We start from the raw sequence: 56,298 nt of genomic DNA, 5'->3' as shown, positions 1-56,298 counted from the left end.
TCTTTCCACGCGTTGAGCGCCACCTGCTCGACCAGTTTCGGCAGCGCCATCTGGCTCACCTCCGCCGCCCAGGGGTCACGCGCTAATGATTCCGCCGCCAGCTTCGCCGACAGTTCCGGCGTTTTTTCGTGCTCCAGCGCTTTCTTCAACGCTTTCGGCGTGGCGACTTCTTCTTTTTTGACTTCTACAACCGGCGTGGTCGCTTTCCAGCGATAGGCCTCTTTTTTCGCCGCCGGTGGGGTCAACGCGGACGGTGCCGGGCGCGCCTGAACGCGTTCGGACACCGAAGCCAGTCTTTCCAGCGCAGCGTTATTCACCGGCCGCGCGCGGGAAGCGGCTGCCGGTTCACTCTTTTTTGGGGTGGTTGCTCCCTGACTGCTTTGCTGCAGCTGACGTCGCGCGGCCAGCACCTGATTGGTGGAGTCTGGCAGCGGCGCGGCTGCAGGCGGCGGCGTCATCGGTGCCGATGAAGGCATTGGCGCTGGCTGTTGCGTCACCGGCGCATAGGCCGGCGCAAACGTCTGCTGCGGCCTTTCCGGCTCCGGCAGCGGCGCATTCGGATGAAATGCCAATGCGCGCAGCAGGGTCATTTCAATGCCCATGCGGCGATCCGGCGCGTACGGCAGCTCTTTGCGGCCGATCAGCAGCGTTTGATAGTACAGCTGCACGTCAGTCGGCGGCACGGTACGCGCCAGATTACGCATCCGCTGTTCAATCGCCGCCATATCGCTGCCCAGCGCCGCAGGCGACAGCTGAACCATGGCAATACGGTGCAGCAGGCTCTGCATTTCAATCAGCAGCGCTTCCCAGTCGACGCCGCGCAGCGCGGCATCGTTAACCAGCTCCATCGTCCGCTCGCCGTTGGCGGCCACCAGCGCTTCAATCAGCGACAGCGCCTGATCGTCGTCGAGCGTGCCGAGCATCTCGCTGACGGAGACGGTAGTTAGCTGGCCTTCGCCGCTGGCAATCGCCTGATCGGTGAGGCTTAACGCATCGCGCAGGCTACCGTCCGCCGCGCGCGCCAGCAGCTGCAGGGCGCGAGGCTCGTGAACGATATGCTCTTCGTCGAGGATATGCTCAAGCTGATGGCGAATCTGCTCAACGTCCAGCGCCTTCAGGTGGAACTGGAGGCAGCGCGACAGAATGGTCACCGGCAATTTTTGCGGATCGGTGGTGGCCAGCAGGAATTTGACGTGCGCAGGCGGCTCCTCCAGCGTCTTCAACAGGGCGTTGAAACTGTGGCGGGAGAGCATGTGCACTTCGTCGATCAGATAGACCTTAAAGCGACCGCGCGCAGGCGCGTACTGGACGTTATCCAGCAGGTCGCGGGTATCTTCGACTTTGGTTCGCGAGGCGGCGTCGATCTCAATTAAATCGACGAAACGCCCCTGCTCAATTTCGCGGCAGTTATCACACACGCCGCAAGGCGTGGCGGTAATGCCGGTTTCGCAGTTCAGCCCCTTCGCCAACAAGCGGGCGATAGAGGTTTTCCCGACGCCACGGGTGCCGGAAAAGAGATATGCGTGATGAATGCGCCCTAACGATAAGCCGTTCGCCAGTGCGGTCAGCACATGTTCCTGGCCGACGACGTCAGCAAAGGTTTGTGGGCGCCATTTTCGGGATAAGACCTGATAACTCTTTGGCAGGCTCTGAAACGCTGGAAGGTGGATTCACGAAGGGATAATGCTACCACAGCCCCGCCGGATCGGCGAGGCTATGTATCGGGAAATGCTTAGTGCCCCGGGAAATTCACCAGGCTGTAGCTGGTGATGCCCTGTTTTTCCAGGCGCTGTTCGCCGCCCAGATCGAACAGGTTGATGATGAAGGCCGCATCGTGCACTTCGCCACCCAGACGACGGATCAGTTTCACCGTCGCTTCAATGGTCCCGCCGGTTGCCAGCAGATCGTCGACTACCAGCACTTTGTCGCCCGGTTTGATCGCGTCAACGTGGATTTCCAGCTGATCGGTGCCGTACTCCAGCTCGTAGCTTTCGGCGATCGTTTCACGCGGCAGTTTGCGCGGCTTACGCACCGGGACAAAACCTACGCCCATCGCCAGCGCGACCGGCGCGCCAAACAGGAAACCACGTGCTTCGGTGCCCACCACTTTGGTGATACCGGCGTCTTTGTACTTCTCAACCAGCAGTTCAATGCTGAGCGCGTAGGCTTTCGGGTCTTCCAGTAAACTGGTGACATCGCGGAAAAGAATGCCAGGTTTCGGATAATCCTGGATGCTCTGGATGCTGTTCTTCAGAAATTCAAGCTGCTGTGCAGTAGCGGTCATAGGTTTGTGCCTGATTGAAACTGTGTTACTCAAGGCGAGCAAAATGGGTTAAAAGTTACAACTGTTTAACTTTTAACCAGGCGCGCCTGTGCTCGAAAACGCCAGAATTTACTGGCAAGTTCGCAGAATTGCAACACCATTAATGCGGTTCACTACTTTTGTTGCGCTGCATCAACCACCGGAATTCGCCACAGAAAAATCAACAATCCACAAAGGATGACCAACAGCAGCAAACGCACCCACAGGCTATTCACCAGCCACAGCGACACGCCAAAGGTCAGCAAAATCACCGCGATGGCGCGCGGCTTTGCTCCCGGCGGCATCGCCTTATAACGCTGCCAGTGGCGCAGATAGCCACCAAACCAGGAGCGATACAGCAGCCAGTGGTGAAAACGCGGTGACGAGCGGGCAAAGCACCAGGCGGCCAGCAGAATAAACGGCGTGGTGGGTAACAGCGGTAGTACCACGCCAATGGTGCCGAGGGCTACCGCCAGCCAGCCAATAATGATTAAAATAGTACGCTGCATAATGCGAATCGTTATCAAATGAGTCTGCTACTGTAGCATAGCCGATAACAAGAAAAGGAAGAATCCGGTGAAAACGGCCCTGCTTTTACAAACGCTGGAACAACAGCTTGCGCGTCTACAGGCGCGTATCGCGCCGCTTTCCGCGCACGCCACGCTGAGCGCCCGCTTCGATCGCCAGCTGTTCCAGACGCGCAGCACGCAAATGCAGGCCTACCTTGATGAGGCGAACGCCCATTTTCAGGAGCTAAAGCATGCCGTCGAGCGGCAACAGCTGCCGCAGGTCGCCTGGCTTGCCGAGCGTCTGGCGGCACAAATTGAAGCAATCAATCGGGAAAGCGAAGCCTGGTCGCTGCGCGTGTGGGACAGCGCTTCGCCCGGCCTGCGTCGCTGGCAGCGTAAGCGGCTGGAAACCCAGGAGTTTGAGCGCCGCCTGCTGGAGATGAAGCAGCAGCGCCAGCAGCAGTATCAGCAGGCGACGACGCTTGACGATCAGCAGCGTCTGGCGCGCGAAATTACCGCCTTCGATGGCCGCCTTGCCCGCTGTCGTCAGGCGCTGGAAGAAATAGAACGCGTACTGGCGCGCATCACGCGCTAAAGGAGAAACTATGTCGCTGGAAAACGCCCCCGATGACGTCAAGCTGGCGGTCGATCTGATTGCGCTGCTGGAGAGCAACCAAATCGCCCCGGAAATTGTGCTAAGCGCGCTGGAGATGGTGCGCAATGATTACATCAACAAGTTAAAAAACGCGGAAGACGCCTCGTAAAACGGCGATCGGGTAGCTGCGGCTCCGTCATCGTCTGTGGCAGATTTCTCGCCATCGATGGGCAATACGATGACGGAACATCATGGATATCTTTTCAACAACGCCGCACGACGCCATTTTTAAACAGCTCTTACGTCACAAAGCGATAGCGCTCGATTTTTTACAGGTGCATCTTCCTCAGGCGCTTTTATCGCGCTGTAATCTGGCGACGCTACGGCTGACTTCCAGCAGCTTCGTGGAAGAGAGCCTGCGTGCCAGCCATTCCGATATTCTCTACTCGCTACAGACCTGCGACGGCCCCGGCTATATCTATGTGCTGATCGAACACCAGAGTACAACGGATAAACTGATGCCCTTTCGCCTGATGCGCTATGCCATCGCCGCCATGCAGCAGCATCTCGACGCGGGTCACGATACCTTACCGCTGGTCATCCCTATGCTCTTTTATCACGGCAGCACCAGCCCCTGGCCGTTTCATCTGAACTGGCTGGCGCTGTTTGCCGACCCCGAGATAGCGACCCGCTTGTACACGCAGGATTTCCCGCTGATTGATATTACCGTGGTACCGGATAGCGAAATTATGACCCACCGCAGAATGGCGATGCTGGAATTGCTGTTAAAACATATTCGCCAGCGCGATCTGGCGACCTTACAGGAGCAACTGGGGGCGCTACTGGTTGAAAATTGGTTAACCGCACCACAGTTAAAGGCGCTGATTAGTTATATGCTGCAGTCAGGCCACTCACAGCACAAGGAAAAGCTCATGTCGACACTGGGAGAATATTCGCCACAGCACGAGGAACAGCTGATGACGATTGCGGAATGGCTTGCCGGAAAAGGACGTAAGCAAGGGATCGTGCAAGGAATTGAACAAGGGATTGAACAAGGCGAAGCCATGGGTCGTCGGGAGGAGGCGTATAAAATTGCCCACAATATGTTGAACGCCGGGTTATCAATCACGCTGATTACCCAGCTAACCGGTTTAAGCGCCGACGATCTGGCTACCGCCGCAGAATAAAACAGGGCGACCCGTGTCGCCCTTTCTGCTCTTAATCGGCAATCATATCTTTGCCATCATTTTTACCGTCGCGCTTCACTTCCGTCACCTCATCGCCCTTCTCATTATGCAGATGCACTTCCAGCTGGTTGAAGGCGATATTGATGTCGTTCTCGCGACACAGACGATCGATAGTGCGGTTCAGTTCATCGACGGTGTAGCTGCGATCGCGCAGTTCACGCACGTACAGACGCAGTTCGTGATCCAGCGTACTGGCGCCAAAGGCGGTAAAGAACACCGACGGTTCCGGATCGTGCATCACCTTCGGATGCTCCATCGCCGCTTTCAGCAGCACCTCTTTCACTTTGGCCAGATCCGATCCGTAGGCAACGCCGAGGCGGATCACCACGCGGGTGATGGTATCGCTGAGCGACCAGTTGATCAGACGCTCGGTGACAAACGCCTTGTTCGGGATGATCACCTCTTTACGATCGAAGTCGGTGATGGTGGTCGCGCGGATGCGGATCTTGCTGACCGTGCCGGAGTAGGTGCCAATCGTCACCGTATCGCCGATACGTACCGGGCGTTCGAACAGAATAATCAGGCCGGAAACAAAGTTACCGAAAATCTCCTGCAAACCAAAACCAAGGCCGACCGACAGCGCGGCGGCCAGCCACTGCAGTTTGTCCCACGAGACGCCCAGCGAGCCGAACACGGTCATCGCGCCGACGGCGATAATCACATAGTTCAGAATGGTGGTGATGGCGTAGGAGGCCCCCTGGCGCATGTTCAGCCGCGAGAGCACCAGCACTTCCAGCAGCCCCGGCAAGTTGCGGATCAGCGCCCAGGCCACCATCGAAGCGATGACGGCGAACAGCATGCTGCCCAGGGTGACGTTTTTCACCACGCTGGCCCCGGCTTCGGTACCGTTGTAGTGCCACAGGGTGATGCTGTCGAGATAGCTAAAGACGGTAATTAAGTCCGACCAGATGGCCCAGAACATCACGCCAAACAGCGCCACCATCACCAGCATGGTGATACGCAGCGTCTGCTGGTTAATCTGTTCCAGCGCAATGGCCGGTTCTTCCTGCGGCTCGGCGCCTTCAGCCCCCTCTTTCACCATATTCTGCCGACGGGCGACCGCACGGCGGTAGGCGATACGGCGGGCCGCGACGCTCAGCCCGCGCAGAACGGTCTGATAAAGCAGGTTCCAGAAGATAACCAGATAGACGGTTTCAATCCAGCGGCCGGACAGGCGCAGCGTGGTATAGAAATAACCGGTGGCGGTCAGCACCATCAGGCCGACCGGCACCAGCGCCAGCACGGTCATGGTGATCAGCCGCAGGCGGTGTGATTCCTTATCGCGCCAGCTTTCGCGGCACATCGGCCACATCAGCGTCGCAATCACCAGCAGGTTGAGCATAATCACAAACTGCCCCAGCACGTCATCCATCAGATTCAGCGGTGAAAGCTCGGATACCACCGACCAGAAGTGCAGCGGCAGCAGCGCCAGGCTGATGCGCACAATCTGCCGACGCCAGTGGCTGGTCAGTTGCTCCGGCATATTGAAGTGGCGGACGGCGACACCGTTTTTCTCCAGCACTTTCCAGCACAGACCAAACACCAGCCAGAAAATCGCCAGCTTTTTACTGAACGCCCACAGCAGCGGGCTGATGTTGAGCTGCATGGTGAGCAAAATCAGCCCCACCGCCAGAATCAGCAGTACCACCGGCAGCGCCCGGATGAGATCGATCAGGATAGCCTTCGGCGTGTGCAGCTGGCTGTCGTTACGCAGATTGCCCACCTGATCGCCCAGTTTATCCTGGTAGTTACGCAGCCACTGCAGCCGCCAGCGAATCAGCCCGGCAATCAGCAGCAGCGGTAGGCCAGCAAGGAAAGCGACAAACACCGCCGGCCACGCTTTCTCCCAGTTCACGGTGATTTTCATCGACTTAAACTGATCTTTCAGCGCCCCCGGGAACGATTTTATCCAGTCCCAGTCCATCGGTCGGTTGCTGTTTACCCAGAAGATTTGCTGAGTAAGAATCGATTTCAGGCTTTTTGATACGCTCATCAGCTGCTGCTGGTTGATTTGCAGGTTGATGGCCATCATCAGCTGGGTGCCCAGCTGTTTATTAATCAGATCGAGCATTTCACGGCGCGCGTCGACAATTTGCAGCAGCGCATCGTGGACTTCACTGTCCACCTCACTGCTGTGCCCTTCTTCCAGTTTGGCGACAAATTCATCGCTCTGGAACAGGGCATCGCGCTGCTGGTTAATCTCGAACTGCTCGAGGCGCAGGTCGGCAATGCGGGTGGTCATATCCTCCAGCTCGTCCGCCGACGGCAGCGTCTGCTGCTGTTGATAAAGGATGCGCGACAGCAGCAGGCTGCCCTTCAGGACGGCGATCTGCTCTTTAACGTTGCGCTCGGATTGCAGCGCGCGGTCGAGCCAGGTTTTGACCCTGATATTCTGCTGCACCAATTGATTGCCGCTTTCGGTGGCGGTAATCAGCTTCTGGCTTAGCTGATGGTTAATCTCCAGCTCCTGCTTCACCAGCGGATTGCCCTGGATGCGGGCGGTCTCTTCCGGCGAGGCGTTTTCGGCGGCGGTTTTTTCCGTCAGCGTCAGGCGCTTGCTGTTCACCGCTTCCTGCAGCAGCTGAAGCTGGTGCTCGAGGCGGGTGCTGTAGGCGGTCACGTAGTCGCGCTGTTTTTGCAGGGTATCCTGCAAAGAGGTATTGCTGGCGAGGCTTTTACGCTGCAGCTCAATCTCCGCGTCGAGCAGCGTTTTTTGGACCTGTAGCATCGTCTGCTGGGTGGGGCGTAGCCCATCGCCAACGGTGTTCGCGTTGAGGCTATTGCGCACCTGCAGAAGCTGCTGTGATGCCGAGTTCATGGCATTCTGCACGCGCTCCGGCTGGGTTTGCAGCGACACGAGCTGGCTGTTGTAAGTGGCCAGATCGTTTTGCGCATTTTGCAGATCGTCAACGGCCTGCGAGACACGAGCTTCCAGCTGGCGCAGCGACAGCGTGCTCAGCGTTTTACGCGTTTCATCGTCATTATCGACATCGCTCAGGGCGTTGAGATTATCGGTGGCCTGACGCAGCTTCAGCGGCGCCTGATCGACCTGCTTTTGCAGTGCGGCGGTTTCCGCCTTCACGTTGTCGATTTTATCCAGCAGCTGCAGGGTTTCCGTTAAATCCTGCTGCACCAGCTTTTCCTGCGGCGTCAGGTCTTTTTTATTATTGAGTGAACTAAGCTGATCCTGAATATCGGCGCGGTCCGGAATATCATTGCCGTTGAGCGCGCGCGCCTGCGCCGTCGCTATCGTGAAAAGAAAGCAGACAGCAATAATGAAGAATGCGGAAATCGTGCCCCGAGGGCGGATATTATGCAGCATAATTTTAACATGAGTGGTTGCTAAAGCCGGTGAAAAACCGGGGATAAACGCCCGCGCAGAATAGCACTTCTGGTTACAGGCGAAAAGCCAGAGAATCCAGGATTATTCCTGGTAATTTAAGCAGGCTTATTCCGGGGTTTCACCGCGCAGCGTCGGGCAAAATTGATACATCTCGAGCAGAATAGCAACGTAAGCCCGCGCCTCAGCGCGGAGGTCGAAGGACGCCGGGGCAAACAGCCAGTTTTCCATCAGCCCGGAAATATAGCTGCGGGTGAGAATGGCCGCCCGACGGCTTAACAGATTGGCCGGTAATACGTTGGCGGTGACACAGTCATTTAACGTCTGTTCAATCCGGTCGTAACTTTCTAAACATAAATTACGCTGTGCCTGTTGCACTACGGCCATTTCGCCGACAAACTCACATTTGTGAAAAATGATTTCCATCATCAGGCGTCGGCGTTCTTCAATGACGGTGGCTTCCAGAATGTAAACCAGGATTTCCCTTAAAACTGAGAGTGGATCGCCCGGGAATTTTGCCCGATACTCAATCTCAAGATCGCTGATGCTGGACTCTGATAACGCCCAGATTTCGTTAAAGAGATCCGACTTATCCTTAAAATGCCAGTAGATTGCCCCGCGCGTCACCCCGGCCGCTTTTGCAATCTCGGCGAGTGAAGTAGATGATACCCCCTGCTGTGAGAACAACCGTAGGGCAACATCCAGTATGTGCTGACGCGTAGCTTGCGCTTGTTCTTTGGTTTTTCGTGCCATAGGTCAGTGAAATTGCAGGGGTTAGATTTACATACATTTATGAATGTATGTACCATAGCATGACGATAATACAAACGCAGCAATGGGTTTGTGGACGCTTGTTCCATTGATCAATTTGAAATCGGACACTCGAGGTTTACATATGAACAAAAACAGAGGGTTAACGCCTCTGGCGGTCGTTCTGATGCTCTCAGGCAGCTTAGCGCTAACAGGATGTGACGACAAACCAGCTCAGCAAGGAGCACAACAAATGCCGGAAGTGGGCGTTGTGACGCTCAAATCTGAACCTCTTGTAATCACGACAGAACTCCCTGGCCGTACCAGCGCCTTTCGCATCGCAGAAGTTCGCCCGCAGGTTAGCGGCATTATCCTGAAGCGTAACTTTACCGAAGGTGGCGAAATCAAAGCGGGTGAGTCGCTGTATCAGATTGATCCAGCAACCTATCAGGCGTCTTATGAAAGCGCGAAAGGCGATCTCGCCAAAGCGGAAGCCGCAGCGAGCATTGCTAAGCTGACCGTCAACCGTTACTCCAAACTGTTGGGTACCCAGTACATCAGCCGTCAGGATTATGATTCTGCCGTCGCGGATGCCCAGCAGGCGAACGCAGCCGTCGTTGCGGCGAAGGCCGCGGTAGAAACTGCGCGTATCAACCTGGCTTACACCAAAGTGACCTCCCCTATCAGCGGCCGCATTGGTAAATCGTCGGTCACCGAAGGCGCACTGGTGCAGAACGGTCAGACCACCGCGCTGGCAACCGTACAGCAGCTTGACCCTATCTACGTTGACGTGACCCAGTCCAGCAACGATTTCCTGCGCCTGAAGCAGGAGCTGGCCGACGGCAAACTGAAGCAGGAAAACGGTAAAGCAAAAGTGGATCTGGTGACCAACGACGGCATCAAATATCCGCAGAGCGGTACCTTAGAGTTCTCTGACGTCACCGTCGATCAGACCACCGGTTCTATCACGCTGCGTGCGGTCTTCCCGAACCCTGACCATACGCTGCTGCCGGGTATGTTCGTGCGTGCGCGTCTGGAAGAAGGTACCAATCCAACGGCGCTGCTGGTCCCTCAGCAGGGCGTGACCCGTACGCCGCGCGGCGATGCGAGCGCGCTGGTGATCGGCGAAGGCGACAAAGTGGAAACCCGCCAGATTGTTGCTTCACAGGCGATTGGCGATAAATGGTTAGTTACCGACGGCCTGAAAGATGGCGATCGCGTCATCATCACCGGTCTGCAAAAAGTGAAACCTGGTGTGCAGGTAAAAGCCCAGGAAGTCACTTCTGACGATAAACAGCAAGCCGCAGCAGGCGCTGCTCAGTCAGAACAATCCAAGTCTTAACTTAAACAGGAGCCGTTAAGACATGCCTAATTTCTTTATCGATCGCCCGATATTTGCATGGGTGATCGCCATCATAATCATGCTGGCTGGGGGGCTATCGATCCTCAAATTGCCGGTAGCGCAATATCCGACGATTGCGCCGCCTGCGATTTCGATCACGGCCATGTACCCCGGGGCTGACGCCGAAACGGTGCAGAACACTGTTACTCAGGTTATCGAACAGAACATGAACGGTATCGATCACCTGATGTACATGTCCTCCAACGGCGACTCCACCGGTACCGCAACCATTACGCTGACCTTCGAATCCGGTACCGATCCGGACATCGCTCAGGTTCAGGTACAGAACAAGCTCGCGCTGGCAACGCCGCTTCTGCCGCAGGAAGTTCAGCAGCAGGGTATCAGCGTTGAGAAAGCGTCCAGCAGCTTCCTGATGGTCGTCGGTGTTATCAACACCAACGGCACCATGAACCAGGACGATATTTCCGACTACGTGGCGGCCAACATGAAGGACGCCATCAGCCGTACCAGCGGCGTGGGCGACGTTCAGCTGTTCGGTTCCCAGTACGCGATGCGTATCTGGATGGATCCGAACAAACTGAATAACTTCCAGCTGACGCCGGTTGACGTTATCAGCGCGCTGAAAGCGCAGAACGCCCAGGTCGCGGCCGGCCAGTTAGGCGGTACGCCGCCGGTGAAAGGTCAGCAGCTGAACGCCTCAATCATCGCGCAGACCCGTCTGACCAACACCGAACAGTTCGGCAATATCCTGCTGAAGGTGAATCAGGACGGTTCGCAGGTTCGCCTGCGTGACGTGGCGAAGATTGAACTCGGCGGCGAAAACTATGACGTGGTAGCGAAGTTTAACGGCCAGCCGGCTTCCGGTCTGGGGATTAAACTGGCGACCGGCGCCAACGCTCTGGACACCGCGAACGCCATTCGCGCTGAACTGGAAAAAATGGAGCCGTTCTTCCCGTCAGGTCTGAAAATTGTTTACCCGTACGACACCACGCCGTTCGTTAAGATCTCGATTCACGAAGTAGTGAAAACGCTGGTCGAAGCGATCATCCTGGTGTTCCTGGTCATGTACCTGTTCCTGCAAAACTTCCGCGCGACGTTGATCCCAACCATCGCGGTACCGGTTGTTCTGCTCGGGACCTTTGCGGTACTTGCCGCGTTCGGCTTCTCGATAAACACCCTGACAATGTTCGGGATGGTGCTCGCCATCGGCCTGTTGGTGGATGACGCCATCGTGGTGGTCGAGAACGTTGAGCGTGTGATGGCCGAAGAGGGTCTGCCGCCAAAAGAAGCGACGCGTAAGTCCATGGGCCAGATTCAGGGCGCCCTGGTCGGTATCGCGATGGTGCTGTCAGCGGTATTTATCCCGATGGCCTTCTTCGGGGGTTCCACCGGGGCCATCTATCGCCAGTTCTCCATCACCATCGTTTCCGCGATGGCGCTGTCGGTACTGGTGGCATTGATTCTGACGCCAGCGCTGTGCGCCACCATGCTCAAACCTATCCAGAAGGGTAGCCACGGCGCGACCACCGGTTTCTTCGGTTGGTTTAACCGCATGTTTGAGAAGAGCACGCACCACTACACCGATAGCGTAGGCAACATTCTGCGCAGCACCGGTCGTTACCTGCTGCTGTATCTGATCATCGTGGTCGGCATGGCCTTCCTGTTCGTGCGTCTGCCAAGCTCGTTCCTGCCGGACGAAGACCAGGGCGTATTCCTGAGCATGGCGCAGCTGCCTGCCGGGGCGACCCAGGAACGTACGCAGAAAGTGCTGGATGAGATGACCGATTACTATCTCACCAAAGAGAAAGACAACGTTGAATCCGTCTTCGCCGTAAACGGCTTCGGCTTCGCGGGGCGTGGCCAGAACACCGGTATCGCGTTCGTGTCGCTGAAAGACTGGAGCCAACGTCCGGGCGCGGAAAACAAGGTTGAAGCGATTACCGGCCGTGCGATGGGCTACTTCTCGCAGATTAAAGATGCGATGGTGTTCGCGTTTAACCTGCCGGCCATCGTCGAACTGGGTACCGCTACCGGCTTCGACTTCCAGCTGATCGACCAGGCAGGTCTGGGCCACGAAAAACTGACCCAGGCGCGTAACCAGCTGTTCGGGATGATCGCCCAGCACCCTGACGTGCTGACCGGCGTGCGTCCTAACGGTCTGGAAGATACGCCGCAGTTCAAGATCGATATCGATCAGGAAAAAGCGCAGGCGCTGGGTGTCTCTATCAGCGACATCAATACCACTCTCGGCACAGCCTGGGGCGGTAGCTACGTCAACGACTTCATCGACCGTGGTCGTGTGAAGAAGGTGTACCTGATGTCCGAAGCGAAATACCGCATGCTGCCGGAAGATATCGGTAACTGGTACGTTCGCGGCAGCGATGGTCAGATGGTGCCGTTCTCGGCCTTCTCTACCTCGCGCTGGGAGTACGGTTCACCGCGTCTGGAACGTTACAACGGTCTGCCATCCATGGAAATCCTGGGTCAGGCGGCTGAAGGTAAGAGTACCGGTGAAGCCATGAACCTGATGGAAGAGCTGGCGGGTAAACTGCCTGCGGGTATCGGCTACGACTGGACGGGGATGTCCTACCAGGAGCGTCTGTCCGGTAACCAGGCCCCTGCCCTGTACGCGATTTCACTGATCGTCGTCTTCCTCTGTCTGGCAGCGCTGTACGAGAGCTGGTCGATTCCGTTCTCGGTTATGCTGGTGGTTCCGCTGGGGGTTGTTGGTGCGCTGCTGGCGGCAACGCTGCGCGGTTTGACCAACGACGTTTACTTCCAGGTGGGCCTGTTAACCACCATTGGTCTATCGGCGAAGAACGCCATCCTGATTGTTGAGTTCGCCAAAGACCTGATGGACAAAGAAGGTAAAGGTCTTATCGAGGCCACGCTGGAAGCGGTGCGTATGCGTCTGCGTCCAATCCTGATGACCTCGCTGGCCTTTATCCTCGGCGTAATGCCGCTGGTTATCAGCTCTGGCGCGGGCTCCGGCGCTCAGAACGCCGTAGGTACCGGCGTAATGGGCGGGATGGTCACCGCGACCGTACTGGCTATCTTCTTCGTACCGGTGTTCTTCGTGGTCGTGCGTCGTCGCTTCAGTCGTAAGAGCGATGACATTGAGCACAGCCACAAGGTTGAGCATCACTAAAACAGTGTTATCACAGGGGCCGCGCAAGCGGCCCTTTTTTTATTGCGTTACAAATCCTCGGGTGCAGACTGTTTTTTAATCAGTGATTAATAAGTCTGAACATTTAAGCGCCCCAAATAATAAAATAACGCTATCCAACCAATTTAAGAATTTGAGATTTATCTTTAATTTATTCCGAATAATCCGTAAAACGCGTATTTACTTAAATAGTTTAAGATTATTCCTAATCACGATGAGGGCAAGCCCCCTGCCGCACGCCGGTATCAGGAGATGAGTTCACATTACCCATACTATCTTCTTATGCAGAAACAAGGCCTTAGGTTTTTTAGGCTCAGGCCAATGGGTGAGATGATAGAAAATTTAACCCCCTGAGATTTAATTGTAATTTTTCGTAATAGCGCGGTGAAATCTTTTGCGGAGTAGATTATAGTTACAGCAGATCAGGAACACGGGCACGTTTCAGGTTTGCCAGCAGTACCATCCCGCACCGGTATTTGTTATTCGTTGTTTGTACTACGATTCAGGGGGATGCGTTATGGACGAATACTCACCAAAAAGACATGATATCGCACAGCTTAAGTTTCTTTGTGAAACCCTGTATCATGATTGTCTTGCCACGCTCGAAGAGAGTAACCATGGCTGGGTGAATGACCCTACCTCGGCGGTCAACCTGCAGCTTAATGAGCTGATAGAACATATTGCAACCTTCGCACTTAATTATAAGATTAAGTATGACGAAGATAATAAACTGATTGCACAGATTGATGAATATCTGGATGATACTTTCATGTTATTCAGTAACTACGGCATTAATAGCGTCGACCTGCAAAAATGGCGGAAGTCAGGGAACAAACTCTTCCGTTGTTTTGTCAATGCTAGCCGCGCTAACCCCGTTAGCCTTTCTTGTTAAAATTATTACAATCAAATGGGTGAATTATGTCTGATAAACCACTAACTAAAACCGATTATTTGATGCGCCTGCGACGCTGTCAGTCAATTGACACGCTGGAACGCGTGATTGAAAAAAATAAATATGAACTCTCCGATAATGAACTGGCGGTATTTTACTCAGCGGCCGACCATCGCCTCGCAGAATTGACGATGAATAAACTGTACGACAAGATCCCTTCAACCGTGTGGAAGTACATCCGTTAATTTTCTTTTTTCATGCGTGACTTCTCTCCTTCATGTGACCTTATTGTGTGAATAGCGTCACATCGATGAATTGGGAACGTTCCCAAATCATCCGTCACCTTTTAAGGTGTTGGCTCCAGTCAGAGGGAGACGCCCATGAGCGATGAAAAACGTAAAATGATTGCTGGCGAAATTTATCGCCCGTCCGACGCGACGCTAAAAGCGGACAGGATCCGCGCCAGACAGCTGATTCACCAATACAACCATACGGCCCCGGATGAAAAAGCCGAACGCGCAGCCCTGCTCCATGAGCTGCTTGGCAAAGGTGACGATGCCTACATCGAACCGACGTTCCGCTGTGACTATGGCTACAATATTGTCCTTGGTGCCAACTTCTACGCTAACTTCGACTGCGTCATGCTCGACGTCTGCCCGATTCATATTGGCGACAACTGCATGCTGGCGCCGGGCGTACATATCTATACCGCGACCCATCCTCTGGATGCTGCCGAACGCAACAGCGGCATAGAGTACGGTAAACCGGTGACGATAGGCCACAACGTGTGGATTGGCGGACGCGCGGTGATTAACCCCGGCGTGACGATTGGCGATAACGCGGTGATTGCTTCCGGCGCCGTTGTCGTGAAAGATGTCCCGACCAACGCGGTGGTTGGCGGTAATCCGGCCCGAATCATCAAAATGTTAGCCTGATACCCGCAGCGGACTGTTATGCTTTTTTGCAACCGATCTGTTACTTTCTGTATGGATTAACGCAACATACAATAGGCTATTCCGCCTTACGTTGCCGAGCAAAAGATGTCAGAGATCCAGCGATTACTCACGCAAACCATTGATGAACTCAACGCCCGCGAAAAGCGCGACAACCGGCCGCGCTTTAGCATCAGCTTTATTCGCAACCACCCCGGCCTGTTTATCGCCATGTACCTCGCCTTCTTCGCCACCCTGGTGGTCATGATGCGCTCCGAAACGCTGGCCGATTCGGTATGGCTGCTGTGGCTGCTGTTTGCTCTGCTGAACGGCTTCTTCTTCTTCGACGTCTACCCGCGCTACCGCTACGAAGATATCGACGTGCTCGATTTCCGCGTGTGTTACAACGGCGAATGGTACAACACCCGTTTCGTGCCGCCGCAGCTGATTGAGAATATCCTGCACTCCAGCCGCGTCGACGGTCAGTACAAGACGCAACTGCAAAAAATGGTCACCACCAAGGGCGACCTGTCGTTCTACGACGTCTTCACTCTGGCCCGCGCCGAAGCGGCGCAATAAGCCGCTGGAGCGTCCGTATTGCCGGTGCGAACTGCGAGGCAGACGTATTACCATAGCCCAGCACCAGCCCCGTGCGGGCGTGCTGGCGGTTAAGGTAAAAAGTACTCAGCGCGCTGGGCGTCATCTGATGCGCCCGCGCCTGACGTACCAGCGCCAAATCATCAATCCCCTCAATCGCCACCGTCATATGTAGCCCACCCTCGCCCGCCATGACTTCGTGCGGCACGGTCAACTCGTCTGCCAGTACCGTACGCAGCTGCGCCTGACGCTTGCGATAAAGACGGCGCATCGCCGCCAGATGCCGGGCATAATGGCCTTCCTCAATAAAGCTCGCCAGCGCCCGCTGCTCCGCCCGATGTCCACCGCGCAACAGCGCTCGAATCGCGGGCTGTGCGGCCGCCGCCAGCATCGGCGGCAGCACCATAAACCCCATTCGCAGCGACGGGAATAGCGTCTTGCTGAAGGTGCCGAGATAGACCACCGGCGCGTTATCATCCATGCCGCGCATCGCCGGAATCGGCTCACCGCTAAAGCGGAATTCACTGTCGTAATCATCTTCAATAATCCAGCTACCGTGCTGGCGGGCATATTCCAGCAGCGCCAGCCGCCGCGCCGCGCTGAGCACGCTGCCGGTTGGGTACTGGTGAGAAGGCGAAGTAAAGATCAACCTCGGCGGCGGCGAATCGGCGGCAATCCGCATTCCCTCGCGATCCACCGGCACGCCCTCCAGCTTCAGCCCCGCCGCCAGAAACGCGCTTTTGGCGCCAAAATATCCCGGGTCCTCTACCCACGCCCCCAGCCCTGGTTCACTCAGCAGCTGCGTGCAGAGGCTCACGCCCTCCAGCGCACCTTCGGTGATGACAATCTGCCGCGCATCGCAATCAATCCCGCGCGACAGCGCCAGATGGCGGGCTATCGCCGCCCGCAGCGCCCACTCCCCCGCCGCATCCCCGTAACCGAGCAGGCTGCTGCCCTCTTCGCGCAGGGCGCGATCCAGCAGGCGTCGCCACAGCGGCAAAGGAAAATAGTTAATGGCCGGCGTGCCTGGGGTGAACAGTAGCGGCGGCGTATCGCGGGGCTGTACCTGTGGCAGGGCCAACAGCCGCTGCGGCAGAGCGACCGGGACGCAGTCGGCGTCAGTCGCCGTCTGCGGCAGCGAGGCCACTCTGGATCCCCGGCGATCGCGGCGCAGGTAGCCTTCCATCGTCAGCTGTTCCAGCGCGGCGTTGACCGTATTGCGTGAGATGCTCAGCCGCTGGGCCAGCGTACGCGAGCCGGGAAGCCAGCTTTGCGCCTGAAGCTGCCCGTGCAGAATGGCGTCTCTCAGCGTCACGTACAGGCTACGCTGTAGCGTCTCTGCGCCGCGTGCCGCAAGCGCATCGGCCAGCAGTCTGAAGAAGGGATCGTCGGGAATATTCATGGTGGCTCCTTGTGGCACCATCAAAAGATAGCGTGATGGCACTTTTTATGGAACCAGTAAACGCCTACGCTCGGCGTATTATTTATTCCCCCAGGAGAGGTTATGAGTCAGCTAAATCAATTTGGTCAGTTAATTGGCGATGCCCTGCCGGACTGGCAGCCGCGCCCGCATCCACAGCGCGTGGTGCTGGAAGGCCGGTATTGTCGCCTGGAACCGCTAAGCCTGCGGCATGCGGATGCGCTATTTGCCGCCCATCAGCAGGCTGTGGATACCCGCAACTGGACGTGGCTGCTGCGTGAGCCGGAGAGCTCGGAGGAGGAATACCGTCAGTGGGTCGCGAGCGTGGAATCCCTGGCGGATCCGCTGCATTTTGCGGTAGTGGATACGCGTACTCAGCAGCCCGTGGGCTCGCTGGCCTTAATGCGTATCGACCCGAATCACGGCGTGATGGAGGTCGGGCACGTCCACTTTTCGCCGCTGCTTAGCCGCACGCCCGCATCAACGGAAGCGCAGTGGCTGCTGATGCGCTACGCCTTCGAGACGCTCGGCTACCGTCGCTATGAGTGGAAGTGCAACAGTTTTAACGAACCGTCACGTCGCGCGGCGCTGCGTTTAGGGTTTCAATTTGAAGGGCATTTTCGTCAGGCGTTAGTGATTAAAGGCCACAACCGCGATACCGACTGGTTTTCAATTATCGACGGCGAATGGCCCGCGCTGGACCGCGCTTTCCAGTCCTGGCTTGCCGCCGACAACTTTACCGCCGACGGCAGGCAGCGCCAGTCCCTGGAATCGTTCCGTTAACGACGTTTCTTACGCCCCTGCACGGCTTTAAAGCGGGGGTTGGATTTGCAGATAACGTAAAGACGCCCTTTGCGTTTGACGATCTGGCAGTCCGGGTGACGCTGTTTAGCGCTACGCAATGAGTTAAGTACCTGCATCATGAACCTCTTTTCACATCAACAAAACGGCCAAAGCGCTGGGTAAAGCGCGCGACGCTGCCCTCGGCGGAAACGCTACGCTGCTTCCCGGTGTAGTACGGGTGCGATTTGGAGGAAACATCAATTGTGACATAAGGATATGTCACACCTTCCAGCTCAATTTCCCGGTCCGTTTTGATCGTGGAACCGACCTTAAAGTACTCATTGGCGCTGGTATCGTGGAATACCACGGTGCGGTAATGGGGATGGATATTCGCTTTCATCTGGCCCTCTACTTAATATGTTATAACATAACAATTACCATACGCCGTCAGAAAAATAATTGCAACCCTGGCATTACTGCGGGAATCGCATAGTGCAATAGCGCCTTGTGCCGTGCGCTTTAGCAATATTTCGCAAAAGCTCAGACCCCCACGCCGTCATAAATTAGAAAATAACGTTATTGGTCGCCCCCTCCGCCATCAGGCAGTCTGTGGTTATCAACCCTCAGGAGATATCCCATGCAGCGCTGTTGTTGTCATCCCGCATTTGCCCCACCCGAATACCACGGCATTAATCTGCACAACGGAGAACACGATGAGTCTGACCACCCTGCCGATCCTCAGCCTGGCACGCTACCACCAGCCTTCTGAACGCGCCGAGTTTCTGCAACAGCTGCGCCACGCCGCGCGCGACGTTGGCTTTTTCTATCTGACCGACCATGGCATTAACGACGCCCTGCAGCAGTCGTTACAGTCAGAATCCCGCCGCTTTTTCGCCCTGTCCGACGAGCAAAAACAGCAGGTGGCGATGATTCACTCCCCGCATTTTCGCGGCTACAACCGCAGCGCCGCCGAACTGACCCGCGGACAGCCGGACTGGCGCGAACAGTTTGATATTGGCGCCGAACGGCAGGCCATTACCCTACGTGAACACGACCCGCGCTGGCTGCAATTACAGGGCCCCAACCTGTGGCCGGAGGCGTTACCCTCGCTGCGCCCGGTTCTGCTGCAGTGGCAGCGGGCAATGACCGGGATGGCGATGACGCTGCTGCGCGCCTTTGCTGAGGCGCTCCAGCTGCCGGCCGAAGCGTTCGATACGCTGTACGGTGAGAAACCGAATGAACATATCAAACTGATCCGCTATCCGGGCCAGCAGGAGACGCAGAACAGCACCCAGGGAGTTGGCGCACATAAAGATTCCGGCTTCCTGAGCTTCCTGCTGCAGGACGACCAGAAGGGCCTGCAGGTAGAGGTCAGCGAAGGTCAGTGGATCGACGCCGCGCCGCTGCCCGGCAGCTTTGTGGTGAATATTGGCGAACTGCTGGAGCTGGCGACCAACGGCTATCTGCGCGCCACCGTCCATCGCGTGGTCACGCCGCCGGCCAACAAGCAGCGTCTGTCGATCGCCTTCTTCCTCGGCGCTCAGCTGGACGCCGTGGTGCCGGTTTACTCGCTGCCGGAGGCGCTGGCCCGGGAAGCGAGCGGGCCGCAGAGCGATCCGCAGAACCCGCTGTTACGGGACGTGGGCTGGAACTACCTGAAAGGCCGCCTGCGATCCCACCCGGACGTGGCGGAACGCTATTACCGTGACGTGCTGCGCGCCCGCAGCGAACAACTGATTGCCTGATAACACAACAATAAGGAAACACGCCATGAAACATGCCGCATTCAAACTGGCAGGAGTTGCACTGTCTCTTTCTCTGGCCTGGAGCGCCTCCGCCGAACCGCTGCGCATCGCCGCCGACCCGGTTCCGCACGCGGAAATTCTCAACTTTATTAAGAAACAGGATACGAAGCTGGATCTGAAAATCGTCGAGCTGACCAGCGGCGTCAACGCCAACGAACTGCTGGCCAACGGCGACGTGGACGCCAACTACTTCCAGCACGTGCCGTATCTGAAAGATCAGGAAAAAGCGCTGGGTAAAACCTTTGCCGTCGCCGCGACCGTGCATATTGAGCCGCTGGGCATCTACTCGCACAAACATAAGGATCTCCAGTCGCTGCCGGAAGGCGCAACCGTGGCGGTGCCAAACAACACCACCAACCTGAGCCGCGCCCTGTTCCTGCTGCAAAGCAAAGGGCTGATTAAACTGGCGGCCAAATTTACCGACCCGGCCACCACGCTGGCGACGCCAAAAGATATCGTTGAGAATCCGCATAAGCTGAAAATTCTCGAAGTGGAATCGCCGCAGATCCCGCGCTCGCTGGATGATGTCGACCTGGCGGTGATCAACGGCAACTACGCGCTGGAAGCCGGGCTGACGCCATCGAAAGACGCGCTGGGGCTGGAGAGCGCGGAGCATAACCCGTATGCCAATATTCTGGTGACAAACCCGCAGCTGGCAAACGATCCGCGTGTCAAAGAGCTGGCCAAAGATCTGACCTCGCCGCAGGTGGCGGAGTTTATTCGCCAGCGCTACAACGGCTCGGTGATCCCGGTTAGCGCGCCGCAGTCATGATCGTCATTGAAGGGCTGAGCAAGCAGTATGCCGGAGGCGGCCAACCGGCACTCAACAACGTGTCGTTTAACGTTCCGAAAGGGGCGATTTACGGGATACTCGGGCGCAGCGGCGCGGGAAAAAGTACCCTGATCCGCTGTCTGAACCTCCTGGAGCGGCCCAGCGCGGGCCGCATCCTGTTCAACGGCGAAGATATCGCCCAGTACGACAAGGCACAGCTTCGCGCCCATCGTCTGCGAACCGGCATGATTTTTCAGCACTTCAACCTGCTGCACGCCCGCAGCGTTGCGGATAACGTCGCAGTGCCGCTGGAGATTGCGGGCGTTGCAAAGGCGCTGCGGCAAGCGCGCGTCGCAGAGCTGCTGGCGCTGGTGGGGCTGAGCGACAAAGCCGATGCCTTCCCATCCCAGCTATCCGGCGGCCAAAAGCAGCGCGTCGGCATCGCCCGCGCGCTGGCGGCGGAACCGGATGTGCTGCTGTGCGATGAAGCCACCAGCGCGCTCGACGCCGAAACCACCGCCAGCGTGCTGGCGCTGCTGGAGACCATTAACCAACAGCTCGGGCTGACGATTGTGCTCATCACCCACCAGCTGGAGGTGGTGAAAAATCTGTGCGATCACGCGGCGCTGCTGGAAGGCGGCGAGCTGCAGGAGAGCGGCAAAATCGCCGACCTGCTCGCCTCTCCCTGGTCGCGCCTGCGGGATATTTTACTGGGTGACGGCGACGAAGAGCGCCGGTTCCTCGCGCGTCACGGTCTGGACAGGAGGCAATTATGCATAGTCGCATGAGCTGGGAAGATTTATGGCCGCTGCTGGTCAACGGTACGCTGGAGACGCTGTATATGGTCGGCCTGGCGGCGCTGTTTACCGTATTGATCGGTCTGCCGCTAGGCGTGCTGCTGTTTATCTCGCGCCGCCAGGGGCTGGTGCCCATGCCGCGTCTAAACGCCGTGCTGGGGGCCATCATCAACACCGGGCGCTCGCTGCCGTTTATTGTGCTGTTGATTGCGCTGATCCCCTTCACCCGCCTGCTGGTGGGCACCACCCTCGGCAGCACCGCCGCCATCGTGCCCATCACTATCGGCGCGTTTCCCTTCTTCGCCCGCCTGACCGAAAGCGCGCTGGATGAAGTGGATTACGGGCGAATTGAGGCGGTGCTGTCGATGGGCGGCAGCGCCTGGCACGTCATCGCCAAAGCGCTGCTGCCGGAAGCTCTGCCCGCACTGCTGGCCGCGACGACCTTAACGATCGTGATGCTGATAGGCTTCTCCTCCATGGCCGGCGTTATCGGCGGCGGCGGGCTGGGCGATTTAGCCATTCGCTACGGCTATCAGCGATTTAACGATCAGATTATGGTCGGCACGGTGCTGATTCTGGTGCTGATGGTACAGGGCGTGCAGATGGGGGGCGATCGACTGGTCCGTTCGCTGGCGCATCGGCGCTAACAGCCCACCAATCGGGCAAACGAAGCGATTTCGCATAATAAGCGCATGGATTGTCAGGTATACTTGCTGTAATTAGCCCAGGATAAGGACTGGCAGTGACAACTCGACATCTGGTCGGTCTGATAACCGGCGTGCTTATCGTGGCCATTTTTCTGCCGATACTGCTCAGTATCTGGCTCGCCCAGCGTGAAGCGCACAATCAGTTTATTGATGAGCAGGAGGCCTACGCCTCCCGTGTATTTATGCGCACGGAACAGGTGATGGACCAGGCCAGAGGCGCGCTGCGGGAGATGGACTCGCTGAAAGAGTTCGGATGCGGCGCAGAGCACCTGCAGGCAATGCGTCGCCTCGCCTACTCCTGGCGCTATATTCAGGAAGTCCTGTACCTCGACGGGCTCACCGTCAAATGTTCCTCGCTGGAAAGTAACGGCCGCGACTTTACCTTTCCCCAACCAGACCGGATTATTCCCACGGGATACCGTGCCTGGTATACCGAATATAACGATTTAGGCATCCGCCGTTCGATGGCAGCCTTCGCATCCGATCGCCACATGGTGATTATTGACCCCATCTCGTTTATCGACGTCATTCCCTTTTCCAACTCGGCTACCCAGGTGGCGCTGATCAGCACGCACAACAACCGCGTGCTCGCCAGCAGCGCGGCGCTGGATCATCAGGCCTGGCAACGCATCAAACAGGAGCACCTGGAGTCGTTGACCCACAACAACACCGTCTACACCGTGCGCCAGTTCCCTGACCTGCAGGTCGCGATCATGACCTGGTCTTCCACCCTGCCGCTGACCGAGCGTTTACGCCACCAGCTGATGATTTGGGTGCCGGTCGGTATGCTGCTCAGTCTGCTGGCCAGCTGGCTGATTTTGCGGGTGCTCAAACGGCTGCAATCGCCGCGCCAGCGAATGCAGGACGCGCTGAATAACGCCGATATTTCCGTTTATTATCAACCCATCGTATCAATAAGCGACGGAAAAGTGGTCGGCTGCGAGGCGCTGGCGCGCTGGAAGCAGCCGGACGGCAGCTATCTCTCACCGGAAATATTTATCCCCCTTGCCGAACAGTCCGGGCTGATTACCGACCTCACCGAAAGCGTAGTGAAAACGGTGTTTCGTGACCTGGGAAAATGGCTGAGCCTGCACCCTGAGCTGCACGTATCCATTAACCTGTCGGTCGCCGATTTTCATTCCGTGGTGCTGCAAACCCTACTGCACCAGCAGCTGCGCGTCTGGCAGGTACAGCCGCAGCAGGTGGCGCTGGAGCTGACCGAGCGCGGCTTTGCCGACCCGAAAACCACGCTGCCGGCGATTACCGCCTACCGTCAGGCCGGGCACGCCATTTATATCGATGATTTCGGCACCGGCTACTCCAGCCTGCGCTATCTCCAGGATCTGGAGGTCGATACCTTAAAGCTGGATAAATCCTTCGTTGACGCGCTGGAATACGCGCAGGTGACGCCGTACATCATTGAGATGGCGAAAACGCTACAGCTGAACGTGGTGGCGGAAGGTATTGAAACGCCGTGTCAGGCGCAGTGGCTGCACGAGCACGGCGTCCAGTTTGGGCAAGGCTGGCTTTATAGCAAAGCCTTACCCAAAGAGGCGTTTATTCTGTGGGCGGAAAACAATCTGCGGGAACACGCTACTTCAGATAGGACTTGATCACCTGCATCACCACCTCGAGATCGGCTTCACGCTGCGTCTCTTCGGGCTCTTTCACCACGTGATCGGTGAGATGACCCTGAATCACCTGCATCATCATGCCGTTAACCGCCCCGCGAATCGCCGCCAGCTGTTGTAACACCTCGGCGCACTCGTGGTCGCGGTTGAGCATTTTTTCCAGCGCGGCGCTCTGCCCCTGAATTTTCTTCAGGCGCGTCAATAACATCTTCTTGTGGCGAACGGTATGTGACATTGCGGGATCCTTTCTTTACACCGCGCAAGCATACCACGGGCGGCCTGCGCTGCGTATTTTTATACTTGGGGGTAGTATACACCTACTGGGAGGGAGTATAGTGCATTCACTTTTTTGCAAGGATCCTGACCGCGATGACCGACTTCACCACACTCTTACAACAGGGCAATGCCTGGTTCTTTATTCCCGGCGCCATTCTGCTTGGTGCGCTGCACGGCCTGGAGCCGGGCCACTCAAAAACGATGATGGCGGCCTTTATCGTCGCCATCCGCGGCACGTTAAAGCAGGCGGTTCTGCTGGGGCTGGCGGCGACGCTGTCGCACACGGTAGTGGTCTGGGTTATCGCGATGGCGGGCATGTGGTTTGGCCGCGACTGGGACGCGCAAACCGCCGAGCCGTGGTTTCAGCTGCTGTCCGGGATAATCATTATTGCCATCGCCCTGTGGATGCTGTGGCGCACCTGGCGTGAGTCGCACGGTGCGCACGATCATCATCATGAACATCACGATCATGACCATCACCATCATGACCATCATCACACCCACGCTAATCTGGTCGATGCCGACTGGCAGGATGCGCATCAGCGCGCCCACGCCGAAGAGATCAACCGTCGCTTTAAAGGTCAGGACGTCACCACCGGGCAGATCGTGCTGTTTGGCCTGACCGGCGGCCTGATCCCCTGCCCGGCATCAATCACCATTCTGCTGATCTGTCTGCAGCTCAAGCACGTTGCGCTGGGGGCCACGCTGGTATTGAGCTTCAGCGTCGGGCTGGCGCTGACGCTGGTGGCGTCCGGCGCAATTGCCGCCATCGGCCTCAAGCACGTCAGCAAACGCTGGAGCGGGTTTGGCGAACTGTCGCGTAAAGCACCGTGGTTTTCCGGCGCGCTGATTATTCTGGTCGGGCTGTACATGATGGCACACGGCATCAGCGCGCTGGTCTGATGCCGTTTTGCTCAGGAGGGCTGCCCGGCCTGGAGCGGCACCGGCGGCGCGGCGCGGGGCAGTTGAAACCACGGCAGGCAAATCTGAATCAGTGGGCCAATGGCCAGCGCGTACAGCACGGTCCCCACGCCAAACGCGCCGCCCAGCACGATACCTATCAGCAGAACCGAAATTTCAATAGTGGTGCGAATCCGCCGGATCGGCCAGCCGGTCCGCGCGTGAATGCCAGTCATCAGCCCGTCGCGCGGGCCCGCGCCAAACCCCGCGCCGATGTACATTCCGGTGGCCAGCGCGTTGAGAACCACCGCCAGCAGCAGCAGCACGGCGCGTACCCATAGCGTCTCCAGCGGCGGCATCAGCGACAGCGTCGCGTCCGCCGCCAGCCCCAGCACAATCACGTTGCTGATGGTCCCCAGCCCGGGGCGCTGGCGCAGCGGGATCCACAGCAGCAGCACCGCCGCGCCGGTGAGGATCATCACCATGCCAATATCCAGCGACGCCAGCCCGGCGACGCCAAGGTGAAAAACGTTCCACGGATCGGCCCCCAGATTGGCGCGCACGTACACGGCGGTCGAGACGCCGTAGAGAATTAACCCGATATAAAGCTGAATCAGTCGGCGTAACATAAATACCTCTGCCTGTCGTTTTGATGCTTTCATCATCGACAAAAATGGCATTATGATTAATGACCAGTTTTTAAAAAGTGGACTGCACCGATGCGTCGACGTTCCGCCACCCAATCGTTAGTTCGCCTGCTCGGCCAGTGGCAGGAAAATCCCTCATCGACGCCGCTCTGGCGGCAGCTTACCGACGCGCTGCGGCTGCTGATCCTCGATGGCCGGCTGCCGCTCAATACCCGCCTGCCGGGGGAGCGTGAATTTGCCAGCGCGCTGGGCGTCAGCCGTACCACTATTGCCAGCGCGCTGGCGCAGCTGCGCGATGAAGGCTTCGTGCAGAGTCGTCAGGGCAGCGGCTCGACGGTAAAACTGGCGGGGGAAAGCTACCCGCGCTCACCGCGAATCAGCGCTGCGCCAACGCTGGATCTTTCCACCGCCGCGCTGGCCGCCGGTGCTGAAATCCATCAGGCCTACAGCCACGCGCTGTCGATGCTGCCGGGGTATCTGACCCTGACCGGCTACGATCAGCACGGCCTGCCTGCGCTGCGCGAGGCTATCGCCCAACGCTATTGCGCGCGCGGCCTGCCGACCCATGCCGATGAAATCATGCTGGTGAACGGCGCGGTGAGCGGTCTGGCGCTGATTCTGCGCTATCTGACCGGGCCGGGCGATCGGGTGGTGGTGGAAACGCCGACCTATCCGCTCGCCATTTCCGCCATCGAGGGGGCCTCCTGCCGCCCGGTGGCGCTGCCGCTACCGGATAGCGGCTGGGACACCGATGGGCTGGCCGCCATTATTGCCCAGACCGCGCCGCGTCTGGCCTATCTGATGCCCGATTTTCAAAACCCCACGGGCCGCTGTATGGACAGCGCGACGCGGCAGGTGGTGGCCGATCTCGCCGCTCATACCTGCACGACGCTGGTGGTCGATGAAACCATGGTCGATTTATGGTACAACGCCCCGCCGCCGCCGCCGCTGGCGTCCTTCAATGACAAAGCGCCGATTATTACCGTCGGCTCAACCGGAAAAAGCTTCTGGGGCGGGCTACGGCTGGGCTGGATCCGCGCCTCCTCCTCCACGATTGCCGCCTTAATTCAAACCCGGGATACGCTGGATCTCGGCTCGCCGCTGCTGGAACAGCTCGCCACCTGCTGGCTGCTGGAAAATGAAGAGATGCTGCTACCCGCCCGACGCCATCAGCTAAAGGCGCGTCGCGACATGTGTGCATCGCTGATGCAGGAATACTTTCCGCAGTGGAAATTCAGGCAGCCGGAGGGTGGGCTCTCGTTTTGGGTCGAACTACCGGAAATGATGGCGACGCGTTTTGCCGCGCGCGCGGAAGGAAGCGGAATTCATATTGGCGTGGGTTCGCGCTTTGGCCTGGCCGGAAGCGGCGAACGCAACCTGCGCATCCCCTTTATCCTGGATGACGAGACGCTGCGTCGTGCGTTTATCACGCTACAGCCAATATGGGCAACATTAGCAGGCCAGTATGGCGCAAATAAACTGCGGAAAATAATTTAACCGCGCGCGAACCCAATAACAAACTGGCCTGGCGCTGATATATTCTTTAAAAAACTCGCGATGATAAAAGAATATATTAGTGCTGCGGAGGGATCGGAAAGCCTTTCAGTGAAATAACGAAAGATTCTCCCTCTTTTTTAATTTTAGCGCCGGTATCGCACCAGTCAGAGGCAATCCGAAAGAATTCATCGCTGCCCACGTTCCAGTTGAGAAGCACATGTTTCACATAGCCCGAGCGTAACAGATCGCAGGCTTCACTATAGTTACACGCTATTGTCGGTTGCTGTTTCATTTTCGTTTCTTCAGGAGTTTGCGTAACGCTTTGATTTCTTTAGGTGTGAATGGTGCAACATCTTCTTCCGTATGCTGGCTATCGATGTCATCTTCACCTACACCCGCCTCTTCTTCTGCCGTAAAGCCCAGCAGCAACAGCTTCTCCGCCGCGGCCCCTAAGGTCAGGCCATTGGCCTCAGCGTAATGGCGAAGTCTCTCTTTTACGGTCTCATCAATTTTTACGTTCAGCACTGCAATTGTCATGTTTACCCTTCCCGTAGCCACGCGTCATCCCGTGCGCGGATGTGTGTTAACCCGCTCAAAATGGCGTTCTGTATTATTTCTGTAATAACTAATACATGAAGTTAACAACACATTCCACAAATATATTTTTAACGCATTGAGCCATATAAATACCCAATATTAATTTAAATACAATTCATGACACATCCATGACAGTATTATTACAAGTACATGAAATTTAATTGACGCGCAGGCGAAATAACCACAGCGATAGCATGGCTAATAACGTTAAAAAGAAGGTGAAAAACAGGAGGAAGTACAAATGGGTGGGGGCCCTGCCAGCTACATCCCGGCACACGCGTCATCTGCCTTGGCTGCTTCCTTCCGGACCTGACCTGGTAAACAGAGTAGCGTTGCGGGAGAACCAACAGAGCCCCCATTGAGAGCGTTGTTCCCAACGCGCTGGCGCATTATCCCTGCTGAAGCAGGCAAATGCAAGCTATCCGCTGCTGCCTGCTGGATTCTTGCGCAATCACCCCTTCACAGAGAGCATCAGGCTGATTATGCTGAAGGTTCTGCTTTCAGGAACTGACTATGGATGCTTTCGACTCTTTCCCTCAGCGCGTCTGGCAAATCGTCGCCTCAATCCCGGAAGGCTGCGTGACGACCTACGGTGAGGTGGCCCGGCTGGCAGGCTCTCCGCGCGCGGCGCGTCAGGTGGGAGGCGTGCTCAAGCGCCTGCCGGAAGGCTCGACGCTGCCGTGGTATCGGGTGGTCAATCGTTATGGCGCCATCTCGCTCACCGGCCCGGATCTTCAGCGCCAGCGGCAGGCGCTTTTGGCCGAAGGGGTGCAGGTGTCGGGGAGCGGGCAAATTGATATGCTGAAGTATCGCTGGCGGTATTAACGGCGCGACAAAAAAATGCCCTCACGTGGAGGGCATTTGCGTTTACGGTACCTGGACCGGCGCGGTGTCCTGTACCGGCACCGCGGTCTGCTGTACCGGAACCAGCGTCACATCGGCTTTGGTACCGCCGTGGTTGATGACTTCCTGGATGGTATCGGTAATAAACAGCAGCTTACCGTCGAGGGTTACCGCCGCGCTCAGCAGTATGCGCGCGTTAGGCTGAACGTCTGCCGGGTTGTACGGCAGCACAAAGCTAAACGGCGCCTGCTTGCCTTCGGTACGCGTCGCTTTCTGCGCCAGCACTTTCGCTGGAGCATCGGCCAGTGAGGCGTCCGACAGCGTGACCGTCAGCACCGCATCCGGCGGCAGCGCCACTTTCTGGCGAATCCATACGTTACCGGAGACGGTCGGGCCGGCAATCGCCCCCGCCTGAGTGGCTGCTTGCGGCGCAGGCGTCTGATTTTGACTTTGCTGGTGAGTCTGGGCACAGCCCGCGAGGGTCAGCGCAATCGCCAGACCGCTTAAGATCGGCACGAGTTTCATTAGCATTCTCCTTTTCGCTCACTCAAATTAAGGCTGTTTTCTCAATTGAGTGACAACGCCTTAACAACTTTTACCGCTCAAGTGTGGCACATATTTCACATTAATGCCTGCAAACGCCCCATTATTCAGATAATTGAACCCATCGGACCACTGGCGAAACTGCGTTATAATGGAAACATTCACCTGACGCTGTGACAGTAAAAATATAGAGGGTATCAATGAGCCAGGCGCTATCGAATCTGCTGACGTTATTAAATCTGGAAAAAATTGAAGAAGGACTGTTCCGCGGCCAGAGCGAGGATCTCGGCCTGCGTCAGGTCTTTGGCGGGCAGGTTGTCGGCCAGGCGCTGTATGCCGCGAAAGAGACGGTCCCGGCGGACCGTTTAGTGCATTCGTTCCACAGCTACTTCCTGCGCCCGGGCGACAGCCAGAAGCCGATTGTCTACGACGTCGAAGTGCTGCGCGACGGCAACAGCTTTAGCGCGCGCCGCGTAGCGGCCATTCAACACGGTAAACCGATCTTCTACATGACGGCCTCCTTCCAGGCGCCGGAGACGGGCTACGAGCATCAGAAAAGCATGCCAACCGCGCCGTCGCCGGATGGCCTACCGTCGGAAACCGATATCGCCCGCTCGCTGGCACATCTGCTGCCGCCGCAGGCGAAAGAAAAGTTTCTCTGCGATAAGCCGCTGGAAATCCGCCCGGTCGAATTCCACAACCCGCTGAAGGGGCACGTCGCGGAACCGCACCGCCAGGTGTGGATGCGAGCTAACGGTGCGGTGCCGGATGATTTGCATATCCACCAATACCTGCTCGGCTACGCTTCGGACTTTAACTTCCTGCCGGTGGCGCTGCAGCCGCACGGCGTCGGCTTCCTCGAACCGGGTATGCAGGTAGCCACTATCGACCACTCAATGTGGTTCCACCGTCCGTTCAATATGAATGACTGGCTCCTGTACAGCGTGGAAAGCACCTCCGCCTCCAGCGCGCGCGGCTTTGTGCGCGGCGAGTTCTATACTCAGGACGGCGTACTGGTTGCCTCGACGGTGCAGGAAGGGGTGATGCGTAACCGTAACTGATCCGGTTGAAGTACAAAAAAGCCTCCCGATGGGAGGCTTTTTTGGCTTTGGAGATAACTCAGACACCGTCGCAGTCAGTGTCGACGGCACGCATCATCATGCGTTGTAGGCATTCTCACCGTGGCTATTAACGTCCAGACCTTCACGTTCCTGCTCTTCCGGCACGCGCAGACCTACCGTCAAATCCGCCACTTTATAGCCGATAAAGGCCACGATACCCGACCACACGATGGTGATAGCGATACTTTCCAGCTGTACCAGCACCTGATGGCCCATGGTCACACCTTCCGCGTAGCCAACGCCGCCCAGCGCGGTGGAAGCGAAGATACCGGTCAGGATGCAGCCGACGATACCGCACACGCCGTGTACGCCGAACACATCGCACGGGTCATCGACGCGCAGCAGGCGTTTCAGTGAGGTGACGCCCCACAGGCCCGCCAGACCGGCCACGATACCCAGAATCAGCGCCCCGCCCACTCCGATATAACCACATGCCGGGGTGATACCGACCAGACCGGCAATCGCACCGGAACACGCGCCCAGCAGAGACGGCTTGCCGCGCAGCGCCCACTCGCCAAACACCCAGCCGAGGATCGCGGCGGCGGTGGCGACAACGGTGTTCACAAAGGCCAGACCGGCAATTTCGTTGGCCGCGCTGGCGGAACCGGCGTTGAAGCCGAACCAGCCAAAGTAGAGGATCGCAGTACCGATAAACACCATCGGCAGGTTGTGCGGTTTGAACGCTTCTTTCCCGAAGCCAACGCGCTTGCCAATCAGATACGCGCCCACCAGACCGGCTACCGCGGCGTTAATATGCACCACCGTACCGCCAGCAAAGTCCAGCGCGCCGTGGCTTGCCAGTAAACCACCGCCCCACACCATATGGGCGATCGGGATGTAGGAGAGCGTCAGCCAAATCACCACGAAAATCAGCACCGCGGAGAAGCGAATACGCTCCGCCAGCGCGCCGACAATCAACCCCACGGTGATACAGGCGAAGGAGCCCTGGAACGCCACGTGGATGTACTGATAGAAGGAGCCCATCAGGTCGGTAATTTTGATATTTTTCAGCATCAACCAGTCGAAGCTGCCGAAGAAGCTGCCGCCGGTGCCGAAGGCCAGCGAGTAACCGTACACCACCCACAGTACGCACACCAGCGCAAAGGTGACCGCCACCTGCGTCAGCATCGAGAGCACGTTCTTACCGCGAATCAGGCCGCCGTAAAACAGCGCAATGCCCGGGATGGTCATAAACAGCACCAGCGCGGTACAAATCATCATAAAAGCGTTATCGGCTTTATCCACCGCCGCCGGTGCCGCCATCGCCAGACCCGGCAACAGCGCCAGCGCGCTCAACCCCGTTTTTACCATTGTTTTTTTCATCATCTCGACCCTATCACTGTGCTGGCTGGGAATTACAGCGCCGCTTCGTCGGCTTCGCCGGTACGAATACGGATCACGCGCTGCAGTTCGGCGACAAAAATCTTACCGTCGCCAATTTTTCCGGTGTAAGCGGCTTTGCTGATCACATCGACGACTTCATCGAGCTGATCGTCGGCGATAGCCACATCAATCTTTACTTTCGGCAGGAAGTTGACGCTGTATTCCGCACCGCGGTAAAGCTCTGCATGGCCTTTCTGACGACCGAAGCCTTTCACTTCCGTCACCGTTAAGCCCTGAATGCCAATAGAAGACAGCGCTTCGCGAACGTCTTCGAGTTTGAATGGTTTGATTACCACGGTAACCAGCTTCATAGATCCCCTCCAGTCAGAATTCGGTAGTGGCTGCGAACACATAACAGTTAAAGCAAGGGCCGTGCCAGAAATGAAAAAGCGGTATTTGTGCAGGAAAATAGGGGGTGCAATACGGGAAATGCGGCGGCAAAAAAGAAAAACGCACCATGCGGGTGCATGATGCGCGTCACAAATGCATTCTGTTAGAAAAATGCCTGTCGCTGGTGCATCAGGCGGTCAAAGCATCGTCCTGAGCGCTGGCGGCCAGCTCTTCTCCGGCTAACTGTAGCTGATACATCTGCCAGTAACGCCCTTTGGCTTCAAGCAGTTGCTGGTGCGTTCCCTGCTCTACCGCCTGCCCGCGATGAAGCACCATGATGGTGTCCGCGTCGACGATGGTCGATAAACGGTGGGCAATCACCACCAGCGTAGTGCGCTGACGCACGGCGGCGAGCGCCTGCTGGATGGCGCGCTCGGTGCCGGAGTCTATATTAGCGGTCGCTTCGTCGAGGATCAGCACCTGCGGGGTATCAACCAATACCCGGGCCAGCGCCAGCAGCTGCTTCTGACCGACCGACAGATTGTTGCCCTGCTCGCCCAGATGGGTGTAGATGCCGTCACTCATGCTGTGCGCCAGCTCCGCCAGCTGCACCGTTTCCAGCACCTGCCAGACCTGCGCCTCGCTGATGTCGCGCCCCAGCGTGACGTTAGCAAAGAACGAATCCGCCAGCACCACCGGATCCTGCTGCACCACGGCGATGCCCTGCCGCAGCACCTGATGGCTCAGGCTCGACAGCGGACGGCCGCCGAGCCGAATCTCTCCGTCATTCGGCGAGTAGTAGCCCATCAGCAGGCTGGCCAGGGTACTTTTACCGCTACCGGTATGCCCCACCAGCGCCACAAAGCTGCGCGCCGGAATGGCGAGCGAGATATTTTGCAGCACCATCTTGTCGCCACGATAGGCAAACGACACGTTATCAATATCGATATCGCCGTTCGCTAAAGGGGCGATATCGTCGCCGTACTGCTGGCGCGGGCGGTCCATCAGCTCAAAAACGCGCTCACCGGCGACCACCGCCTGTTGCAGCATCGACTGCTGGGTGGTCAGTTCAATCAGCGGCTCGTTCAGACGCCCCAGGTAGCTAATAAAGGCGTACAGCACGCCCACTTCAATGGACCCCTGGGCGCTAAAGCCGAACAGCATCAGCAGACCGCATAAGATTAACGAGGAGAACAGGCTCAGCAGCGGGCGCAGCAGGAAGCCGTCCAGCCGCAGAGTCTGCATACGCGCCATATAGTGTGAACGGCTGACCTCGCCAATGCGCTCGCCAAAGCGCACCTGCTGGCGGAACTGCTGGATCACGCTCATGCCGTTGATCACTTCATTAAAGCTATCGTTGATGTCGGCAAGATAAGCGCGCACGCGGCGTACAATCGGCGTGCTGTAACGCTGATAAATCACCATCACCGTCATCACCGCCGGGAAAATGGCCATCGCCACCAGCGCCATCCGCCAGTCAAGGCTGAACATCGCCACCAGCATGGCGCCAATCAGCGCCGCGCTGCGCAGCACCGTGGCAACAACGGTGACGTACAGATCGCGAATCACTTCGGTGTCGTTGGTCACCCGGGAAATCAGCTGGCCGACCGGTTGAGTGTCGAACTCACTCAACGGCTGGCGCAGCGCAGCGTCCATTACGTCGCTACGCAGCTGTTGCACCACGCCGACCGCCGCACGGTTAAACAGCAGCGACTGGCTATAGTGCAGCGTGGCCGCTAACAGCTGGAGGCCAATATAGGCCGCCGCCAGCCCGGCGACGGTAGCCCACGGCAAAATACCTTTCGCCACCATGTTGTCGATAAAATAGCTGATCAGCAGCGGTCCGCTCACCTCGGCGGCGGCGGCTACCCACAGCATCACCACGGCGATCGACAGCGGCTTGCGCCACGGCGAGCCGTAGGCCAGCAGCCGTTTTAAGGTTGGCCACAGTTGCCCGAAACTACGCATCAATTTCCTCCGGTTTCTCTTCTTCCGGCGCGTCGTTCAGCGCGGCTTCCAGCTGTTGATAACGGTACATATCGCGATACCAGCCCGCCTGCGCCGCCAGCCGATCGTGCTGCCCACGCTGGGCAATGTGCCCGTGCTGCATGACGATGATTTCGCTGGCGTCGGTCAGCGCCGACAGGCGGTGAGCGCTGATAATCACCGTTCGCCCTTCGCCCCACTGACGCAGGTTATGCAGTATTTGATGCTCGGTGCGGCCATCGACCGCCGACAGCGAGTCATCAAGAATCAGAATTTCAGCGTCCAGCAGCAGCGCGCGCGCAATCGAGATGCGCTGCTTCTGCCCGCCGGAAAGCATTACGCCGCGCTCGCCCACCTCAGTGTCGTAGCCCTGCGGCAGGCGCAGAATATCTTCATGAACACAGGCCAGCTTCGCCGCGCGCTCAATCTCCTGCTGAGTGGCGCTCGGGCAGCCCAGCGCGATCTTGCTGGCGACCGTATCGGAGAACAGGAACGGCGTCTGGCTGACCACCGCCAGACGGCTACGCCAGGCGTCAAGCTGGAGCTGGCGCAGGGGAATATCGTGGAAACGAATCTCGCCGTCATCCACGTCAAAGTGGCGCTGAATTAGCGACAGAATGGTCGATTTCCCTGAGCCGGTCGGCCCGCAGATACCCAACATTTGCCCCGGTTTCAGCGTGACGTTGACCGCTTCGAGCGTCGGTTTGTCGGTTTGTGGGTAGCTAAAGCGCTGAATAGCAAGCTCGAGCGTACCGCGCCCTTCCGGCACCGGCTGGAAACCGTCGTTCACCACCGGCGCTTCCGCCAGCAAGGTACGAATGCGGCTATAGGCGGCGCTACCGCGTTCGACGATGTTGAACATCCACGCCAGCGCCAGCATCGGCCAAATCATCAGCCCGAGATACATCATAAAACTGGTCAACTGGCCGAGAGTCAGGTCACCCTGCATCACCATCCAGCTGCCGCCGGCGATGGCCAGCAGGTTCGCCATGCCAATGGCGATATAAATCGTCGGGTCAAAGCGGGCGTCAATGCGCGAGACGCGCATGTTCTTCACCCCGGTGTCCGCCGCGTCGGCGGCAAACTGCGCCGACTGCCGGTCCTCAAGGCCAAAGGCTTTGATCATGCGAATGCTGGTCAGGCTTTCCTGGGTGCGGTCATTCAGGCTGGAGAACGCCGCCTGCGCCACCTTAAAGCGCTCGTGCAGCAGGTTACCGTAGCGATGAATAACCAGCGCCATGATTGGCATCGGCACCAGCGCCAATAACGTGAGCTGCCAGCTGAGCTGGGTCGACATCACAATCAGCACCGCGCAGCCCATCACCAGCGAGTCGACCAGCGTCAACACCCCTTCCCCGGCGGCAAAGACCACGCGGTCGACGTCGTTGGTGGCGCGCGCCATCAGGTCACCGGTGCGGTGGCGTAAATAGAACTCCGGATGCTGACGGCTCAGCTGCCGGTAGAAATCTTCGCGCAGTTCAACGGCCAGCTGGTAGGAGGCGCCAAACAGCAGCACGCGCCAGACGTAGCGCAGCAGATACACCACCACGGCAATCAGGACCATAGTGCCGACCCACATCATCAGCTTACCCGCCGTGAAGTGGTGTTGCGTCACGCCATCCACCACGATGCCCACCACTTTCGGCGGGATCAGCTGGAGAATAGCAATGATAATCAGCAGGGCCACGGCGCCGAGATAGCGACGCCATTCCCGACGGAAGTACCAGCTAAGTTGAGCAAATAATCGCACGCAGTAAAATTCCAGAGATAGAGTTATTCGATGGGAAGTGCTGTGGTGTATTTAATCTGTTCCATCGCAAAGCTGGAGGTGACGTCCGACAGTCCGGGGACGCGATTTACCAGGCTTTTGTAAAAATCATCGTAGCGTTTCATGTCCGCGACCTGCACGCGCATCAGGTAATCATACTCCCCGGCCATGCGCCAGAAGCCCAGAACTTCGGGCATTTGCGTGACTTCGCTGACAAACAGGCTGTACCAGTCGCTGCTGTGGTGCTGGGTTTTAATCAGCACAAACGCCGTTAGCCCTAACCCGAGCTTTTCCGCGTCCAGCAGCGCCACGCGCCCGAGCAGCACGCCGTCATCTTCCAGCCGTTTGAGCCGTTTCCAGCACGGCGTGGTGGTCAGATTAACGGCATCCGCCAACGCCTGCAAAGAGAGCGTACAGTCATTCTGCAGCAGGGAGAGCAGCTTTCGGTCAATTTTATCTAACATCACCTTCACCAGGAGAAAATTTTTCTCTCTTAATTGTATTTTAAAGGCCAGATGACAACAATTTTTTCTGCCGTTTTCGCTAAGCTAGGCACAAAATGACAAACGGAAAAATGATGATGAACAGCACCTGGGTCAAAAATGCCATTAGCGAAATTAACGCCGATTATCAACGCAGCGCCGATACGCATCTGATTCGTTTGTCGCTGCCCGCCTTCCCCGGTATTCAGCTATACCTGAAAGATGAAAGCACCCATCCCACCGGCAGCCTGAAGCACCGGCTGGCGCGGTCGCTGTTCCTCTACGGGCTGTGTAACGGCTGGATTCAGGAAGGAACGACGATTATTGAATCCTCTTCTGGCTCGACGGCGGTGTCCGAAGCCTACTTTGCGCGCCTGCTGGGCCTGCCGTTTATCGCGGTCATGCCTGCCTGCACCGCGAAGCGCAAAATCGAACAAATTGAGTTTTACGGCGGCCGCTGCCACTTCGTGGAGAGCGCGTGTGAAATCTACGCCGCATCGGAAAAGCTGGCCCGCGAGCTGAACGGCCATTATATGGATCAGTTCACCTATGCCGAGCGCGCAACCGACTGGCGCGGCAATAACAATATTGCCGACAGCATCTTCCGCCAGATGTCTCACGAACCCAACCCGGTACCGTCATGGGTGGTGATGAGCGCGGGCACCGGCGGCACCTCCGCCACCATTGGCCGCTATATTCGCTGCCAGGGCTACGACACCCAGCTGCTGGTCGTCGACCCGGAAAACTCGGTATTCCTCGACTACTGGCAGCAGCGCGACGCCAGCCTGCGCGGCAGCGTCGGCAGTAAAATCGAGGGCATTGGCCGCCCGCGCGTCGAACCGTCGTTTATTCCCGACGTGGTCGATAACATGCTGCGCGTGCCGGACGCCGCCAGCGTCGCCACCGCCCAGTGGCTGGAAACGCAGCTCGGCCGTAAAGTGGGCGCGTCTACCGGTACCAATATGTGGGGCGCGCTACAGCTGGCCGCGCAGATGCGCGCTGAAGGAAAAAGCGGTTCAATCGTCACGCTGCTGTGCGACAGCGGGGAGCGCTATCTCGATACCTATTACAACGCCGAATGGGTGGCGAATAACATCGGCGATACCGCGCCGTGGCGGCGTGAGATTGAGCAGCTGATTGGCCAATAAAAAAAGCCCGGCATCATCAGAAGCCGGGCTTGCTGGCAAGTCTCTCTATTCGGGGGAATAAGGTAGATTTGGTGTATCCAGCCAATGCGTTAAATAGTGAGAAACCGCCTGGTTGGTGCAGTTTCCGATAACCGGCAGGTGGGGCAATGCGGCTTTCAGCTGCCCCATCGCGTTCCCCATGATCACGCCACGGCCTACCAGCCCCAGCATTTCACGGTCGTTCATCGCATCGCCAAAAGCCATGCACTCTTCCATGCCGACGCCGAGATGTTCGCCCAGCACCGCCAGCGCCGCGCCTTTGTTGCTGCCGAGCGGCAGAACTTCCAGACAATCCACCGCCGAAAAACAGATATGGGCGCGCTTATCGAGCACTTCCGTCAGCTGAATGCGCAGGCGGCAGAGATCGTCATGATCGCCGCAGAAACAGACCTTAGTGACCTGATGTGCCGGGATCCGGCGTAATTCGCGCAGCTGATAGCGGAAACCGCTATATACGTGCGCCTTCAGCAGCGCTGGAATGTCCTGGCCGGTAAACCAGCCGCTGTCGTTAAACACGTGCATGCTGGCTTTGGTTTCCCAATGGGAATGCAGGACCAGCTCGGCGACGTCCGGCGAAAGATCGCTACGGAACAGCACTTCACCCTGCTGGGTATGAACGCGCGTCCCGTTACCGGTGATGAGAAACGCGTTGAGCGCTAGCGCGTCCACCAGCGGACGCATCTCCAGCACGTGACGCCCGGTGGCGAAAGTCAGGGCGATTTTCCGTTCACGCAGCCGCTTTAGTACCGCCACGGTTCTCTCGCCTAAACGATGATCTGGCATCAACAATGTGCCATCCATATCAAACGCCGCCAGTCTTGCCATGATTTTCCCCACCTGTGATCGCTCTCTCTTGTCAGTCAGTATCTGCTGGGATATACGGAAGTAATACTGAATACTTAATTTTTATTGTTCCGGGTTTTTATGCGACTGTTAAATCGTTTAAATCAGTTCCAGCGTCTGTGGCAGCCGTCGCTGGGTGAGGACCAGCAGGTGACCATCGCCGAGCTGGCCGCCCGCTGTTTTTGCAGCGAGCGCCACGTGCGGACGCTGCTGCGTCAGGCGCAGGACGCCGGCTGGCTCAGCTGGCAGGCGCAGTCCGGGCGCGGCAAGCGTGGACAGCTACGCTTTCACACCACGCCGGAAACGCTGCGTAATGAGATGATGGAGACGGCGCTTAACCGCGGCGAACAGCATAACGCGCTGGAGCTGGCGCAAATTGCCCCGGTTGAACTGCGGGCGCTGCTGCATCCGTTCCTCGGCGGCCAGTGGCAAAACAATACCCCGACGCTGCGTATTCCGTACTATCGCTCGCTGGAGCCGCTGCAACCGGGCTTCCTGGCCGGGCGCGCCGAGCAGCATCTGGCCGGGCAGATTTACTCCGGCCTGACCCGCTTCAATCATGAGGCGTCTCAGCCGCAGGGCGATCTGGCGCACCACTGGTCGGTCTCCCCGGATGGGCTGCGCTGGCAGTTCTACATTCGTTCGACGCTGCACTGGCATAACGGTGATGTGGTTGAGACTGAACAGCTGCGCCGCCGCCTGCTGATGCTGTTCGCGCTGCCGGAGCTGGAGAAACTGTTCGCCAGCGTCAAAGAGATTACGCAGACGCACCCGCAGTGCTTGAGTTTTATTCTGCATCGCCCGGACTACTGGCTGCCGCACCGGCTGGCCAGCTACTGTAGCGTGCTGGCACATCCGGACGACCCCGAACAGGGCACCGGGCCATTTATGCTGAAGATCTTTGAACCGGAGCTGGTGCGTATTGAGAGCCACCATCGCTACCACCACAGCCACCCGCTGCTGCAGGCGATCGAGTACTGGATCACGCCGCAGCTTTTCGAGCAGGGGCTGGGCACCAGCTGCCAGCATCCGGTGCAGATCGCCATCGGTAAGCCGGAGGAGCTGGGTGAGCTACGGCTGGTCAGCCACAGTATTAGCCTTGGATTTTGCTATCTGGCGCTGCGCCAGAGCCCGCGTCTGAGCATGGCACAGGCGCAGCGGGTCATTGCGCTGATTCACCGATCCGGGCTGCTGCAGAGCCTGCCGCTGGGTGAAAACCTGATCACCCCGAGCGAAGAGATGCTGCCCGGCTGGGATATCCCACTGGCGCAGAAAGACCCACAGGTGGCCCTCCCCGCTCAGCTCACGCTGCTTTATCACCTGCCGGTGGAACTGCACACGATGGCGGAAGAGCTGAAAACCGCGCTCGCGCGGCTGGGCTGCGAGCTAACGGTACTGTTCTACGACGCAAAAAGCTGGACCGGTTGCCCGCATCTGCCCGAAGCCGATCTGTTTATGGGCGATCGGCTTATCGGCGAGATGCCGGAGTACGCGCTGGAACAATGGCTGCGCTGCGATGCGCTATGGCCCGCGCTGTTTACCGATGCGCAGGCGGCTCGCGTACAGGTGGCGCTGGACGACGCGCAGGCCCTGGCTGACGATGCCCAACGCATTGCCGCCCTGAAGCGCATTTTCACCCGCCTGATGAGCGACGCCATTCTGACGCCGCTGTTTAACTATCAGTACCAGGTCAGCGCGCCGCCGGGGGTGAACGGCATTCGCCTTAACGCGCGCGGCTGGTTCGATTTCAGCCACGCCTGGCTGCCGCCCACCACGAGGTGAAGAAGCTGGTCGCCGCGTCGTACAGGCGTTACCATAGCGGCTTTCAGATTCACAGACAGGAAAAGCCATGAAACGTGCCGTTGTCGTCTTTAGCGGTGGACAAGATTCCACTACATGCCTGGTGCAGGCGCTGCATCAATATGATGAAGTGCACTGCGTCACGTTTGATTATGGTCAGCGCCACCGCGCCGAGATTGACGTTGCCCGCGAACTGGCCCTCTCGCTGGGCGCCCGCGCGCACAAGGTACTGGACGTCACCCTGCTGAACGAACTGGCGGTCAGCAGCCTGACCCGCGACAGCATCCCGGTGCCGGACTATGAACCCAACGCCGACGGCATTCCCAACACCTTCGTACCGGGGCGTAATATTCTGTTCCTGACGCTGACGGCGATTTACGCCTACCAGGTACAGGCAGAAGCGATCATCACCGGGGTGTGTGAGACCGACTTCTCCGGCTATCCTGACTGCCGCGACGAGTTCGTGAAGGCCCTGCACCACGCGGTGAGCTTAGGGATGGCGAAAGACATCCGTTTTGAAACGCCGCTGATGTGGCTGGATAAGGCGCAAACCTGGGCGCTGGCGGACTACTGGGGCAAGCTGGACCTGGTGCGTAGCGAGACGCTGACCTGCTACAACGGCATTAAAGGCGATGGCTGCGGCCACTGCGCGGCCTGTAATCTTCGCGCTAACGGGTTGAATCATTATCTGGCGGATAAGCCCGGCGTGATGGCCGCGATGAAACACAAAACCGGGTTGGAGTAAGGGGCCGTCTGTTCCCGGGGTCGCTTGCGCTCGCCCTTGTAAACCCGGCGGCGCTGCGCTTGGCCGGGCTACATTCGTGCAATATTTACATTTGGTGTAACCCGGACGACCGCAAGCGACTCCGGGACCGCCACATCACTCCACCATCGCCTCCAGGTGCTCGCGCAACTCCCCTTCCAGCGCTAACGCTTTCTGCGTTTTAAGATCGATACACACAAAGGTGATCAGCGCATCGGCCACCACCTGCCCTTCGGGATCCAGCGTGACCACCTGGCTGAGTACGCCGCTTTTGCCGTTTAGCTGTTCCACTTTGCTGGTCACCGTCAGCACGTCGCCCAGAACTGCCGGACGGCGGTAGTTGATATTGATATTCACCACCACAAAGGCAATGTGGTGCGCGCTCATCCACTGGAACCCCGCGCTGTTTTCCAGCCCGTCCCAGCGGGCCTCTTCCAGAAACTCCAGATAGCGGGCGTTGTTAACGTGCTGATAAACGTCCAGGTGATAACCGCGAACCTTGATTTTCGTCTGCATAGCGCCATAGCCTTGTTATTTTAAATTATGAATAGAGTCAGAGGTCATACCACTGGTATGACCTCTTTAGTCTGGCAAATTTTCAGACGAGTGCAAACCGTCAAAGCAAATTAAAGCGTGAGGTGCGCCAGATTCCGTTCAACCAGCGAGTTGCCCATCCCCGGCACCTGCTTCAGATCGTCCAGCGTTTTGAAGGGGCCGTACTCCTCGCGGTAGCTGACGATGGCCTGCGCCTTCTTCAGCCCAACGCCATTCATCGCCTCGGCCAGCGCTTCGGCTGACGCGGTGTTGATGCTTACTCTGGTACCTTCATCCTCGGCAACCTTGTTACCCGGTTCGGCCTTCGCCTGTTCCCCCGGCGCTTTGCTCTGCACCGCGGGTGTTTTCGCCGCCGCAGGCTGGGCGGCCTGGGCGCTGAAGCTGATGCCAGCACAGGCCATGACGGCGGCCATAACACACAGTTTGATTCCACGTTTCATAAGATGTCTCCTTATTGGTTGATGACCAGAGCACCATAACGAGTGGCGGAAGGCGGCGCAAAAGGCGGATTTCAAATGTGGAAAAGGCCGCGAAAGCGGCCTTTGGTAGGTACATCACATTACAAATTAATGCGAGGAGCGTTCCGATTATTGCTGCTGGTCGATGATATCGCCGAGCTTAATCTTCGCGGATTTACGCAGGTTGTTCATCATCGCTTCGAAAGCAATCTGCGCGTTGTTCTGGGTAATACCCTGCACCATCGCTTTTTTCTGCGCTTCCGGCATTTCGCCCGCTTTCACTTCGTCCAGCGCCAGCAGCACCACGTTACCCTGCATATCGTTGCCGATACCGAAGCCTGGCTTATCTTTCTGCGGCAGCGGCAGCGCGAAGGCCGCCTGGCTCAGTGGATCCTGACCGGCGCGGCTCAGGGTTTTCGCGGCGCTGAAGCTCAGACCCGCCGCTTTCATCGCCTCGTCACCTTTACCATCTTTCAGCGCCACCAGCAGCTTCTCAGCGTCCAGCTTCGCCTGCTGTTCGGCTTTGTTGTGCTTAACGATATCGGTCACCTGCGCTTTCACGTCGGCCAGCGGTTTCACCGCTTCGGCTTTGTGCTCGCTCACGCGCAGTACAAAGGCGCGATCGCCATCAACGGTGATGATGTCGGAGTTGCTGCCCGACATGCCGTTCTCGCCAACCAGACCGCCGTTAAAGATAGCGTCAGACACCGGCTTGAAGTTCAGCTCGGCAGGCAGGTTGTTACGGTCAAACCAGCCGGTTTCGACGGCTTTTACGCCGGCGGCCTGTTCTGCGCCCGCCAGCGAGTCGTTATCGTTGCTCGCCGCATCGCTCACTTTCTGCTGCAGCGCATAGAACGCGTCGAGCGCTTTTTCCTGCTTCACTTTGTCGGCAATGTCGTTACGTACGTCCGCCAGCGGTTTTACCACGGCAGGCTGAACGTCATCCAGACGCGCAACCAGGAAACCGACGGAGGATTTGATCACCCCAGACAGCTGGCCCTTGTCTTTCAGACCGGCATTTTTCAGTTCATCAGGGGTGGTCGACGCTTCCAGCCAGCCCATATCGCCGCCGTTACGTGCGGAGATAATATCGGCGGATTTGGTTTTCGCCAGTTCAGCGAAGTCTGCGCCTTTGTTCAGCTCGTCCAGCACCGCTTTGGCTTCCGCTTCAGTTTTGGTCTGAATCACGCTGTAGCGAACGCGCTGCGGCTGGGTGAACTGATCCTGATGCTGATCGTAGTAAGACTGGATATCGTCGTCAGAGACGTTCTGGCTCATCGCCGCAGCGTCCAGCTTGATGTAGCTGACGCGGAACTGTTCAGGCGCCACGAACTGACCTTTGTTCTGCTCGTAGTAGCTGGAAATTTCCTGATCGCTCACCTGCTGTTTTGCCGCCAGTGCGTTGACGTCGATGGTCGCTTCGCGCACCAGACGCTGCTGGGATACCAGCGCCGCCAGCTGGTCGGTTTCGCCAGGCAGCATGAAGTCGGTGCCCGCGACGGCGTTAATCAGCTGCTGAGTGGTGAGCTGGTTACGCAGCGCCTGCGCGTACTGGTCAGGGGTCATGCCCATCTGATTCACCAGCGAGGTATAGCGGGTGTTATCAAATTTGCCTTCATTCTGGAACGCCGGGGTCGCGAAAATCGCTTTACGCACCTGCTCATCGCTGATGCCAAGACCTAAGTCCTTCGCATACTGGTCCAGCAGCGCTTCGTCGATCAGGCGGTTCAGCACCTGCTGACGCATCGTTTTGATATAGTTTTCGTTGGCCGCCAGCTCGGAGAACTGGTCGCCAAGCTGCTGCTGCATACGGTTACGCTCGCTTGCAACGGCATTTTCAAACTGGCCGCGGCCAATTTCCTGGCCATTCACTTTCGCGGCAAAATTATTGTTACCGCCGATCAGATAACCACTCACGCCGGTCAAAATGAACGACACGATAATGAGACCGAAAATGACTTTGATCACGACGCTGTTGGCCGCCGTGCGTAAATTGTCCATCATGGTGTAACAACACTCCGCTGTAGGTGACAAATACCTCGCGCAGCATAGCACGTGTGGGCGCTGCGCGTGAGGCCGTATTTTGACAAGAAACCGGGGCGGTTGTCAGCACACACCGCATATAAACGCCTAAAAGTACGCATTAAGCCATAAAAAAAGGCACATCAGATGATGCGCCCTTGTACTTTGCCACATTCCCTTAGCGGGAAAGCGATCAGTTTACCGCGTCTTTCAGTGCTTTACCTGCACGGAAGCCTGGTACTTTCGCGGCAGCGATAGTGATCTCTTTACCGGTCTGAGGGTTACGGCCTGTACGGGCAGCACGCTCTTTAACAGCAAAGGTACCAAAACCTACCAGCGCAACGTCATCCCCAGCTTGCAGAGATTCAGTAACAGAAGCAATTAAAGCATCTAATGCACGTCCAGCTGCAGCTTTGGAGATATCCGCGCCAGCAGCAATTTTGTCAATCAGTTGAGATTTGTTCACTGTTCTCTTCCTCTCTTTATTATTTATATCGCACCTGAATCCTTCACGGCGCGATCGCGGAGCAGTTATATCAGGACTCCCATGCCCTTACAACACCCGTTGTCGACGACACACCTGCCAGCCGTCTAAATTAGCGAGACAAAAAAAGGCTGGCAAGTCAGTTTACGCTTGCCAGCCCGCTTTTTATTAACGCTCTTTGCGCGAGGTCACTATTTTGCGGTTACAACCTGCATGCCGGTCGGCTCATTTTGCAGCGCAAGGGACAGAACTTCCTCAATTCGTTTCACCGGATGAATATCAAGATCCGCCAGAACGTTGTCCGGAATCTCTTCCAGATCGCGCTTGTTCTCATCAGGAATCAGAACAGTCTTAATGCCGCCACGGTGTGCCGCGAGCAGTTTTTCCTTCAGGCCACCGATCGGCAGCACCTGGCCACGCAGGGTGATTTCACCCGTCATCGCCACGTCAGCGCGCACCGGGTTGCCGGTCAGGCAGGAAACCAGCGCGGTACACATCGCGATACCCGCGCTCGGGCCGTCTTTCGGCGTCGCCCCTTCCGGCACGTGAACGTGGATGTCGCGTTTTTCGTAGAAATCCGGGTTGATACCCAGTTTCTCCGCGCGCGCGCGCACCACGGTCAGCGCAGCCTGAATGGACTCCTGCATCACTTCACCGAGAGAACCGGTGTAGGTCAGCTTGCCTTTACCCGGTACGCAGGCAGTTTCGATGGTCAGCAGATCGCCGCCCACTTCCGTCCACGCCAGGCCGGTCACCTGACCCACGCGGTTTTCGTCGTCGGCGCGACCGTAGTCAAAGCGCTGAACGCCGAGGTAATCGTGCAGGTTGTCGCCGTTAATTTCGATGTGCTTCAGCGTCTTATCCAGCAGCAGCTGTTTAACCGCTTTACGGCACAGTTTCGAAATTTCACGTTCCAGGCTACGGACGCCCGCTTCACGGGTGTAGTAACGGATAATGCCGACGATTGCGCTGTCGTCCACCGTCAACTCGCCTTTTTTCAGGGCGTTACGCTCAATCTGCTTCGGCAGCAGGTGACGTTTGGCGATGTTCAGTTTTTCATCTTCGGTATAGCCGGACAGACGAATCACTTCCATACGGTCCAGCAGCGGCGCCGGAATATTCATGGAGTTCGAGGTCGCGACAAACATCACGTCGCTGAGATCGTAGTCCACTTCCAGGTAGTGATCGCTGAAGGCCACGTTCTGCTCTGGATCCAGCACTTCAAGCAGTGCGGATGCCGGATCGCCGCGCATGTCGGAAGACATTTTGTCGATCTCATCGAGCAGGAACAGCGGGTTTTTAACGCCCACTTTGGCCATTTTCTGGATCAGTTTGCCCGGCATCGAACCAATGTAGGTACGACGGTGGCCGCGAATTTCCGCTTCATCACGCACGCCGCCCAGCGCCATACGGATGTATTTACGCCCGGTCGCCTTGGCGATGGACTGGCCCAGAGAAGTTTTACCTACCCCCGGCGGCCCTACCAGGCACAGAATCGGGCCCTTGATTTTGTTCACACGGCTTTGTACCGCGAGATACTCAAGGATGCGGTCTTTCACGCGCTCCAGGCCGTAATGGTCGGTATCAAGGATTTCCTGCGCCTGACGAAGGTCTTTTTTGACCTTGCTGCGCGCGTTCCACGGCACCTGCACCATCCAGTCGATATAGCCGCGAACCACGGTCGCTTCCGCTGACATCGGCGACATCATTTTCAGCTTCTGCAGTTCGGCTTCGGTTTTTTCTTTCGCCTCTTTCGGCATTTTCGCCGCGTCGATCTTACGCTTCAGCGCTTCGTTCTCGTCCGGCGCGTCGTCCATCTCGCCGAGTTCTTTCTGAATAGCTTTCATTTGCTCGTTCAGATAGTACTCGCGCTGCGATTTTTCCATCTGCTTTTTGACGCGGTTGCGAATACGCTTCTCAACCTGCAGCAGATCGATTTCCGACTCCATCATCGCCATCAGATATTCCAGGCGTTCGTTGATGTCGGACATCTCCAGAACGGACTGCTTATCAGACAGCTTCAGCGGCATGTGCGCAGCAATGGTATCCGCCAGGCGCGCCGGGTCGTCGATGCTGTTCAGCGACGTCAGCACTTCCGGTGGGATTTTCTTGTTCAGCTTGATATAGCCTTCAAACTGACCGATTGCGGTGCGCACCAGCACTTCCTGCTCGCGTTCTTCAATTTCAGGCGAGTCCAGGTACTCCGCTTTCGCCGAGAAGTGTTCGCCGTTATCAGACAGCGTGGTGATACGCGCGCGCTGAAGCCCTTCAACCAGTACTTTCACCGTACCGTCAGGCAGTTTCAGCATTTGCAAAATAGAGGCCACGGTCCCGACGGTGAAAAGATCGTTTACACCCGGCTCATCCGTTGAAGCGTCTTTCTGGGCGACCAGCATGATTTTTTTATCATGATCCATGGCAGCTTCCAGACAACGGATAGATTTTTCCCGCCCTACAAATAAGGGAATGACCATGTGCGGATAAACCACCACATCGCGCAACGGCAATACGGGGATTTCAATGCGTTCAGAACGCTCAGGATTCATAGAGCTCTCTCTTAGTTTAGTGTCCGCCAGGTAAACTGGTTACGCGACTGTGCTTCGCACAACCATTAACATGTAACCAGTATATGGGGATGTATTCCACACATTCAACGCCATGAATACGGAAAAATAAAAGGGGGAGATAAAATCCCCCCTTTTTGATTAACTGATTGTATGAACTGGTGAATTATTCGCCAGATGCCTGCTGTGCTTCCGGCTTGCCGTAAATCAGCAGCGGTTCGCCCTGGCCGGCAATGACCGACTCGTCGATAACCACTTTCTCAACGTCTTCCATGGAAGGCAGATCGTACATGGTTTCGAGCAGCGCGGCTTCCACGATGGAACGCAGACCACGAGCACCGGTTTTACGCGCCATGGCTTTCTTAGCGATAGCGTCCAGCGCTTCGTCGCGGAATTCCAGATCCACACCTTCGAGATTGAACAGCGCCTGATACTGCTTGGTCAGGGCGTTTTTCGGCTCTTTGAGGATCTGAATCAGCGCTTCTTCGCTGAGTTCGGTCAGGGTCGCAACAACCGGCAGACGGCCGATAAACTCAGGAATCAGACCAAATTTGATCAGATCTTCCGGTTCAACCTGGGTCAGCAGCTCGCCTTCGCTGGCCTTGTCGGTTTTCGATTTCACCGTCGCGCCAAAGCCAATACCCGACCCCGTTTCAACACGGTTACCGATCACTTTATCCAGGCCGGCAAACGCGCCGCCGCAGATGAAGAGGATCTTCGAGGTATCAACCTGCAGGAATTCCTGCTGCGGATGTTTACGACCACCCTGCGGCGGAACGGCCGCCACGGTGCCTTCAATCAGCTTCAGCAGAGCCTGCTGTACGCCTTCGCCGGACACGTCACGGGTAATCGACGGGTTGTCAGATTTACGGGAAATCTTGTCAATTTCATCGATGTAAACAATACCGCGCTGCGCTTTCTGTACGTCGTAGTCGCACTTCTGCAGCAGTTTCTGAATAATGTTTTCCACGTCTTCACCCACGTAACCGGCTTCGGTCAGGGTGGTGGCGTCCGCCATGGTGAACGGAACGTCCAGCAGGCGCGCCAGCGTTTCGGCCAGCAGCGTTTTACCAGAACCGGTTGGGCCGATCAGCAGAATGTTACTTTTGCCCAGCTCAACGCCGTTGTTGGTGTCGCCGTTACGCAGACGTTTGTAGTGGTTATAGACCGCCACGGCCAGAACCTTTTTCGCCTGTTCCTGACCGATGACGTAGTCATCTAAATGGTGGCGAATTTCATGTGGCGTCGGCAGTGCACTGCGTTCGCGATGCGGCGCCACTTCTTTAATCTCTTCGCGAATGATGTCGTTACATAAATCGACGCATTCGTCGCAGATATACACGGATGGGCCGGCGATGAGCTTACGCACTTCGTGCTGGCTTTTGCCGCAAAAAGAGCAGTACAACAGTTTGCCCGAGCCATCTTTGCGTTTATCTGTCATGAGTCAAAACCTCTTTTTAAGTTCTTTGTGCCGCATATGACGACGCAAATGCCATTCTTCAGCGCAAGCTGCTACGCAAGCGTTGTGCCGCCCTTAGTAGTATATACCGTGCAGCGGCACGTGCGGTCATGACATTAGTTACGCTGACTCAAAATTGAGTCAACCAGGCCATACTCGACGGCTTCAGAAGCGGACAGGAAGCGGTCACGTTCAGTGTCGCTTTCGATCTGCTCCAGAGACTTGCCGGTATGGTGCGCCATAAGCTCATTCATACGTCCTTTCACCTTCAGGATCTCGCGGGCGTGGATTTCGATATCCGTCGCCTGGCCCTGATAACCGCCCAGCGGTTGGTGAATCATCACGCGGGAGTTCGGCAAGCAGAAGCGCTTGCCTTTTGCGCCTGCGGTAAGCAGGAACGCGCCCATCGACGCCGCTTGCCCCATACAGATGGTGCTGACGTCCGGCTTAATGAACTGCATGGTGTCGTAAATGGACATCCCTGCCGTAATCACGCCGCCCGGGGAGTTGATGTACAGGTAAATGTCTTTTTCCGGGTTTTCCGCTTCCAGAAACAGCATTTGCGCCACAATCAGGTTCGCCATGTGGTCTTCCACCTGGCCGGTCAGAAAGATAACGCGCTCTTTAAGCAGACGGGAGTAGATATCAAAAGAACGTTCGCCACGGGAGGTCTGTTCAATGACCATCGGCACCAGGGCCATGTGGGGTGCAAAATTATCTCGTTCGCCACTGTATGACATTTCCGTCTCCTGGATAAAAAATAAAATAGCCACAACATTATGATTATAGCGATGCGGCGAGTGATTCGTTCCCCCAGTAATGGGTACGATCTTACCCTATTTCAAGCATAACAATATTTTGTTGTTACGCTAACACCCAAACGGCGTTTTATCACGTCAGCTTTGGTTATCGCTGCAATAAAAAAAACCCGTCACCAAAAGGCAACGGGTTTTTCTCAAAACCGTAAACCGGGAAGCGAAATTACGCCTGCTGGTTCATCAGTTCGTTGAAGGAAGTTGCTTTTTCAGTCACTTTCGCTTTTTCCAGAACCGCTTCAACAGCCTGTTCTTCCAGAGCGACGCTGCGCATGTTTTCCATCAGCTCTTTGTTTTTGCTGTAGAATTCAATAACTTCTTTCGGATCTTCGTAGGCAGAAGCCATTTCTTCGATCAGGGTAGCTACGCGTGCTTCGTCAGCTTTCAGCTCGTTGGTACGAATCACTTCGCCCAGCAGCAGGCCAACAACAACGCGGCGTTTCGCCTGCTCTTCGAACAGCTCACGCGGCAGTTCCATCGCTTGCTGCTGGTTGCCACCGAAACGCTGTGCAGCCTGACGGCGCAGAACGTCGATTTCGCTGTCAATCAGGGCAGCCGGAACGTCGATCTCGTTGGCTTTCACCAGGCCTTCGATGGCCTGAGATTTAACACGGTTACGTACCGCGCCTTTCAGCTCGCGTTCCATGTTTTTACGCACTTCAGCGCGCAGGCCTTCAAGGGTGCCGTCTTCAACGCCGAAACGTTTGATGAATTCAGCAGTCAGTTCCGGCAGCTCACGCTCTTCAACTTTCTTCAGGGTAATCGCGAACTTAGCCGCTTTACCTTTCAGGTTTTCAGCGTGGTATTCTTCCGGGAAGGTCACGTCGATGGTGAACTCTTCGCCCGCTTTGTGGCCTTTGATACCGTCTTCAAAGCCCGGGATCATGCGACCCTGGCCCATTGCCAGTACGAAGTCAGTCGCTTTGCCGCCTTCGAACTCTTCGCCGTCTACGGAACCGATGAAGTCAACGGTTACGCGGTCTTCAGCGTCAACAGCGCCGTCTTTGTCTTTCCAGTTAGCCTGCTGCTTGCGCAGGGTGTCCAGCATGCCGTCAACGTCGGCTTCGGTCACTTCAACAACCGGTTTTTCAACTTCGATAGCGTCCAGGCCTTTCAGCTCAACTTCCGGATACACTTCGAATTCTACCGCGTAGGTGAAGTCTTCACCCAGCTTGTATTCGCCCGGAACGTAGTTCGGTGCGCCAGCCGGATTGATCTTCTCTTTGATGATCGCATCAACGAAGTTGCGGCTCATCAGGTCACCCAGCACGTCCTGACGCACGGAAGCGCCATAACGCTGAGCAACAACATTCATCGGTACTTTACCTTTACGGAAACCGTCAATGCGTACTTTTTTCGCTACGTTGACCAGCTCGCTTTTTACAGCGGTCTCGATGCTGTCAGCAGCGATAGTAATCGTTACACGGCGGCCAAGGCCCTGAGTGGTTTCAACTGAAACTTGCATCTTGTTACCTCAAAAAAATCACAGTGCTCGGTCAACTCTGAATCATGCCTTGCAGTACTGGGACGTTCTCTTTTAATCAGAAACCATTCCCTGTAGCCAGAATCATCCCGAAGACATTCCGAAAAATAAGACGCAGCATTATAGCGGCATCACTTTTATGAGTCGAGAACGGTTATCACGCGTTGCTGCGGCATTTTTCACAATTCCCGGCTAATTTTTGTCTGAATACTGACTTTAGCGCGCAAAATTCAGACAAAACAAAACGGCCCGCAGGCCGTTTTCTCATAATCTGTACGCAACATACTGGAAAAGTTCCGCGTTGCAAATGCCTTTTCTACGCGATAGTGCCCGCGCCACGACACGGCGGCGAAGCAAAAACCGTATCCTGTAAACCTTCCCACTCTTTACGCGTGTAGGTGTGCAGTGCCAGAGCATGTACGGTGGTGGCAAACTCCTCTTTTAGGGTGCCATAGATCATTCGGTGGCGATTCAGGAAGCGCTCCCCGGTGAATCGATCGCTCACAAGCACAACTTTAAAGTGGCTCTCAGAGCCTGCCGGTACGTTGTGGCGGTAGCTTTCATCGACAACTTCCAGGAACACAGGATCAAACGCTGCCCTTAATTTTTCTTCGATTTGTTCACGCATCATCATGATATTACTCCTCCGACAACGTTAAGATGCCGCCTATCCCTTTAAATGTTAGCCGCTTTTACTGATTCCATTACACAAAGGCAACAAAAAATTAGCTTTCGCGGCCTTTTATTTGTCAAGTAGATGAAGTTAACGCCTTTTACAATCGCTTCTCATCTGAAATCCTGCGGCAAACCGATCCCTGGTGCAGAAAAGCACCAACGCGATGAAATTACATGCATTGCCTACTTCCCCTTGCCGTTGGCGATGTTATGATGGCTGCAATTTTCAGTAAACAATGCGTTTGAGAACTCTAACATGTTAAAAAAAATCCTCTTCCCACTGGTAGCACTGTTTATGTTGGCAGGATGCGCAACGCCGCCGACCACCGTTGACGTGTCGCCTAAAATCACCCTGCCGCAGCAGGATCCAAGCCTGATGGGCGTTACCGTCAGCATCAACGGCGCCGATCAGCGCCAGGATCAGGCGCTGGCGAAAGTGACCCGCAATAACCAGCTGGTGACCCTGACTGCTTCCCGCGACCTGCGCTTCCTGATGCAGGAAGTGCTGGAAAAACAGATGACCGCGCGCGGCTACATGATTGGCCCAAACGGGGCGGTAAATCTGCAAATCATTGTTAACCAGCTGTACGCCGACGTTTCCCAGGGTAACGTGCGTTACAACATCAATACCAAAGCCGATATCGCCATCATTGCGACCGCGGCGAACGGTAACAAGATGACCAAAAACTACCGCTCTAACTATTCCGTTGAGGGCGCGTTCCAGGCATCCAACCAGAATATCGCTAACACCGTTGATAGCGTGCTGAGCGACACCATTGCCGATATGGCTCAGGACACCGCGATCCACGATTTCATCAAACAGAACGCCCGTTAATCCTGTCTCAGACCCGGCCTCTCGCCGGGTCTGAACGTATAGACCTATGCCTGCTCACTATCTGCGAATTTTTCAGCAACCGAAATCAGCTATTTTGCTGATTCTTGGCTTTGCCTCCGGTTTACCGCTTGCCCTGACGTCAGGGACGCTACAGGCGTGGATGACGGTCGAGAATATCGACCTGAAAACCATCGGTTTCTTTTCACTCGTGGGTCAGGCATACGTCTTCAAGTTTCTCTGGTCGCCGGTCATGGACCGCTACACGCCGCCGTTCTTAGGGCGCCGTCGCGGCTGGCTGTTAACCACCCAATGTTTACTGCTGGTCGCCATCGCGGCGATGGGCTTCCTTGAACCCGCCTCACAGCTGCGCTGGATGGCGGCGCTGGCGGTGGTTATCGCCTTCTGTTCCGCATCACAAGACATTGTCTTCGACGCCTGGAAAACCGACGTACTGCCCGCCGAAGAACGCGGAGCCGGGGCCGCCATCAGCGTGCTGGGCTACCGCCTGGGGATGCTGGTTTCCGGCGGTTTAGCGCTGTGGCTGGCCGACAAATGGCTGGGCTGGCAGGGGATGTACTGGCTGATGGCCTCGCTGCTGGTGCCCTGTATTATCGCCACCCTGCTGGCGCCGGAGCCGAGCGACGTTATTCCCGTCCCCAAAAGCCTAGAGCAAGCGGTGGTTGCGCCGCTCAAAGATTTCTTTGGCCGCAACAACGCCTGGCTGATCCTGCTGCTGATTGTGATGTACAAGCTCGGCGACGCCTTCGCCATGAGCCTGACCACCACCTTCCTGATTCGCGGCGTCGGCTTCGACGCGGGCCAGGTCGGCATGGTCAACAAAACCCTCGGCCTGTTCGCGACCATTGTCGGCGCACTGTACGGCGGCGTGCTGATGCAGCGCCTGACCCTGTTCCGCGCGCTGCTTATTTTCGGCATCCTGCAGGGCGTTTCCAACGCCGGTTACTGGATGCTGTCGGTCACCGACAAGCATCTCTATTCGATGGCGGCGGCGGTGTTCTTTGAAAACCTGTGCGGCGGCATGGGTACCGCGGCGTTCGTCGCGCTGCTGATGACGTTGTGCAACAAATCGTTTTCCGCCACCCAGTTCGCGCTGCTGTCGGCGCTGTCCGCCGTGGGCCGCGTGTACGTTGGGCCGATTGCCGGTTGGTTTGTTGAATCCCACGGCTGGCCGACGTTCTATCTCTTCTCCGTCGTGGCGGCGGTGCCGGGCATATTGCTGCTGCTGATCTGCCGGCGAACGCTGGAATATACCCAACAGACCGAGCAGTTTATGCCGCGTACCGCCTACAGCGGCGGATATCGTCTGGCGCTGCGTCTGCTGCTGGTTGGCGTTGCTCTGCTGGGCATCTGGCTGCTGATGTTAATCAGCGACGCGCTGAATTTCACCGCGCTGCCGTGGTCGTCGATGGTGCTTGAGGCGGGGATAGTGGTGGCTTTTGTCGGCATCGTGTTCGGCTGCCTGCTGGATTACCTGGCACTGCGTAAAACTCCGGTTCCGGTCGCTAAGTAAAAAATGCGGCATATCCGTTGTAATCACTATACGTAATAATAACCCACACATCGTATATAAAATTTTTTATTTGCGCTTTTGTGCGCTTTAGAATTCTGGAAATTACTGGAACGTTTAAAACGCGCATTATTTCTTTAACCGATTCAGCACCAGATCAATTAAATTTTCGTTTTTTAATTGTCTTTTATTTGATGATTAATTGTTAATTATTTGTGTATTTTCAGCAATGGTTATACCAATTGCCATCCCAGGCCTCCCCTTACGCCCCCTTTCGTTATAACGCCCGTCAAATGGGCATTCCGCCTGAAAAGTAGACATACTTGGCAACATCTGTGACAAGCACGGCAGAACCCGGTAACACATAACTGACAGAGGCCCAATGATGTTTACAGTAATGTAACCTTCCCGTAAAATGACCCCACACTTTAAACGCCACCAACACCCCGTGGAATTGAGGTCGTTACATGAGACTCAGGAAATACAATAAAAACTTGGGATGGTTGTCATTAATCGCCGGCACTGTATTACTCAGTGGCTGTGATTCTGCACTACTTGACCCCAAAGGACAGATTGGACTGGAGCAGCGTTCGCTGATTCTGACGGCTTTCGGCCTGATGATGATCGTCGTGATACCGGCCGTCTTAATGGCCGTTGGTTTCGCCTGGAAATACCGTGCGAGCAATAAAGATGCGAAGTATAGCCCGAACTGGTCACACTCCAACAAAGTGGAAGCTGTGGTCTGGACCGTGCCAATTCTTATCATCATCTTCCTCGCCGTACTGACCTGGAAAACCACGCACTCCTTAGAACCAAGCAAACCGCTGGTTCATGACGAGAAACCTATCACCATCGAAGTGGTTTCCATGGACTGGAAATGGTTCTTCATCTACCCGGAGCAGGGCATTGCTACCGTTAACGAAATCGCCTTCCCGGCGAACGTACCGGTGCAGTTCAAAGTGACCTCCAACTCCGTGATGAACTCCTTCTTTATCCCGCGTCTGGGCAGCCAGATTTACGCCATGGCCGGTATGCAGACCAACCTGCATCTTATCGCTAACGAAGCGGGTACCTACGACGGTATCTCAGCAAGCTATAGCGGCCCGGGCTTCTCTGGTATGAAGTTCAAAGCCATTGCTACGCCGGATCGTGCCACATTCGATCAGTGGGTCGCTAAAGCGAAACAATCTCCGAACACCATGGACGACATGGCGGCATTCGAGAAAGTGGCTGTACCGAGCGAATACAACAAGGTGGAGTACTTCTCCAGCGTGAAACCAGATTTGTTTAAAGCAGTGACCAGCAAATTCATGGATCACGGCAAGAGCATGAACATGTCCAAACCGGAAGGCGAGCACGCAGCGCACGAAGGGATGGAAGGCATGGACATGAGCCACGCGGAATCCGCTCACTAAGGGGCCGAGGAAGAATACGATGTTCGGAAAATTGACACTGGATGCAGTGCCCTACCACGAACCCATTATCGTGGTTACGGTGGCTGCCATTATCGTCGGGGGACTTGCTCTCCTGGCGGCCATCACTTACTTCGGTAAGTGGTCCTATCTATGGAACGAGTGGCTGACCTCCGTCGACCACAAAAAACTCGGCATCATGTATGTCATCGTCGCTATCGTCATGCTGCTGCGTGGCTTTGCCGATGCCATTATGATGCGTAGCCAGCAGGTGCTGGCCTCCGCCGGGGAAGCAGGCTTCCTGCCGCCTCATCACTACGACCAGATCTTTACCGCCCACGGCGTTATCATGATCTTCTTCGTGGCGATGCCGTTCGTTATCGGTCTGATGAACCTGGTGGTTCCGCTGCAGATCGGCGCGCGCGACGTGGCGTTCCCGTTCCTGAACAACCTGAGCTTCTGGTTCACCGTTGTCGGCGTTATTCTGGTTAACCTGTCTCTGGGCGTTGGTGAATTTGCTCAGACCGGCTGGCTGGCCTATCCGCCGCTCTCGGGAATTGAGTATAGTCCGGGCGTCGGGGTCGATTACTGGATTTGGGCGCTGCAGCTCTCCGGTATTGGTACCACTCTGACCGGTATTAACTTCTTCGTGACCATCATCAAGATGCGTGCGCCAGGAATGACGATGTTCAAGATGCCGGTATTTACCTGGGCATCTCTGTGCGCCAACATCCTGATTATCGCCTCCTTCCCAATTCTGACGGTTACCATCGCGCTGCTGACCCTGGATCGCTATCTGGGCACCCATTTCTTTACCAACGATATGGGCGGCAACATGATGATGTACATCAACCTGATTTGGGCCTGGGGCCATCCGGAAGTGTATATCCTGGTTCTGCCGGTCTTCGGGGTGTTCTCTGAAGTGGCCGCAACCTTCTCGCGTAAACGCCTGTTTGGCTACACCTCGCTGGTGTGGGCGACCGTGTGTATTACCATCCTGTCGTTCATCGTTTGGCTGCACCACTTCTTCACCATGGGTGCCGGCGCGAACGTAAACGCCTTCTTCGGTATTACCACGATGATTATCGCCATCCCGACCGGGGTGAAGATCTTCAACTGGCTGTTCACCATGTATCAGGGCCGCATCGTCTTCAACTCTGCGATGCTGTGGACCATCGGCTTTATCGTGACCTTCTCGGTCGGCGGTATGACCGGCGTTCTGCTGGCGGTGCCGGGCGCGGACTTCGTGCTGCACAACAGCCTGTTCCTGATTGCGCACTTCCATAACGTCATCATCGGCGGTGTGGTATTCGGTTGCTTCGCCGGCCTGACCTACTGGTGGCCGAAAGCCTTTGGCTTCACTCTTAACGAAACCTGGGGCAAACGCGCCTTCTGGTTCTGGATCATCGGCTTCTTCGTGGCATTTATGCCGCT

54 protein-coding genes, 1 other RNA gene and 1 other annotated feature (1 of these 56 only partly in view) are annotated in these 56,298 nt (G+C 56.7%); of the genes, 26 read left to right on the top strand and 29 right to left on the bottom strand.

Features of this window, described 5'->3' with window-relative positions:
* From dnaX to ACK5JN_RS21885, 3 genes are all read right to left on the bottom strand, one after another.
* Positions 1-1,646: the 5' portion of a DNA polymerase III subunit gamma/tau gene (gene dnaX, locus ACK5JN_RS21895; RefSeq protein WP_416872090.1), read on the bottom strand. The gene continues 295 nt to the left of window position 1, outside the view; the window shows 1,646 of its 1,941 coding nt (coding positions 1-1,646); its start codon is at positions 1,644-1,646; its stop codon lies off the left edge, out of view.
* Positions 312-376 (bottom strand) — a sequence feature (DnaX frameshifting element). It overlaps the preceding gene by 65 nt.
* Positions 1,647-1,732: 86 nt before the next feature.
* A complete protein-coding gene (apt, locus tag ACK5JN_RS21890; protein ID WP_416872071.1) occupies positions 1,733-2,284 on the bottom strand; it encodes an adenine phosphoribosyltransferase in 552 nt (183 codons plus the stop codon).
* A gap of 152 nt (positions 2,285-2,436) precedes the next feature.
* On the bottom strand, positions 2,437-2,811 hold the full coding sequence (locus ACK5JN_RS21885) for a DUF454 family protein (protein WP_416872070.1): 375 nt from the start codon (positions 2,809-2,811) through the stop codon (positions 2,437-2,439).
* 67 nt (positions 2,812-2,878) lie between these two features.
* Here ACK5JN_RS21885 and priC point away from each other — a divergent pair, with 67 nt between their 5' ends.
* The 3 genes from priC to ACK5JN_RS21870 all read left to right on the top strand — a co-directional run bounded on the left by priC (position 2,879) and on the right by ACK5JN_RS21870 (position 4,593).
* Positions 2,879-3,406, top strand: a complete 528-nt coding sequence (gene priC / locus ACK5JN_RS21880; RefSeq protein WP_416872069.1) for a primosomal replication protein N'' — start codon at positions 2,879-2,881, stop codon at positions 3,404-3,406.
* 10 nt (positions 3,407-3,416) lie between these two features.
* Positions 3,417-3,575, top strand: coding sequence for a pleiotropic regulatory protein RsmS (gene rsmS, locus ACK5JN_RS21875; protein ID WP_416872068.1), 159 nt, complete (start codon positions 3,417-3,419; stop codon positions 3,573-3,575).
* Between the two features lie 82 nt (positions 3,576-3,657).
* A complete protein-coding gene (locus tag ACK5JN_RS21870; protein ID WP_416872067.1) occupies positions 3,658-4,593 on the top strand; it encodes an Rpn family recombination-promoting nuclease/putative transposase in 936 nt (311 codons plus the stop codon).
* Between the two features lie 31 nt (positions 4,594-4,624).
* Here the strand turns inward: ACK5JN_RS21870 and mscK are convergent, their stop codons facing one another.
* Positions 4,625-7,975 carry a mechanosensitive channel MscK gene (mscK, locus tag ACK5JN_RS21865; protein WP_416872066.1) on the bottom strand — a complete coding sequence of 1,117 codons (3,351 nt, stop codon included), beginning with the start codon at positions 7,973-7,975 and terminating at the stop codon, positions 4,625-4,627.
* A gap of 126 nt (positions 7,976-8,101) precedes the next feature.
* A complete protein-coding gene (acrR, locus tag ACK5JN_RS21860) occupies positions 8,102-8,746 on the bottom strand; it encodes a multidrug efflux transporter transcriptional repressor AcrR (protein WP_416872065.1) in 645 nt (214 codons plus the stop codon).
* A gap of 142 nt (positions 8,747-8,888) precedes the next feature.
* On the opposite strand from acrR, the gene acrA reads away from it, so the two are divergent.
* From acrA to ACK5JN_RS21830, 6 genes are all read left to right on the top strand, one after another.
* Positions 8,889-10,085, top strand: a complete 1,197-nt coding sequence (acrA, locus tag ACK5JN_RS21855; RefSeq protein ID WP_416872064.1) for a multidrug efflux RND transporter periplasmic adaptor subunit AcrA — start codon at positions 8,889-8,891, stop codon at positions 10,083-10,085.
* Positions 10,086-10,107: 22 nt separating this feature from the next.
* Complete coding sequence (gene acrB, locus ACK5JN_RS21850; protein ID WP_416872063.1) at positions 10,108-13,254, top strand: multidrug efflux RND transporter permease subunit AcrB; 3,147 nt, start codon at positions 10,108-10,110, stop codon at positions 13,252-13,254.
* Positions 13,255-13,789: 535 nt separating this feature from the next.
* Positions 13,790-14,164: an Hha toxicity modulator TomB gene (tomB, locus tag ACK5JN_RS21845; protein ID WP_106927922.1), complete on the top strand. Its 375-nt coding sequence runs from the start codon at positions 13,790-13,792 to the stop codon at positions 14,162-14,164.
* 26 nt (positions 14,165-14,190) lie between these two features.
* Positions 14,191-14,409 (top strand): HHA domain-containing protein, encoded by a 219-nt coding sequence (locus tag ACK5JN_RS21840; RefSeq protein WP_064547995.1) that lies wholly within the window; start codon positions 14,191-14,193, stop codon positions 14,407-14,409.
* A gap of 135 nt (positions 14,410-14,544) precedes the next feature.
* Positions 14,545-15,099, top strand: a complete 555-nt coding sequence (gene maa, locus ACK5JN_RS21835) for a maltose O-acetyltransferase (protein ID WP_416872062.1) — start codon at positions 14,545-14,547, stop codon at positions 15,097-15,099.
* Positions 15,100-15,204: 105 nt separating this feature from the next.
* A complete protein-coding gene (locus ACK5JN_RS21830; RefSeq protein ID WP_416872061.1) occupies positions 15,205-15,675 on the top strand; it encodes a YlaC family protein in 471 nt (156 codons plus the stop codon).
* Here ACK5JN_RS21830 and ACK5JN_RS21825 read toward each other — a convergent pair.
* Entirely contained in the window at positions 15,644-17,095 is a 1,452-nt protein-coding gene (locus tag ACK5JN_RS21825) for a PLP-dependent aminotransferase family protein (RefSeq protein WP_416872060.1), read from the bottom strand. The genes ACK5JN_RS21830 and ACK5JN_RS21825 overlap by 32 nt on opposite strands.
* Before the next feature lie 102 nt (positions 17,096-17,197).
* Here ACK5JN_RS21825 and ACK5JN_RS21820 point away from each other — a divergent pair, with 102 nt between their 5' ends.
* Entirely contained in the window at positions 17,198-17,896 is a 699-nt protein-coding gene (locus tag ACK5JN_RS21820; protein ID WP_416872059.1) for a GNAT family N-acetyltransferase, read from the top strand.
* Here the strand turns inward: ACK5JN_RS21820 and ykgO are convergent.
* Together ykgO and ACK5JN_RS21810 are read right to left on the bottom strand one after the other, a co-directional pair.
* A complete protein-coding gene (gene ykgO, locus ACK5JN_RS21815) occupies positions 17,893-18,033 on the bottom strand; it encodes a type B 50S ribosomal protein L36 (RefSeq protein ID WP_003859006.1) in 141 nt (46 codons plus the stop codon). The genes ACK5JN_RS21820 and ykgO overlap by 4 nt on opposite strands.
* Positions 18,033-18,296, bottom strand: coding sequence for a type B 50S ribosomal protein L31 (locus ACK5JN_RS21810; RefSeq protein ID WP_065356849.1), 264 nt, complete (start codon positions 18,294-18,296; stop codon positions 18,033-18,035). Before ACK5JN_RS21810 ends, ykgO begins: the two co-directional genes overlap by 1 nt.
* Positions 18,297-18,609: 313 nt before the next feature.
* On the opposite strand from ACK5JN_RS21810, the gene ACK5JN_RS21805 reads away from it, so the two are divergent.
* From ACK5JN_RS21805 to ACK5JN_RS21785, 5 genes are all read left to right on the top strand, one after another.
* A complete protein-coding gene (locus tag ACK5JN_RS21805) occupies positions 18,610-19,641 on the top strand; it encodes an isopenicillin N synthase family dioxygenase (RefSeq protein ID WP_416872058.1) in 1,032 nt (343 codons plus the stop codon).
* A 25-nt stretch (positions 19,642-19,666) separates the two neighbouring features.
* Entirely contained in the window at positions 19,667-20,473 is an 807-nt protein-coding gene (locus ACK5JN_RS21800; RefSeq protein WP_416872057.1) for a MetQ/NlpA family ABC transporter substrate-binding protein, read from the top strand.
* Entirely contained in the window at positions 20,470-21,261 is a 792-nt protein-coding gene (locus ACK5JN_RS21795; RefSeq protein ID WP_416872056.1) for a methionine ABC transporter ATP-binding protein, read from the top strand. The genes ACK5JN_RS21800 and ACK5JN_RS21795 overlap by 4 nt, the downstream gene beginning before the upstream one ends.
* Positions 21,258-21,917 carry a methionine ABC transporter permease gene (locus tag ACK5JN_RS21790; protein WP_416872089.1) on the top strand — a complete coding sequence of 220 codons (660 nt, stop codon included), beginning with the start codon at positions 21,258-21,260 and terminating at the stop codon, positions 21,915-21,917. The genes ACK5JN_RS21795 and ACK5JN_RS21790 overlap by 4 nt, the downstream gene beginning before the upstream one ends.
* A 95-nt stretch (positions 21,918-22,012) precedes the next feature.
* Positions 22,013-23,590 carry an EAL domain-containing protein gene (locus ACK5JN_RS21785; RefSeq protein ID WP_416872055.1) on the top strand — a complete coding sequence of 526 codons (1,578 nt, stop codon included), beginning with the start codon at positions 22,013-22,015 and terminating at the stop codon, positions 23,588-23,590.
* Here the strand turns inward: ACK5JN_RS21785 and ACK5JN_RS21780 are convergent.
* Positions 23,571-23,843: a metal/formaldehyde-sensitive transcriptional repressor gene (locus ACK5JN_RS21780; protein WP_416872054.1), complete on the bottom strand. Its 273-nt coding sequence runs from the start codon at positions 23,841-23,843 to the stop codon at positions 23,571-23,573. The genes ACK5JN_RS21785 and ACK5JN_RS21780 overlap by 20 nt on opposite strands.
* 134 nt (positions 23,844-23,977) lie before the next feature.
* Between ACK5JN_RS21780 and ACK5JN_RS21775 the strand changes: the two genes are divergently transcribed.
* A complete protein-coding gene (locus tag ACK5JN_RS21775) occupies positions 23,978-24,787 on the top strand; it encodes a nickel/cobalt efflux protein RcnA (RefSeq protein WP_416872053.1) in 810 nt (269 codons plus the stop codon).
* 11 nt (positions 24,788-24,798) lie between these two features.
* On the opposite strand, the gene ACK5JN_RS21770 is transcribed toward ACK5JN_RS21775, so the two are convergent.
* Positions 24,799-25,413 carry a YczE/YyaS/YitT family protein gene (locus tag ACK5JN_RS21770; protein WP_416872052.1) on the bottom strand — a complete coding sequence of 205 codons (615 nt, stop codon included), beginning with the start codon at positions 25,411-25,413 and terminating at the stop codon, positions 24,799-24,801.
* Positions 25,414-25,503: 90 nt separating this feature from the next.
* On the opposite strand from ACK5JN_RS21770, the gene ACK5JN_RS21765 reads away from it, so the two are divergent.
* On the top strand, positions 25,504-26,928 hold the full coding sequence (locus ACK5JN_RS21765) for a PLP-dependent aminotransferase family protein (RefSeq protein ID WP_416872051.1): 1,425 nt from the start codon (positions 25,504-25,506) through the stop codon (positions 26,926-26,928).
* A gap of 76 nt (positions 26,929-27,004) precedes the next feature.
* Here the strand turns inward: ACK5JN_RS21765 and ACK5JN_RS21760 are convergent, their stop codons facing one another.
* From ACK5JN_RS21760 to ffs, 3 genes are all read right to left on the bottom strand, one after another.
* Positions 27,005-27,220: a hypothetical protein gene (locus ACK5JN_RS21760; RefSeq protein WP_416872050.1), complete on the bottom strand. Its 216-nt coding sequence runs from the start codon at positions 27,218-27,220 to the stop codon at positions 27,005-27,007.
* Positions 27,217-27,465 (bottom strand): hypothetical protein, encoded by a 249-nt coding sequence (locus ACK5JN_RS21755; protein ID WP_416872049.1) that lies wholly within the window; start codon positions 27,463-27,465, stop codon positions 27,217-27,219. Before ACK5JN_RS21755 ends, ACK5JN_RS21760 begins: the two co-directional genes overlap by 4 nt.
* Positions 27,466-27,777: 312 nt before the next feature.
* Positions 27,778-27,874, bottom strand: an RNA gene (gene ffs, locus ACK5JN_RS21750) — signal recognition particle sRNA small type.
* A gap of 164 nt (positions 27,875-28,038) precedes the next feature.
* Between ffs and ACK5JN_RS21745 the strand changes: the two genes are divergently transcribed.
* The gene (locus ACK5JN_RS21745) at positions 28,039-28,350 is read left to right on the top strand and encodes an MGMT family protein (RefSeq protein ID WP_416872048.1); all 312 of its coding nucleotides are present in this window, start codon (positions 28,039-28,041) and stop codon (positions 28,348-28,350) included.
* Positions 28,351-28,392: 42 nt separating this feature from the next.
* Here the strand turns inward: ACK5JN_RS21745 and ACK5JN_RS21740 are convergent, their stop codons facing one another.
* A complete protein-coding gene (locus ACK5JN_RS21740; RefSeq protein ID WP_416872047.1) occupies positions 28,393-28,893 on the bottom strand; it encodes a YbaY family lipoprotein in 501 nt (166 codons plus the stop codon).
* Positions 28,894-29,111: 218 nt separating this feature from the next.
* On the opposite strand from ACK5JN_RS21740, the gene tesB reads away from it, so the two are divergent.
* Positions 29,112-29,972 carry an acyl-CoA thioesterase II gene (gene tesB / locus ACK5JN_RS21735; protein WP_416872046.1) on the top strand — a complete coding sequence of 287 codons (861 nt, stop codon included), beginning with the start codon at positions 29,112-29,114 and terminating at the stop codon, positions 29,970-29,972.
* A gap of 96 nt (positions 29,973-30,068) precedes the next feature.
* On the opposite strand, the gene amtB is transcribed toward tesB, so the two are convergent.
* The 5 genes from amtB to ACK5JN_RS21710 all read right to left on the bottom strand — a co-directional run bounded on the left by amtB (position 30,069) and on the right by ACK5JN_RS21710 (position 35,963).
* Positions 30,069-31,355, bottom strand: coding sequence for an ammonium transporter AmtB (gene amtB, locus ACK5JN_RS21730; protein WP_416872088.1), 1,287 nt, complete (start codon positions 31,353-31,355; stop codon positions 30,069-30,071).
* 32 nt (positions 31,356-31,387) lie between these two features.
* Positions 31,388-31,726, bottom strand: a complete 339-nt coding sequence (gene glnK, locus ACK5JN_RS21725) for a P-II family nitrogen regulator (protein ID WP_004858743.1) — start codon at positions 31,724-31,726, stop codon at positions 31,388-31,390.
* 208 nt (positions 31,727-31,934) lie between these two features.
* Positions 31,935-33,713: a SmdB family multidrug efflux ABC transporter permease/ATP-binding protein gene (locus ACK5JN_RS21720; RefSeq protein WP_416872045.1), complete on the bottom strand. Its 1,779-nt coding sequence runs from the start codon at positions 33,711-33,713 to the stop codon at positions 31,935-31,937.
* On the bottom strand, positions 33,706-35,481 hold the full coding sequence (locus ACK5JN_RS21715; RefSeq protein WP_416872044.1) for a SmdA family multidrug ABC transporter permease/ATP-binding protein: 1,776 nt from the start codon (positions 35,479-35,481) through the stop codon (positions 33,706-33,708). Before ACK5JN_RS21715 ends, ACK5JN_RS21720 begins: the two co-directional genes overlap by 8 nt.
* A 23-nt stretch (positions 35,482-35,504) precedes the next feature.
* On the bottom strand, positions 35,505-35,963 hold the full coding sequence (locus ACK5JN_RS21710) for an Lrp/AsnC family transcriptional regulator (RefSeq protein WP_106927961.1): 459 nt from the start codon (positions 35,961-35,963) through the stop codon (positions 35,505-35,507).
* 113 nt (positions 35,964-36,076) lie between these two features.
* Here ACK5JN_RS21710 and ACK5JN_RS21705 point away from each other — a divergent pair, with 113 nt between their 5' ends.
* Positions 36,077-37,129: a PLP-dependent cysteine synthase family protein gene (locus ACK5JN_RS21705; RefSeq protein WP_416872087.1), complete on the top strand. Its 1,053-nt coding sequence runs from the start codon at positions 36,077-36,079 to the stop codon at positions 37,127-37,129.
* A 45-nt stretch (positions 37,130-37,174) separates the two neighbouring features.
* Here the strand turns inward: ACK5JN_RS21705 and cof are convergent, their stop codons facing one another.
* Complete coding sequence (gene cof / locus ACK5JN_RS21700; RefSeq protein WP_416872043.1) at positions 37,175-37,993, bottom strand: HMP-PP phosphatase; 819 nt, start codon at positions 37,991-37,993, stop codon at positions 37,175-37,177.
* Positions 37,994-38,092: 99 nt separating this feature from the next.
* Here cof and ACK5JN_RS21695 point away from each other — a divergent pair, with 99 nt between their 5' ends.
* Together ACK5JN_RS21695 and queC are read left to right on the top strand one after the other, a co-directional pair.
* Positions 38,093-39,793, top strand: coding sequence for an SgrR family transcriptional regulator (locus ACK5JN_RS21695; protein WP_416872042.1), 1,701 nt, complete (start codon positions 38,093-38,095; stop codon positions 39,791-39,793).
* 67 nt (positions 39,794-39,860) lie between these two features.
* The gene (gene queC, locus ACK5JN_RS21690; protein WP_416872041.1) at positions 39,861-40,556 is read left to right on the top strand and encodes a 7-cyano-7-deazaguanine synthase QueC; all 696 of its coding nucleotides are present in this window, start codon (positions 39,861-39,863) and stop codon (positions 40,554-40,556) included.
* 135 nt (positions 40,557-40,691) lie between these two features.
* On the opposite strand, the gene ACK5JN_RS21685 is transcribed toward queC, so the two are convergent.
* The 9 genes from ACK5JN_RS21685 to bolA form a co-directional block, all read right to left on the bottom strand.
* The gene (locus ACK5JN_RS21685) at positions 40,692-41,090 is read right to left on the bottom strand and encodes a YbgC/FadM family acyl-CoA thioesterase (protein ID WP_416872040.1); all 399 of its coding nucleotides are present in this window, start codon (positions 41,088-41,090) and stop codon (positions 40,692-40,694) included.
* A gap of 110 nt (positions 41,091-41,200) precedes the next feature.
* On the bottom strand, positions 41,201-41,569 hold the full coding sequence (locus ACK5JN_RS21680) for a helix-hairpin-helix domain-containing protein (RefSeq protein WP_416872039.1): 369 nt from the start codon (positions 41,567-41,569) through the stop codon (positions 41,201-41,203).
* A gap of 147 nt (positions 41,570-41,716) precedes the next feature.
* Positions 41,717-43,591, bottom strand: coding sequence for a peptidylprolyl isomerase (gene ppiD, locus ACK5JN_RS21675; RefSeq protein WP_416872038.1), 1,875 nt, complete (start codon positions 43,589-43,591; stop codon positions 41,717-41,719).
* Between the two features lie 211 nt (positions 43,592-43,802).
* The gene (gene hupB, locus ACK5JN_RS21670) at positions 43,803-44,075 is read right to left on the bottom strand and encodes a nucleoid-associated protein HU-beta (protein WP_002444653.1); all 273 of its coding nucleotides are present in this window, start codon (positions 44,073-44,075) and stop codon (positions 43,803-43,805) included.
* Between the two features lie 209 nt (positions 44,076-44,284).
* A complete protein-coding gene (lon, locus tag ACK5JN_RS21665) occupies positions 44,285-46,639 on the bottom strand; it encodes an endopeptidase La (RefSeq protein WP_416872037.1) in 2,355 nt (784 codons plus the stop codon).
* Between the two features lie 184 nt (positions 46,640-46,823).
* Entirely contained in the window at positions 46,824-48,098 is a 1,275-nt protein-coding gene (gene clpX, locus ACK5JN_RS21660; RefSeq protein ID WP_416872036.1) for an ATP-dependent protease ATP-binding subunit ClpX, read from the bottom strand.
* Positions 48,099-48,232: 134 nt separating this feature from the next.
* Positions 48,233-48,856, bottom strand: a complete 624-nt coding sequence (clpP, locus tag ACK5JN_RS21655; RefSeq protein WP_035894303.1) for an ATP-dependent Clp endopeptidase proteolytic subunit ClpP — start codon at positions 48,854-48,856, stop codon at positions 48,233-48,235.
* 241 nt (positions 48,857-49,097) lie between these two features.
* A complete protein-coding gene (tig, locus tag ACK5JN_RS21650) occupies positions 49,098-50,396 on the bottom strand; it encodes a trigger factor (protein ID WP_416872035.1) in 1,299 nt (432 codons plus the stop codon).
* 334 nt (positions 50,397-50,730) lie between these two features.
* Complete coding sequence (gene bolA / locus ACK5JN_RS21645; protein ID WP_416872034.1) at positions 50,731-51,048, bottom strand: transcriptional regulator BolA; 318 nt, start codon at positions 51,046-51,048, stop codon at positions 50,731-50,733.
* Positions 51,049-51,345: 297 nt separating this feature from the next.
* Between bolA and ACK5JN_RS21640 the strand changes: the two genes are divergently transcribed.
* The 4 genes from ACK5JN_RS21640 to ACK5JN_RS21625 form a co-directional block, all read left to right on the top strand.
* The gene (locus tag ACK5JN_RS21640) at positions 51,346-51,924 is read left to right on the top strand and encodes a lipoprotein (RefSeq protein ID WP_416872033.1); all 579 of its coding nucleotides are present in this window, start codon (positions 51,346-51,348) and stop codon (positions 51,922-51,924) included.
* Between the two features lie 46 nt (positions 51,925-51,970).
* Complete coding sequence (ampG, locus tag ACK5JN_RS21635) at positions 51,971-53,455, top strand: muropeptide MFS transporter AmpG (protein ID WP_416872032.1); 1,485 nt, start codon at positions 51,971-51,973, stop codon at positions 53,453-53,455.
* Between the two features lie 464 nt (positions 53,456-53,919).
* Positions 53,920-54,867, top strand: coding sequence for a cytochrome o ubiquinol oxidase subunit II (gene cyoA / locus ACK5JN_RS21630; RefSeq protein ID WP_416872031.1), 948 nt, complete (start codon positions 53,920-53,922; stop codon positions 54,865-54,867).
* A gap of 19 nt (positions 54,868-54,886) precedes the next feature.
* A partial coding sequence (locus ACK5JN_RS21625) for a cbb3-type cytochrome c oxidase subunit I (RefSeq protein WP_416872030.1) occupies positions 54,887-56,298 on the top strand: 1,412 nt, incomplete at its 3' end.

Source organism: Kluyvera sp., assembly GCF_047971185.1.
In the GTDB taxonomy this organism is placed as follows: Bacteria; Pseudomonadota; Gammaproteobacteria; order Enterobacterales; family Enterobacteriaceae; genus Kluyvera.
This window is presented reverse-complemented; position numbering and strand designations above follow the sequence as displayed.

Excerpts from the sequence above, each read along its gene's own strand:
- apt (WP_416872071.1), bottom strand. The coding sequence starts at position 2,284 with ATGACCGCTACTGCACAGCAGCTTGAATTTCTGAAGAACAGCATCCAG.
- ACK5JN_RS21885 (WP_416872070.1), bottom strand. The coding sequence starts at position 2,811 with ATGCAGCGTACTATTTTAATCATTATTGGCTGGCTGGCGGTAGCCCTC.
- rsmS (WP_416872068.1), top strand. The coding sequence starts at position 3,417 with ATGTCGCTGGAAAACGCCCCCGATGACGTCAAGCTGGCGGTCGATCTG.
- ACK5JN_RS21870 (WP_416872067.1), top strand. The coding sequence starts at position 3,658 with ATGGATATCTTTTCAACAACGCCGCACGACGCCATTTTTAAACAGCTC.
- mscK (WP_416872066.1), bottom strand. The coding sequence starts at position 7,975 with ATGCTGCATAATATCCGCCCTCGGGGCACGATTTCCGCATTCTTCATT.
- acrR (WP_416872065.1), bottom strand. The coding sequence starts at position 8,746 with ATGGCACGAAAAACCAAAGAACAAGCGCAAGCTACGCGTCAGCACATA.
- acrA (WP_416872064.1), top strand. The coding sequence starts at position 8,889 with ATGAACAAAAACAGAGGGTTAACGCCTCTGGCGGTCGTTCTGATGCTC.
- acrB (WP_416872063.1), top strand. The coding sequence starts at position 10,108 with ATGCCTAATTTCTTTATCGATCGCCCGATATTTGCATGGGTGATCGCC.
- tomB (WP_106927922.1), top strand. The coding sequence starts at position 13,790 with ATGGACGAATACTCACCAAAAAGACATGATATCGCACAGCTTAAGTTT.
- ACK5JN_RS21840 (WP_064547995.1), top strand. The coding sequence starts at position 14,191 with ATGTCTGATAAACCACTAACTAAAACCGATTATTTGATGCGCCTGCGA.
- maa (WP_416872062.1), top strand. The coding sequence starts at position 14,545 with ATGAGCGATGAAAAACGTAAAATGATTGCTGGCGAAATTTATCGCCCG.
- ACK5JN_RS21830 (WP_416872061.1), top strand. The coding sequence starts at position 15,205 with ATGTCAGAGATCCAGCGATTACTCACGCAAACCATTGATGAACTCAAC.
- ACK5JN_RS21825 (WP_416872060.1), bottom strand. The coding sequence starts at position 17,095 with ATGAATATTCCCGACGATCCCTTCTTCAGACTGCTGGCCGATGCGCTT.
- ACK5JN_RS21820 (WP_416872059.1), top strand. The coding sequence starts at position 17,198 with ATGAGTCAGCTAAATCAATTTGGTCAGTTAATTGGCGATGCCCTGCCG.
- ykgO (WP_003859006.1), bottom strand. The coding sequence starts at position 18,033 with ATGCAGGTACTTAACTCATTGCGTAGCGCTAAACAGCGTCACCCGGAC.
- ACK5JN_RS21810 (WP_065356849.1), bottom strand. The coding sequence starts at position 18,296 with ATGAAAGCGAATATCCATCCCCATTACCGCACCGTGGTATTCCACGAT.
- ACK5JN_RS21805 (WP_416872058.1), top strand. The coding sequence starts at position 18,610 with ATGAGTCTGACCACCCTGCCGATCCTCAGCCTGGCACGCTACCACCAG.
- ACK5JN_RS21800 (WP_416872057.1), top strand. The coding sequence starts at position 19,667 with ATGAAACATGCCGCATTCAAACTGGCAGGAGTTGCACTGTCTCTTTCT.
- ACK5JN_RS21795 (WP_416872056.1), top strand. The coding sequence starts at position 20,470 with ATGATCGTCATTGAAGGGCTGAGCAAGCAGTATGCCGGAGGCGGCCAA.
- ACK5JN_RS21790 (WP_416872089.1), top strand. The coding sequence starts at position 21,258 with ATGAGCTGGGAAGATTTATGGCCGCTGCTGGTCAACGGTACGCTGGAG.
- ACK5JN_RS21780 (WP_416872054.1), bottom strand. The coding sequence starts at position 23,843 with ATGTCACATACCGTTCGCCACAAGAAGATGTTATTGACGCGCCTGAAG.
- ACK5JN_RS21775 (WP_416872053.1), top strand. The coding sequence starts at position 23,978 with ATGACCGACTTCACCACACTCTTACAACAGGGCAATGCCTGGTTCTTT.
- ACK5JN_RS21770 (WP_416872052.1), bottom strand. The coding sequence starts at position 25,413 with ATGTTACGCCGACTGATTCAGCTTTATATCGGGTTAATTCTCTACGGC.
- ACK5JN_RS21765 (WP_416872051.1), top strand. The coding sequence starts at position 25,504 with ATGCGTCGACGTTCCGCCACCCAATCGTTAGTTCGCCTGCTCGGCCAG.
- ACK5JN_RS21760 (WP_416872050.1), bottom strand. The coding sequence starts at position 27,220 with ATGAAACAGCAACCGACAATAGCGTGTAACTATAGTGAAGCCTGCGAT.
- ACK5JN_RS21755 (WP_416872049.1), bottom strand. The coding sequence starts at position 27,465 with ATGACAATTGCAGTGCTGAACGTAAAAATTGATGAGACCGTAAAAGAG.
- ACK5JN_RS21745 (WP_416872048.1), top strand. The coding sequence starts at position 28,039 with ATGGATGCTTTCGACTCTTTCCCTCAGCGCGTCTGGCAAATCGTCGCC.
- ACK5JN_RS21740 (WP_416872047.1), bottom strand. The coding sequence starts at position 28,893 with ATGAAACTCGTGCCGATCTTAAGCGGTCTGGCGATTGCGCTGACCCTC.
- tesB (WP_416872046.1), top strand. The coding sequence starts at position 29,112 with ATGAGCCAGGCGCTATCGAATCTGCTGACGTTATTAAATCTGGAAAAA.
- amtB (WP_416872088.1), bottom strand. The coding sequence starts at position 31,355 with ATGAAAAAAACAATGGTAAAAACGGGGTTGAGCGCGCTGGCGCTGTTG.
- glnK (WP_004858743.1), bottom strand. The coding sequence starts at position 31,726 with ATGAAGCTGGTTACCGTGGTAATCAAACCATTCAAACTCGAAGACGTT.
- ACK5JN_RS21720 (WP_416872045.1), bottom strand. The coding sequence starts at position 33,713 with ATGCGTAGTTTCGGGCAACTGTGGCCAACCTTAAAACGGCTGCTGGCC.
- ACK5JN_RS21710 (WP_106927961.1), bottom strand. The coding sequence starts at position 35,963 with ATGTTAGATAAAATTGACCGAAAGCTGCTCTCCCTGCTGCAGAATGAC.
- ACK5JN_RS21705 (WP_416872087.1), top strand. The coding sequence starts at position 36,077 with ATGATGAACAGCACCTGGGTCAAAAATGCCATTAGCGAAATTAACGCC.
- cof (WP_416872043.1), bottom strand. The coding sequence starts at position 37,993 with ATGGCAAGACTGGCGGCGTTTGATATGGATGGCACATTGTTGATGCCA.
- ACK5JN_RS21695 (WP_416872042.1), top strand. The coding sequence starts at position 38,093 with ATGCGACTGTTAAATCGTTTAAATCAGTTCCAGCGTCTGTGGCAGCCG.
- queC (WP_416872041.1), top strand. The coding sequence starts at position 39,861 with ATGAAACGTGCCGTTGTCGTCTTTAGCGGTGGACAAGATTCCACTACA.
- ACK5JN_RS21685 (WP_416872040.1), bottom strand. The coding sequence starts at position 41,090 with ATGCAGACGAAAATCAAGGTTCGCGGTTATCACCTGGACGTTTATCAG.
- ACK5JN_RS21680 (WP_416872039.1), bottom strand. The coding sequence starts at position 41,569 with ATGAAACGTGGAATCAAACTGTGTGTTATGGCCGCCGTCATGGCCTGT.
- ppiD (WP_416872038.1), bottom strand. The coding sequence starts at position 43,591 with ATGATGGACAATTTACGCACGGCGGCCAACAGCGTCGTGATCAAAGTC.
- lon (WP_416872037.1), bottom strand. The coding sequence starts at position 46,639 with ATGAATCCTGAGCGTTCTGAACGCATTGAAATCCCCGTATTGCCGTTG.
- clpX (WP_416872036.1), bottom strand. The coding sequence starts at position 48,098 with ATGACAGATAAACGCAAAGATGGCTCGGGCAAACTGTTGTACTGCTCT.
- clpP (WP_035894303.1), bottom strand. The coding sequence starts at position 48,856 with ATGTCATACAGTGGCGAACGAGATAATTTTGCACCCCACATGGCCCTG.
- tig (WP_416872035.1), bottom strand. The coding sequence starts at position 50,396 with ATGCAAGTTTCAGTTGAAACCACTCAGGGCCTTGGCCGCCGTGTAACG.
- bolA (WP_416872034.1), bottom strand. The coding sequence starts at position 51,048 with ATGATGATGCGTGAACAAATCGAAGAAAAATTAAGGGCAGCGTTTGAT.
- ACK5JN_RS21640 (WP_416872033.1), top strand. The coding sequence starts at position 51,346 with ATGTTAAAAAAAATCCTCTTCCCACTGGTAGCACTGTTTATGTTGGCA.
- ampG (WP_416872032.1), top strand. The coding sequence starts at position 51,971 with ATGCCTGCTCACTATCTGCGAATTTTTCAGCAACCGAAATCAGCTATT.
- cyoA (WP_416872031.1), top strand. The coding sequence starts at position 53,920 with ATGAGACTCAGGAAATACAATAAAAACTTGGGATGGTTGTCATTAATC.